This is a genomic window from Roseiflexus sp. RS-1, assembly GCF_000016665.1.
Taxonomy (GTDB): domain Bacteria; phylum Chloroflexota; class Chloroflexia; order Chloroflexales; family Roseiflexaceae; genus Roseiflexus.
In genome coordinates this window covers 3,808,871-3,866,541 of sequence record NC_009523.1, presented here as the reverse complement: position 1 = coordinate 3,866,541, position 57,671 = coordinate 3,808,871, and the positions used below count along the sequence as shown (strand labels likewise).

The following is a 57,671-nucleotide window of genomic DNA, read 5'->3' as shown; positions in this document are numbered from 1 at the left end:
AGCGCCAGGAAGAGCACGGCGCGCACTCCGCCGAGCGCCGTCGCCCGCAGCGTCGCCCGGTCGCCTGCGGCATACTGACGCGCCATGTCGGGAAAGAGGACCGTTGCCAGGCTCAATGCGATCAATCCGTGCGGCAACATCATTAATTGGAGCGCATAGGCGTTAGCCGCCAGTGCTGCGCTACCGAGCGTCGATGCCAGGCTGACGATTGCAATTATGTTGATCTGCCAGGCGGACTGCCCGAAAATGCGCGGTCCGAGCAGTCGCAGCACCTGTCCGACTCCTTCAGCGTGGAAGAACGACAGGAATGGAAGGCGTGTGGGGTGAGCGTCGGAAGGTTGCCGTCCGATCCGATACGTTGCTCCGACGGCGCGCAACCCCGGCAGTTGCACCAGCAGAAAAAGCGCCGCGCCGATATTCACCCCCCACACCAGACCATAGATGCCGAACCATGGTCCAAGCAGCGCGCCGCCAATAATCCCCAGGTTGTACAGGTTCGATCCGATGGCGGGTAACGCAAAGCGATTGAACGATTCGAGCGTCGCTTTGGCGAGACCGCCGACGCCGAGCAGGAACGGCTGGATCAACATCAGGCGCAGCACGTCTACGGTGAGCGCGCGCTCTGCCTCATCCAGTCCGCGTCCGACGGTCAATGCCACCAGCGGTGCGGCACATATCCACACCGCAGTGCATGCCGCAACCAGCGCCAGCAATGTCAGGTTCAGCACTGCGGACGCCAGGCGCCAGGCGTCGCGGCGTTGCTCCAGCGCCGCCGAAAAGACCGGGATGAACGCCGATCCTAACGCGCCCCCGGCAACCACCAGGTAGATCAGGTCGAGAATGCCGAACGAAGCGCGAAATGCAGCCAGTTCGGCGCTGGTGCCGAACTGATTCGAGATCAGCACATCGCGTGCCAGACCAAGCACCCGGCTCGCCAGGTACCCGGTCGCAACGATGATGGTGTTCAGAAGTGCGCGTGGATGTTTCACGGGAGAACCAAGAACCAAGAACTGAGAACTAAGAACTAAGAACTGAGAACTAAGAACCAAGAACTGAGAACTGAGAAACAGGAAAGGTTATTTGCGCAGATTGTCGCTTCCTGGTATAATCACACCCCAGCATGAGCGGCGCACCGGCAGCCGCTCTCATTATGAGCAGCGTTTACAGTATCGAGGAGAGTTCGAGTCTTGGCAAACACAAAGTCTGCTGAAAAGCGCATCCGGGCGAATGCGCGCCGCGCGTTGCGCAACAAGATGTACCGCTCGCGGGTCAAGACGGCGATCAAGAAGGCGGAACGTGCGATCTTCGCAGGCACGCCCAATGCAGAACTGGTGCGCGAAGCGATGAGCCTGCTGGACCGTGCTGCGGTCAAGGGGATCATCCATAAGAACAACGCCGCGCGCCGCAAGTCGCGCCTGGCGAAGAAATTCGCCAAAGCGACCGCTGCATCCCCATCCTGAAGCGTTTCAGGAGCACATGTCAGCAACGATCAATTCCAGTCCAGCTTCAATCTCTGCGCGTCCAGTCTTTGATGCGTGGTCAAGTTCGAGCAGGCGCCGGTGCAACTGACGCAGATCGGCATCACTGAATCCGCGCACCTGCTCGATCGCTTTCCGCACGACAAACGGCTTCTGCCCCAACTGCGCCGCAATGTCATCAGGACGCATGCGCTGTGCAACAAGATCTTTGACTCCCAGCAGGATGCGTACCTGCCGCGCCATCATGAACAGAATGTACTGCGCTGCCTGACCATCGTCGAACAGGCGGCGCAGACTGCTGAGCGCTGCGCTGCGGCGGCGGGCGCTCAGGTCGTCGATAAAGGCGAACAGGTTCTGCTCCTGCATATCGGCAACCAGCAGATCGACCTCGCGGACGGTGATGCGCCCGCCACGCCCGACAAAACTTGCCAGTTTGGCAAGTTCGTTGACCAGTAATCGCCCGTCATTGCCTGCCAGCAGGGTCAAGCGTTGCGCTGCGTCTCTGTCGAGCGAAACGTCGAGCGACTGCGCGCGTTCATGCAACCAGGTCAGCAGTGCAGCGCCTTCGCGCGGCAGGCACTCGTGGACACTGGCGTGTTTCTTCAGGAAGGTGAAGAGCGCGCTGCGTCGATCCACATCCTCGCTTTCTATGAAGACCAGGTCGCAGAAATCCGGCACACGCTCCAGGTACGCACGCAATTCATCACGCTCCTTTCCGGCTTTTTGATGCTTCAGCAGGTCATAGACGATCACCAACCGCCGGTCGGCGAGGAACGGCATCGCTTCGCAGGCGGTCACCAGGTCATCGAGCGTTGTTCGCCGTCCATCGAGCGTGGTCATATTCAGATCGGCGACGTCGGCGGGCACACGCGCCTTCAGTGCTGCCAGCGCCTCACTGCGCGCATATTCGTCTGGACCGTAGATGAGATACAGCATCGCGCAGAACCTGAGACAGGAGAAAACCCCACCGCCGGCGTGAAGCGGATAGGTTTCGAACCTGCACAAGGCAGGTGGGTGCCGGCCCGTGGGTATCTGCGGCCCGCCGCATAGCCCATGCTGTCGGAGCACGACTCCCTTCGAAACTGTGTTGGCTCGAAACAACACACCGCCCCCGACCGGGGTAGGGTTGCGCTGATCGTACCACCATACTGCGTTTCTGGCAACTATGATTCCGGTTACGGAAGTCGCATCTTCATCCAGCCCGATGTGTTGTGGAAATCGACGACCGCGCTGCCCGGCGGCACGAGCGCATCACACGCGACGCGCAGATCATCGCTCAACGTCATCTCCAGCACCGGCAGCGCTTCTTCCAGTTGCGCAATGGTGCGCACACCGAAGATCGGCGCCGTAATGCCGGGTTGATCCTTGACCCACAGCAGAGCAAGCTGCGCAGGTGTGAGACCATGCTCGCGCGCAAGCCCGGCAAAGGCGCGCCCGACCTCGATGCCGCGCGCAGTGACTCGTTCGGCATAGATGCCGCCGCGCAGGGCGACGCGCGAGTCGGGCGGAGGCGCAGCAATATCGGTATAGCGCCCCGCCAGCACCCCTTGAGCCAGCGGCGCCCACGGAATAATTGCCAGACCATACGTTTGACAGAGCGGCAACAGTTCATTTTCGATGCGTCGATCAAGCAGGTTGTAGGGCGGTTGCTCCGAGACGTAGCGCACATACCCCTTCAACTCGCTTACCATCAGCGCTTCCATCACTCGCCAGGCGGGGTGGGTCGAACACCCGACATAGCGCACCTTTCCCTGACGCACCAGATCGGTCAGCGCTGCCAGGGTCTCTTCGACCGGTGTGGCGGGATCGGGACGATGGATCTGATAAAGATCGATATGATCGGTCTGCAAGCGGCGGAGGCTGTCCTCACAGGCGCGCATCAGGTGCAGGCGCGAATTGCCCCGATCATTGGGTCCGGGTCCGACGGGAAAATGTCCCTTGGTGGCGAGGAACACCCGGTCACGCTTTCCGTCGCGCGCCAGGGCGCGCCCGATGATGCGTTCACTCTCCCCGTTGTTGTAACTGTTGGCGGTGTCGAACATATTGATCCCGGCGTCGAGGGCGCGATCAATGATGCGCAGCGCTTCCGCTTCGTCGGTTGGATTGCCGAAGTTCATCGCGCCAATGCACAATGGCGCCACACGCACGCCGGTGCGACCAAACAGACGGTACTCCATCGGTTTCTTCCTCTGCTTGCTGATCAATGCCTGAGTATACCACGATCCCGCGGAGCGGCTCCGCTTTGCCCGGCGGAGCGTTTGCGCGCTTCCGATAGTCGATGTGCCGGAGAGAAGGCGCCGGGTTGTCGATCATTCAGGTTGATGCCGATCCTCTTCCCGGCGTGATGCACAGCGTTATGATACAATACGAAGAAGACAGTTTCTCATGAGATGACGTTCAGGCATTTCATGCAGTGTTTGCCGCCGGAGCGCGCCAGGATGGACGACGGCTGCCTGAAGGAATGAGGAAGGAGGCTGTGATGACGGCCATTGCACCAGATCATCAGGCTGTGCCGAATGCGCCTTATGCACCGCCGCTGTGGGCGGATGTGGATCGCGCGCTTGCCGATCTGCACTCGCAAAAAGATTCCTGGGTTCAGGTAAGCCTCGACGAGCGCATCGACCTCCTCGCCGCCTTGCGTCGCTCCCTTGCCGAGGCTGAGGATCGCTGGATTACGATCAGTCTGGAGTCCAGGGGATTGGCGCCGGGGGGGTACGGCGAGGGTGAAGAACGCACCTGGTTCACAATCCTGACCCGCGCCCTGCGGTTGATCCATCAGGCGCTGATCGACGTGCGCGATCATGGGCGTCCGCATCTTCCTGGCAGTTTGACGACCCGATCAGATGGGCAGGTGGTGGCGATGGTGCTGCCTGCCAGCCGTTATGACTCAGCTCTCTTCCCCCGGATGACCGGCGAGGTCTGGATCGAACCGGGCATGACCGTCGAAGAAGTGGTGCAGCGCCAGGCGGAGGTCTACCGGAATCCGCCGGAGCGTGGGCGTGTTGCGCTGATATTGAATGCCAGCCAGTCTTCCTTCCTGCCGGTGACCGATGTGCTGCACAAACTGTTTGTCGACGGCGATGTGGTGGCGCTGAAGCTGCATTCGACCTGCGCCTCGCTGGCGTCGCTCTTTGAGGAGGTCTTTCGCCCGCTGCTCGATCAGGGTGTTGTCCGACTGATCTATGGCGATAAGGACCTTGATGCGTATCTCTGCGCGCATGAACTGGTCGATACTATCCACTTTAGCGGCGCCGATGCCGCTTTCGATACGCTGATCTTTGGTGCAGGGCAGGAAGGCGTCGAACGTCGCGCGCGGCGTGAGCCGGTGCTGGCAAAGCCGTTCAGCGGCGAGGCGGGTAATGTCACGCCCGTGCTGGTCGTGCCGGGTCCGTGGAGTGACGATGATCTGCACCGGCATGCGACTCTTCTGGTGCGTGCGTTCGTGTGCAACGCAGCGTCTGTTTCTGCCGCTCCGCGCCTGATTGTGCAGCACCGTGGATGGCGACGGCGTGATTCATTCCTGGCTTCGTTCGAACAGGTGCTGGCGCGTATTCCCACCCGGCAGGCGCCGTTCCCCGAAGCGCGGCGACAACTCGATGCGCTCCTGAATGCCCACGCTCGCGCGCATCGTATCGGGCAGGCGGATCTCGATCACCTGCCCTGGACGGTGATCCCCGACCTCGATCCTTCGTCGCTCGACGCGGACTGCTTTGTGCGCACGATGTTCTGCCCGGCTGTTGGTGAACTCGCGCTCGATGCAAAGGATGCAGCGACGTTCATCGACGCAGCGGTTGAGTTTCTCAATCGGCAGGTTCGGGGAACAGTGGCGGCGACGATCCTTATCCATCCGCGCACGTTGCGTGAACGCCGGGTGCGTGCAGCGTTTGATCGAGCGTTGAGCGATTTGCAGTACGGCACGATAACGATCAATACGGTGGCGCAGCAGGCGGTGCTGGCGGGTGTGCTGCCGTGGGGCGCGTTCCCGATTGCGAACGGCGAAAGGCGGTATGGCGGCAAAGTGGCGAACCCGCTGATGCTCCCCAACCCGCAAAAATCGATACTGCGCGGTCCTTTCAGCATTCCCCAACTGTTTCTCTCGGTCGAACCGCAACGCAACATTGAACTGTGCAAAGCGATCACCCGACTCGAACAGGCGCCATCGCCGTGGCGTCTGGCTCAACTGATGCGTCTGGCGTTGCGGCGGTAACCGGTATGCGCCTTTGCCCCTTATCCCCCTTGCCCTCTTCTCCCACAAGGGGAGAAGGGGGATTTTGGGCGTCCTGATGTCTGAAACGGAAGAAGACTAACGATCCTGCCACCAGGCGAAGGCATCGGCAAAGAACTGATCGTTCGGCTGCAACCGTGCAGCGCGTTCGAGATCGGCGCCGATGGCCGGATCGTCAGGATTGACAAGAAACTTGCCCCATGCCCCGACAAAATAGATCTCGGCGCGATCCGGAACAACCGCCAGGGCGCGCCCGGTATGATTAACCAGATACTCGCCAAGATTTTCTGTCCACCCCTCGGCGACCGTCCCGACGATCAGCGGCGAATCGATGCGGAACAGATCGGCTGCCTGATACGCGCGCATATGCTCTACTGCACGCGCATAGTCGCCATAGAACACCTCGTTGATGAGCGGGTAGGCGCTGGTTTCAATAGCTTCACGGTGTGCATCGTGGATCATCCGGATCAGGCGCTGATTCCAGCGTAATGAACCGGCGGTTGTCGGCGGATCGGTTGCACCGGCCTGCGCCACGGCATCATTGATCGCGCGCAGAGCCTCAGCCCACAGATCAGCCTGCACGAAAGCAACCGCTTTCCGGTTGAGTTCGGCAAAGGGAGACCCCTGATACCCGGCGGTCAGATCGGAGATTGCGAGTAAAACCAGGTCATCATTCTGCCAGGTATATACCTCACAGAATGGGTAATAGACCTCGCAGGCGTAGCAAAAAATATAGTACTCAAACCGCCTGAGCACCACTTCATTGAGACCGTCACCGTTGAGATCGGTCACAAAACCGACATTGGGCGATGACGAAAACGCAACCACTTCTGGTTGCAGGGTGACGCCATCAAAACTCAACAGGTGATAACTCCCGCTATGCAGACCCAGACCGCCCTCAACCTGAATCCATAGTTTACCGGGCGCGATAGCCACCTGTCGAACCTCCTCGAGATAAGCCGGTTCCAGGTTGACCCCGGTCTGTTGTTTGACAAGCGTTACTCGCGCTCGTTCCTGCCATCGGTTGTCGTCATAGGAGTAGATCGCAACGAAATGCGCTGCCCTCTCATCGAGTCCAAAATTGCGCATGTCGAGACTGTAGACCACCCACCACTGCCGTCCATCATCGCTGCGCATCGGTTGAGCGGCAAAATCGGTGAAGGCCTCAGGCGGCAACCGGCGGCGCACGTCCGCAAACAACGCTGCAAAGACCTTATCATCCGCCGATGGCGGCGCAGGCGGCAGGTTGTAGGTTTGATCAGACTGGCATTCGCCGCGATAGAACGACCATTGTTCACACAGAGTGCCATCATCAAGGATACAGACACCAATATGACTGCTGTTGCCACTGGAGCGGATCTCCAACCGTCCACCTTTCTCGATGCAGTAGAGCGAAGCCGGGTCGGTGAGCGCCGCCAGCGGGGTTGGCGTGACGGGAGGTGTTGTCGCTGGAACCGGTGTCGGGCTGACCACCGGCGGCGATTCCGTCACGCGCTGAGGGGGTGTCAGTGTGGCAGGCTGGCTGGGGAAGGGTGAGCAGCCACTGCTCAGCAGCGCGAACACAACCATCACGACCAGGGTCAACCGCCACTGCAATCGACGTGAGGATGCATACATAGCTCACCTGCTGCGTGTGATCCGCATATTCACTGACCCAGGGTATAAAATTCATCGTTAGGACATAGCGCGCTCATATTTGCCAGCCGGTTGCTCATCGCAAAGAAGGCAGCAATTGCGCCGATCTCCCAGATATCCTCCTGCGTGAAGCCGTGATCGTACAACGGTTGCCAGTCCGACTCGTCAATTCGGGCCGAGTCAAGCGCTACTTTCAGCGCATACTCGATCATGGCGCGTTGACGCGGCGTGATCTCGGCGCGCCGGTAATTGGCGGCGATCTGTGTGGCAAGCCGCGGGTTCTTGCTGCGGATTCTGAGGATGGCGCCATGCGCGACCACGCAGTAGAGACAATCGTTTGCAGCCGAAGTCGCTACCACGATCATCTCTTTTTCGGCTTTGGAAAGGTTGGAGGGCCGTTCCATCAACGCATCGTGGTACGCGAAGAAGGCGCGAAACTCATCGGGACGATGAGCCAGAGCGAGAAACACATTGGGGATGAAGCCGGTCTTTTCGGCAACCTTCTCGATCCGCTCACGAATATCCTGTGGTAGATCATCGAGCCGCTCAGGGATGGGGAAACGACTGACGGGGCGTTGATTGTCGCTCATAAGGAACTCCTTTTCTGCATTGGTATCGGGTCTGGCGCAGTACGGTTTGCGCTTAATCTACACCCATGGGTTACGTGGGTGAGTGCACATTTCTTCACATGCCATCATAGCATTCCGGCAAAAGCCCGTCCAGCCATATCCCCCATGTGCATGCAAAAAAGCGGAGCGTCAGCGCGATCCGGCGCCGCGTTCTCCTGCCCGGCAACCACGGAGCGCCGTTGATCCTTGACACGCACAGCAATGTCACCTATAATGCATTTCGTGATTTAGGCAAGACAAAATTATCTTTTTGGAGGATTTTAATTATGGGGAAACTGAAGACACGCGCCGCTATCTGGATCATACTGGCGGCTGCCCTGCTCGTCGGATGCGCACAACCCGCAACCGGCAGCGACGATCTGGCTGCCCATCCGATCCGTGTTGTTGCGACGACGGGCATGGTTGGCGATCTGGTACGCAATGTTGGCGGCGAGCGGGTCGAGGTCGTCACCCTGATGGGACCGGGCGTCGATCCACATCTCTACAAGGCAAGCGCCGATGATGTGGTGCAGTTGCAGCGGGCGGATATCATCTTTTATAACGGTCTCCATCTCGAAGCGGCGATGAGCGAGGTATTTGAACGGATGCAGAGTCGGAGTCGAACAGTCGCAGTGACTGGCGGCATCCCGCGTGAGGCGTTGCTTCCGTCAGACGAGTACGATAACCAGTTTGATCCCCATGTCTGGTTCGATGTCATGCTATGGCGTCAGACCGTGGAGTATGTGCGCGATGTGTTGATCGATCTTGATCCGTCGCATGCGTCGATCTATCGAACAAATGCCGAATCCTACGGGCGTCAGCTCGATGAGTTGCACGCCTATGTGCAGAGTCGGGCGGCGCTTATTCCCGAGGATCAGCGCGTGCTGGTGACCGCACACGACGCATTCCGCTATTTTGGACGCGCCTATGGGTTTGAGGTGCATGGATTGCAGGGCATCAGCACAGTGGTCGAGGCTGGCGCCGCCGATGTTCAGCAGCTTGCCGACTTTATTGCAACCCGGCGCATCCCTGCCATATTCGTCGAGACATCTGTGCCGCAACGGACGCTGGCGGCAGTGCAATCCGCAGTGCGTGCGCGCGGGTTTGAGGTGCGTATCGGCGGGGAACTTTTCTCCGATGCTCTGGGCGATCCCGGTACGCCAGAGGGGGAATACATCGGTATGGTGCGACACAATATCGATACTATCGTTACATCGTTGCGAGGCGAAGGTTGAAAGGGGAGACGCATATGAAAACGGGGCAACCTGCGATCCAGGTGACCGATCTAACGGTTGCGTATCGTGATAAGCCGGTGCTGTGGGATGTTGATCTGACGATCCCTGGCGGCGTGCTGATGGGGATCATTGGACCGAACGGTGCTGGCAAAACGACGTTGATGAAAGCGATTCTGGGTCTGGTGCGACCTTCCGCCGGGCAGGTGTTGGTCTATGGCAGGCCGTATGCCCAACAGCGCAGGCTGGTTGCGTATGTGCCACAGCGGAGCAGCGTGGACTGGGATTTTCCGACCAGTGTGCTCGACGTGGTGGTGATGGGGCGGTATGGTGCGCTGGGTTGGTTTCGGCGTCCAGGGAAGCGTGAGCGTGAACAGGCGCTCGAAGCGCTGGCGCGTGTCGGTATGCAGGATTTTGCCAGTCGCCAGATCGGTCAGCTTTCCGGCGGGCAGCAACAGCGTGTCTTTCTGGCGCGTGCGCTGGTGCAGGATGCGCAGGTGTATCTCATGGACGAACCGCTGCAGGGTGTTGATGCCACCACTGAGCGAACCATTATTCATATTCTGCACGACTTGCGCGCGACCGGTAAAACGGTTGTGGTTGTGCACCACGACCTTCAAACGGTCAGTGAGTATTTTGACCAGGTTGCGCTGTTGAATGTACGTCTCGTCGCCAGTGGTCCGGTGGCAGAGGTATTCAACGCAGCGACGCTGCGCGCCACGTATGGCGGACAGATCGCATTTCTCGAGGGACGCGATCCTGGACGTTCTGCGCCTGAACCGCACGCTGGAATTACTGTATCGTAGACAGGAAGATAGCAATGCTCAACGACCTGTTGTTCGACTACACCTTTCGCACTGTTGCGCTCGGTTCCGGGATTATGGGTATTGTGAGCGGTATGCTGGGTGCGTTCGCCGTGCTACGGCGGCAAAGTTTGCTTGGCGATGCGATGTCGCACGCTGCACTGCCCGGCATTGTGCTCGCATTCATCATAACCGGAAGCAAGGAGCCGCTGGCGCTTATGATCGGTGCGGCGGTCGCCGGGTGGATTGGTGCGCTGTTCGTTACGGCGATCATCTCCACCACCCGCATCAAGCAGGATAGCGCATTGGGGTTGATCCTGGCAACGTTCTTTGGGCTTGGGTTAGTGTTGCTGACGTGGGTGCAAACTCTTCCCAATGCAGCGCAGGCTGGTCTTGACAAATATCTTTTTGGTCAGGCGGCAACCTTGCTTGAGCGTGATGTTGCAACAATGGCGGCGATTGGCGGATTGGCGTTGCTGGTGCTGGCGCTTTTCTGGAAGGAATGTGCGATCCTGTCGTTTGATCCCGATTTTGCCAGAAGTATGGGCTTGCCGGTGCATCTGCTCAGCATGCTGCTGACATCACTGCTGGTGGCGGCGATCAGCATCGGCTTGCAGGCGGTCGGCGTTGTACTCATGAGTGCGTTGATCGTCGCTCCGGGGGTTGCGGCGCGTCAGTGGACTGATCGACTCGGTGTGATGGTTTTGCTTTCCGGCGTTTTTGGCACCGTTGCCGGAGTTGGCGGGGCGTTGCTGAGCAGCGCTGCCGCCCGTCTCCCCACCGGACCGGTGATTGTTGTGTGCATCAGTGTGCTGGCGCTGATCTCGTTATTGTTCGCGCCGCGCCGCGGGCTGGTGTGGAACTGGTTCCGGGATATTCGCCCGGTCGCAGGGCGGGGCGTGTGACGTGGATGGTCGATTGGTCTGGAAGGCAGTGTCGCATATGGAACTGTTCACCGACATTATTCTCATCGCAAGCGTAACTGCGGTTGCCTGTGCATTGCCCGGCGTTTTCCTGGTGCTGCGCCGTGTGGCAATGATCAGCGATGCCATTACCCACACGGTTCTGCTGGGGATCGTGCTGGCGTTCTTCGTTGTGCGAGACCTGACTTCGCCGATCCTGGTCGTCGCCGCAGCTGGCGCCGGAGTGGCGACCGTGGTGCTGATCGAACTGTTGAGTCGCTCGAACCGGGTGCGCGAAGATGCTGCGATTGGGCTGGTTTTTCCGCTGCTGTTCAGCATTGGCGTTATCTTGATAGCGCAGTACGCAGGCAGTATTCATCTCGATGTCGATGCCGTACTGCTTGGCGAACTTGCGTTTGCACCGCTGGATCGGTTTGAGTTCGCCGGAAACGATCTTGGTCCGCGGTCGCTCTGGCTGATGAGCGGTATCCTGATAGTATCGCTGGCGTTGCTGATCGCGTTCTACAAGGAGTTGAAACTGACAACCTTCGACGCGGCGCTGGCGTCTGCTTTTGGATTTGCGCCAGCGGCTTTGCATTACGGTCTGATGAGCGTGGTATCGCTGACGGCAGTAGGCGCCTTCAATGCCGTCGGTTCGGTGCTGGTCGTGGCATTGATGGTTGCACCGCCGGCTGCCGCCTATCTGTTAACTGATCGTTTGTCGCGTCTGCTGGCATTGAGCGCTCTGTTTGGCGCGCTGGCGGCAAGCCTGGGGTGCTGGGCGGCATTCGCGCTCAATGCGTCGATTGCCGGCGCCATGGCAGTGATGGCGGGATTGATCTTCTGTCTGGCATGGATGTTTGCCCCGCAACGCGGTCTGCTGGCGCAGGTATTGCGGCGCATCCGTCAGCGATGGGAGTTTGCTCAGGCGATGCTGGCGGTGCATCTGCTGCACCACCAGGCAACGGCGCAGGCAGCGGTTGAGTGTCAGGCTGCGCATCTCAGCGAACATCTGAACTGGGCGCCCGCATTTACGGAACGGGTGGTGCGTCGTGCTGAACAGCGCGGCTTGCTGGTGCAGCAGAATGGCATGCTTATATTGACCGATCAGGGGCGGCGTTTTGTGGCGACGATCCTGGGGGGAGATAGGCTGTAACCGCCTGCACGAGGAGCGGTGTGCGCCCTGCGCATCGCGCGCACCGGGCGAACCGCTGTAACCGCGTGCGCGAGGAGCGGTGTTCCACTCCGCCAATGTCGGCGCGTCGCCGAACGCTGTAACCGCGTGCGCGAGGAGCGGTGTCACGTCAATGTCCGGCAACAGATTGTCCATACGCTGTAACCGCGTGCGCGAGGAGCGGTGTGCAACACAGCGACAATAATTTGCGGAAAACGCGCTGTAACCGCGTGCGCGAGGAGCGGTGGACTGGTCAGAACGCGCGTTCGCGTTGGGGTGCGCTGTAACCGCGTGCGCGAGGAGCGGTGACCACGACTCCGAGAAACGCTGAAAAACGCCGTTCAGATTGCATGCGCAAGGAGCAGGTAGAGCCACGCAGTGCTAGTATGCTAGCATACTAGCGCCATTGATGATGCATACCTCTGCCGCCGGAGGGGCGCAGCAATGCGTTCCACGCCATCCCGCAGCATCATAGATATTGAGAACTTACAGCATTTCTCAGATACATTGACCATTATTCCTATCCGCCGTGTCGCGCGAGGCGCCCGCTGCCAGCGGAGTGTAGACCGAAATTCATTTCGGTCGCCTTGTGGGGAGTGCGATTCCGGGAGTGTTCAACCTCCGTGTCGCGCGAGGCGCCCGCTGCCAGCGGAGTGTAGACCGAAATTCATTTCGGTCGCCTTGTGGGGAGTGCGATTCCGGGAGTGTTCAACCTCGTCCGCCAGGTTCAACCTCTGTGAGAACTGCTATAATCCGGTATGCGCCTCGTGCCGTGGGGCTGATGGAGATTGAGAAATAAATCCGCTATCCCGCGCGTGCCGTGGGGCTGATGGACTTTGAAAAAATATTCCGTTATACTGATACTCATCCGTGTCAAGCCTTGCTCAGGAGGTTGCGATGCCGGCACGCCGGACCCTTCACGTGTCCGTCGAGGAGCGGGAGGCCCGCGAAGACCTGCGCGATCACGCCCCCACGCCCTATGTGCGTGAACGGGCGGCAGCGTTCCTGCGCATCGCGTCCGGCGTGCCGCCCGCTGTCACGGCGCGCGCACGCGTGCTGCGTCCGCGCCATCCGGAAACCGTCTCTCGCTGGCTGAAGCGCTGGGACGCCGAGGGCATCGATAGCCTCCCCATCCGGGACGGACGCGGGCGCACGCCCGCTTGTTCCCCCTGACCGCCATGACCCTGCGACGGCGGCTCCTGAGGTGGAGCATCTGGTCCGCCGTGACCCGCGGCCGTGCGGGCTGACCCAGACGCGCGGGACCCTGGACGCCATCCGCAGCCCGTTGGCGTGGGGGCGCGACGCCTCGCTGCGCGGGATCGCCCGCATCCTGGATCGGTTGGGCATCACCTGGCAGCGCGCCCGCAGTCATGTGCATCGCCCTGATCCGCACTCTCAGGCCAACCTGCAGGAGATTGCGGACGTGGCGGAGGATGCGCACGCGCACCCCAACCAGGTGGTGACCGTGGATCGGGATGACGTCCCGGTCACCCGGCGCCCGACCCTGGCCAACGGGTATGGGCGGGCGGGCGCCGATCCGGTGCGGGCGGAACGGAGTTTGGCGACCGATGGCGACCTGCGCAGCGTGGGCAGGTTGGACGTCGTGACGGGCCAGGTGGTCACCCGGCGGGCGACGACGATGGGCCTGGCGACGCTGGCGCCGTGCTTCCCGGACCGGCGCGCCGCCTATCCTGAGGCTGAGCGCATCTATGTGATACTGGATACCTGGCCGGTCCATGTTCATCCGGATGTCCTGGTGGCGCTCGAGCCGCACACGACCTGCTGGGCGTTTTCCCGTCCTGGCAAGTGGCCGGCCACGCCCAGTGGACGGGCCGTGCGCCGGGCTGGGGATGTCCGCCTGCCCATCCAACGGATGCCGGCGCCGACGGATGCGTCGTGGCGCCGCTTGATTGCGAGCAGCTGGGGCGGTGGATGCGTCAGGAGGTCACCCGCGTGCACCGCTGGGCGACGGATCGCGATCAGGTGCGCAGCCATCTGGATGCTTTCTTCGCGTCGTTTGCAACCGGCTCGCCAAAGCTTGTACCGTATGTCGGTCTCGGATAGCGGATTATTTATTCAAAGACCATAAGCCCTCGGCTATCCAGGGCGAAGCCCGCCTGCGCGGGCGAGAATGGATTATTTCTTCAAAGACCATCAGGTGCGCTGCGCCCCCGTATGCGCCCTTGCCGTGGGGATGCAGCCCTCGGCTATGGAATGCAAAGCCCGCCTGCGCGGGCTGGAGCGGAATAATTACTCAAAGACCATAATGCCTGCGGGATGGCGCTGCACACGAGCAAGATGTGACATGCAACACACTTCCTCAGCAGTAAGACGAGCTTTTTGCAGCAGACTTATGGTATGATTCTCCCATGTTCTTATCGCTCCGTAAGATCTGGTTTCTTCCTGCAACCCTGACGCTGCTCGTATTCGTGTGCGGCGCTGCTGGCGTACTTGCCGTCAAACGTGAGCCGGCAAAGCATCGTGCAGACCTGCTGGAAGCCCGTGCACGCTGGAGCGGTCGCCCATTCGATGCGTACCTGATGCGGTTGCGTGATCGCGGGTGCCGGATGGAGGTCGAAGTGCGCTCTGAGCGCGTGATCAAAACGCGCTACGCCGCACGTCCGTGTGAGCAACCGCCGGTTGCTGTGCGCGACCTGTTCGATCTCGTTGGGCGTCACGGTACGGTGCGTCGCACATGCGTCTCACGTGGTTGCGCCTGCGACGATGTTCTCTCGGTGCGCGCCGAATATCATCCCACCCTTGGCTACCCGCAGATGCTCGAAATCACTCTGACTCCCACCCCAAACTGGCGCCACGCCGATTTCTGGCAGGCGGTGTGGAAAACACGGAGCCTCGATGCCTGCAATGACCTTCCCGTGGGCAGCCGGATTCTGACCGTTGTTTCTCTAACGCCGCTTCCCTGAGTGTCGTCAGGCGCGCCTGCAATCACTGTTCTCTGCATCCCTGTGCCGGATGTGCGTGATGATCCGGCGGTAGCCGGATCTTCTTCCCCGGTCATCGTTCTCTTTCACACTGCTGCGCCTGATCAATCTACACTTTATGGAAGCCCGACATTGCTTCGGGACAGGATGCTCTGGCATCGGAGCGAGCAGAGTGACGCTGTCCTCTGTCTCTAATGGAGATTGAGCACTTAATCCAGTATGCGCCTCGTGCCGTCGGGCTGATGGTCTTTGAATAAATAATCCGGTATAGCCCGCGCAGGCGGGCTTTGCCCTGGTTAGCCGAGGGCTTCAGCCCCACGGCTAGCGCGGTATAGCGGAATAAATTCTCAATCTCCATAAGCCCTCGGCTAGTCAAGGCGAAGCCCGCCTGCGCGGGCTATATCGGAATACTTACTCAAAGACCATACGCCCTCGGCTATGCGCGGCGAAGCCCACCTGCGCGGGCGAGAGCGGATTATTGCTTCAAAGACCATTAGAGCATGCTTCGACGATACGTGCCTGTTGCGCCCACGGCAGGCTTCGCGTCCCGAATGACACACCGGAATAGATGATGGAGTTCCACCATTTGTCGGTCGAACAGGTCTTTGCGGCGCTCGGTTCTGATCCCCAGGGGTTGAGTCCTGCCGAGGCGCAAAACCGTCTGACCCGTTACGGTCCCAACGTGTTGCGCGAGCCGCCGCGCACGCCGCTGATCCGCACGCTGCTGGCGCATTTTACCCATCTGATGGCATGGCTGCTCTGGATCGGTGAAGGTGTCGCATTCGCGGCTCAAACGCCAACGCTGGGCATTGCTATCTGGCTCGTCAATGTCATCAACGGGTTGTTCAGTTTCTGGCAAGAGTACAAAGCTGAACAGGCGACGGCTGCGTTGCGTCGGATGTTGCCGTCGTATGCGCGGGTACGACGTGGTGGCGAAGAGGTGCGTATCCTGGCGGAACGCCTGGTTCCCGGTGATGTGCTGCTGCTTGCTGAGGGCGACCATATTTCGGCTGATGCACGGTTGGTGCGTGAGACGGAACTGTGTGTCGATCAGTCGGCGTTGACCGGTGAAGCGCATCCAGTACGAAAGACTGCCGAGCCTGTCAGTGGCGAAGGTCTCTCACGGGTCGAGTTGCCAAACCTGGTGTTTGCCGGCACAAGCGTTGTGGCAGGCACGGGCGAGGCGGTCGTGTTCGCCACCGGAATGCGCACGGCATTCGGTGAAATTGCCCGCCTGACTCAGAGCGTCGGTGATCAACTCAGCCCGTTGCAGCGCGAAATGGAGCGCCTGACACGCGCCGTCAGCACGATTGCCGTCGGCGTTGGGTTGTGTTTTTTCATGCTGGCGGTCGCTATTGCGGATATCGATCTGGCGAATGGATTCATCTTTGCCCTTGGCATGATCGTCGCCTTTGTTCCTGAAGGGTTGCTGCCGACGGTCACGCTTGCACTGGCGATGGGGACGCAGCGCATGGCGCGACGCAATGCGCTGGTCAAGCGTCTCTCCGCCGTCGAGACGCTTGGTTGCACGACGGTCATCTGTACCGACAAGACGGGAACGCTGACCCAGAATGAGATGACAGTGCGCGACATTTGGGTTGGCGGGCGGTCCATTTCGGTCAGCGGCGTCGGATATGCGCCGGAGGGACAGTTCAGTGAGTGTGGCGCACCCCTGGAACAGCCAGCCGACGATGCTGAACTACGCCAGTTGTTGTTGGCTGCCTCGCTCTGCAATGACGCCCGCCTCATTCCGCCAAACGCACAGACGCCCTCTGAGGATCGCTGGAGCATCCTGGGCGATCCGACTGAGGCGGCGCTGCTGGTGGCGGCACGCAAGGCGGGTATTGAGTACGAGACTGAAATGCGACGGATGCCGCGCCTCCGCGCATTGCCGTTCGACTCACGTCGCAAGCGGATGAGCGTCGTCTGCCGTCTGCCACAGTCGGAGGGCGCAGCGCATCCATCCGCCGGGTTCGTGGTGTACGTCAAGGGAGCGCCGAAAGAGTTGCTGGCGCTCTGCGCGTCCTTCGCCGCAGGCGATGTCGTCCATCCGCTCGACGATCCGCAGCTTGCCCGGATTCTTGCAGCGAATGATCAGTATGCGCGCGCCGGGTTGCGCGTGCTGGCAGTCGCACAACGCACACTCAACGCGCTCCCGATGCCCTGTGACACCGATCATATCGAGCGCGACCTGACATTCCTCGGTCTGGTCGCAATGATGGATCCGCCACGTCCCGAAGTCGAATCAGCCGTGGCGACATGCCATACCGCCGGGATTCGTATTATCATGGTCACTGGCGATTATGGTCTGACGGCAGAAAGCATCGCCCGGCGCATTGGCATTATCCGTGAGGCGCACCCCCGGATTGTCACCGGCGCTGAACTGGACAGCATGGATGAAGCGGCGCTGCGCGACGCGCTGATGGGTGAAGTCATCTTCGCGCGTGTTGCGCCGGAACACAAACTGCGCGTGGTCAATGCCCTGCGCGCTCAGGGGCATGTTGTCGCCGTCACGGGTGATGGCGTCAACGATGCTCCGGCATTGAAGCAGGCGGATATCGGCGTGGCTATGGGCCGCTCCGGTACGGATGTCGCCCGTGAAGCAGCGGATATTGTTCTGACCGACGACAACTTCGCCTCGATTGTCAACGCCGTCGAGGAAGGGCGCGCAGTCTACGCCAATATCAAAAAGTTCGCCACCTACATCTTCACCAGCAATACCCCCGAGGCGGTTCCATTCGTGCTGTTTGCCTTCAGCGGCGGGCGCATCCCGATTGCGCTGAATGTGATGCACATTCTGTCGGTTGATCTGGGAACCGATATTGTTCCGGCGCTGGCATTGGGCGCCGAACCGCCAGAACCTGGCGTGATGGATCGTCCGCCGCGCAGCCTGCACGATCACGTGGTAACCGGTGCGATGTTGCGCCGCGCCTATTTCTGGCTTGGACCGGTGCAGAGCCTGGCGGCGATGTCGGCGTTCTACTACCAGTACTGGACGAATGGATATTGGGGGCGGTGGCTCGATCTGCCATCAAGTGGACCGTTGTACCGTTCGGCGACGGCGATGGCGCTGGCGGCAGTGGTGACGACGCAAATCGGGAATCTGTTTGCACAACGGAGCGAACGGCTCTCGTTCCTGCGTTTGCCGCCGACAGGCAACCGGTTGATCTGGATCGGCATTGCCACTGAGCTGATCCTGATCGTAGCGATTGTATATGTGCCGTTCTTGCAGGAGATCATTGGCACAGCTGCGTTCGATCCGATCAACTGGGTCTTTCTGGCGCTCTGGGCGCCAGCGTTGCTGCTGGTAGACGAGATGCGCAAATGGTTGATCGCCCGGCGTGAGCGGTCGTTGCGCCGGTGAAACGTCGGAGGTGCAGTATGCGCATCATCATTGTGGGATGCGGGCGTATGGGTGCAGGACTGGCATTGACGCTCACGCAGCGTGGGCATGATGTGACCGTCATTGACCGTGATCCAACCGCGTTTGCGGCGCTGGGTGAGCGGTTCAGCGGTCGCATCATCACCGGGCATGGCTTTGATCGCGAGGTTCTGCGGCATGCGGGTATCACCCGCACCGATGGATTGGCGGCAGTCACATCGAGCGACGAAACCAACGTTGTGACTGCGCGGGCAGCACGCCAGTTCTTCCGTGTACCGCGGGTTGTCGCCCGGCTCTATGATCCGCGCAAAGCCGAGATTTACCGCCGTCTTGGGGTGCTGACGATTTCGACGACCGAATGGGGCGTTCACCGGATCACCGAGTTGCTCAGTTACTCCTGGTTCGAGCCGATTGTCAGCCTGGGATCATCGGTCGATATCGTCGATGTCGAAGCGCCGCCAGCGCTGGTTGGGCGCTCACTTGCCAGTCTGACCGTACCGGGTGAAGTGCACCCGGTGGCGGTGAGCCGGGGCGGACGCTGTTTTTTGCCGACCCCGGAAACGCGGTTGCAGGCGGGCGATCTTGTGCATATTGCGGTGCTGACAACGTCAACCGGGCGCCTGAAGGCGCTGTTAGGAGTATGACCTGTGTTTGTGCTGATCGTGGGTGGCGGCAAGGTTGGCGCGCATCTGGCAGAATTGCTTCTCGCCAGCGGTCATCGGGTGCGTGTGATCGAACTGCGGGCTGCAGCGCGCGAACGGTTAGCACAGTTCCTTGCATCCGATGTCATTGTTGCAGGCAGTGGCAGCGATCCGGCAACGCTGGAAGCGTGCGGCGCCCGTCAGGCAGATGTGATGGCGGCAGTCACCGGCGATGACGAAGTCAACCTGGTGGCGACCAGTCTGGCGCGCTTTGAATTCAACATTCCGCGCACCATTGCGCGGGTGAACAACCCGAAGAATGCATGGATGTTCACCGCCGAAATGGGCGTCGATGTTGCGCTCAGTCAGGCGGATCTGATGGCGCACCTGATTCTCGAAGAAATGTCGCTTGGCGATATGATGACCCTGCTCAAGTTACGGCGCGGGCGCTATTCGCTGGTTGAGGAGAAGATCGCCGCCGGGTCGCATGCGGCAGGGCGGACGATAGCAGCATTAGGCTTGCCGGGGGAATGCGTCGTGGTCGCAATCTTCCGGTCTGGCGGTCTGGTTCTGCCGCGCGGCGATACCGTCCTCCAGACCGGCGATGAGGTCCTGGCGCTTGTGTCAGTCGAGCAGGTGCAGCGGCTGGCGGAGATTCTGGGAGGGGTGCATGGCGACGGGTTGTCATAGCGTATCAGGGGGAAGAGATGAATGACTTCACTGTAAAAACGCACCGCTGAGACGCCGAGGACACAGAGAATCCTATAAACGAACCATGATGGATGTACGGCGACGCATGCGTATGCGTGATGCGATCTGGAACCTGCCGCTGCGAACAAGGAAACAGTGCTCCATGTGAGCAACGGGTGGCATGCGCTGCCGCCTGCACCCCGCAACCCGTTCGTCTCAGGTACAATAGTTGCATACAGGTCGATGGGTGTATCTCGCATGACGGCTCACTTCCTGCGCAGGTTCGCACAACCGCCGCACTTCGATGATGAAGAGCAAACGCGCATCGCACGGACGCAGCATCTCCTGCTCGTCGTCTGTCTGACGATTGCGCTGGTTGCTTCCGGAGTCAATGCGTTACTCCAGCGACCCGTTCCAACCGCTGCCCTCCTGGCATGCAGCGGATTCTTGCTCATTTCCTTTCTGTTGCTCCACGCACGTCGGGTGCGTCTGTCGATTATCGTCCTTTTGGGGACGATCATCATGCTCACTGCCTCATTGCAGGTCATCGGTCGCGGTGCGCACGATACGGTCACCAGTCTCTACGCCACGATGATCGTCATCGGCAGCCTGCTCCTTGACCGGCGGTCATTCATTGGACTGGTTGCGGCGACGCTGCTGGTGATTGCGGGGGTTGTGACTGCCGAAGCGCGCGGATTAACCAGATCTCCCTATGAGGGCGATTTCGGCGACTGGTTCGATCTTGCGCTCATTCTGGGGTTGACGGCGTTCACGTCACGGTTGCTGAGCGAGAGTCTGGAGCGCAGCCGCGCCCACGCCCGCGCCAATGAACAGGCGCTGGCACAGCAGACGGAAGCGTTGCGCCTCTCCGAGGAGCGCTATCGCATTCTGGCAGCCAACCTGCCCGATAGCGCCGTGCTGATCTTCGACCACGACCTGCGCTACGTGCTCGCCGATGGACCGGAACTCGCCGCAACCGGGTATCTCAAGGAGAAGATCGAGGGCCGCACCCTGTGTGAGGTCGTTTCATCCGCGTTTGCGGAACAGGTTGAAGGCAACCTCCGCGCTGTCTTGAGCGGCAGGTGCTTTTCGGCAGAATTGCCGTATGGTGATCGCATCTACGCATACTACTACATTCCGCTGGTCGACGACCGTGGTATGGTAAAGTATGCGATGGTCCTGGCGCGCAACGTGACTGCGCAGCGTCAGGCAGAGGCGGATCTGCGGGCAAGCGAGGCGCAACTGCGCATGCTCGCCGAGAATATGGGCGATGCGATTGTGCAACTGGATTCGCATCTCAATGTTGTGTATGTCAGCCCTTCGGTGCGGCGCGTTCTGGGATGTGAGCCGGAAGATGTTGCAGGGAAACAGATAGCGGCGCTTGTGTCCCCTGATGATGCGCCCGCTGTGATGGCAGCCATTGAAGAAGCGCGAGAGTCGGGCGCTGCTGCCATCCGGGTTGAGTACCGTTTTCGTAATCATCAGCAGATGTGCATCTGGCTCGAAGCTGAAGTTCGTCTGCTCTACGATGCACACCAGCACTTTGAAGGCGCCATTCTCAGCATGCGCGATGTCACCCGGCGCAAAGAGGTCGAGGCGGAACGGGAGCGCCTGATCGCCGAACTTGAGCAAAAGAACGCCGAACTTGAACGTTTCACCTACACCGTATCACACGACCTGAAAAGTCCTCTGATCACTATTCAGGGGTTCCTCGGCTATCTGGAGCAGGACATTCGGAACGGCGACACGGACCGGGCGTTGAGCGACATCCGGCGTATCAGCGCAGCGGCGCGCCGGATGGAGCATTTGCTGCAAGATCTGCTGGAACTGTCGCGCATCGGGCGGGTCAGCGCTGAACCGCAAACCGTACCGTTCAACATGATCGTACAGGAAGCGCTTGAACTGATCGCCGGGAGAATCGCAGAACGGCAGGCGCGGATCACGGTTGCGCCGGATATGCCGCTCGTTCACGGCGATCGACGGCGTCTGGCGGAGGTGGTGCAGAACCTGGTTGATAACGCGATTAAGTTCTGCGATAATCAGACTGTGCCAGAGATCGAGATCGGTGTGCACGCCGTGGCAAGCAACGAAGCAATCTTCTTTGTGCGTGACAATGGCGTGGGCATCGACCCAAGGTACCACGATCAGATCTTTGGTCTGTTCAACAAACTCGATCCGCAGAGTGAAGGAACAGGCGTCGGCTTAACGATTGTGCGGCGGATCATCGAAGTGCATGGCGGGCGTGTCTGGGTCGAGTCGGCTGGGCGGGGCGCTGGCGCAACCTTCTTTTTCTCGCTTCCCACGATCCATACACAGCAGCACGGAGTGAGTCATGACCGACAGCGCATTCAGAGTATTGCTGGTGGAAGATAACGATGACCATGCCGAATTAATCCGGCGAACCCTGGGCGAGCATCAGCGAGCGCCGCAGATTGTGCATATCAGCGATGGTGAGAGCGCTCTCGATTACCTCTATCGTCGCGGAACCTGGAACGACCCCAACCAAAGCCCCCGCCCCCACGTGATACTGCTCGATCTGCGTCTGCCGCGCGTCGATGGGCTTGAAGTGCTGACCAGCATCAAGCAGTCGGCAGAATTGCGCCACATCCCTGTGATCATTCTGAGCTCATCATCGGCAGAAGGCGACGTGTCGCGCGCCTACGACGCCTATGCCAACAGTTACCTTGTCAAGCCGTTTGGTTTTGAGGAGTTCCGAAGTCTCATGCACGACGTTGGCGTATACTGGTTGACCCATAACAAACTCTCGGCGATATGATGGGGTCTGGTGTGGATGCAGCTGAACGGATCAGTCTGCTCCTCATCGAGGACGATGAGTCGCATGTTGCGCTGATCGAGCGCGCCTTCGAGTCATGGCGATCATTGTTCGATCTGTCGGTTGTGCACACGTTGCAGGAGGCATACGCGCTGCTCTCCGGTGATTCGTCCGACTTCGATCTGATCGTGTGCGATTGGCGATTGCCCGACGGCGAAGGGTTGGAACTGCTGGACTTCAACCGTGCGCTGCCGGTCATTCTGATGACCGGGTATGGCGATGAACGGGTGGCAGTCGAAGCGATCCGTTCTGGCGCGCTCGATTATATTGTGAAGAGTGATGCCGCATTCGCCGATCTGCCCCATGTGGCGCAGCGTGCCATCCGCCAGTGGCGGGCGATCCAGGCGCAACGTCGCGCCGAACAGGAGTTGCGCGAAATTGAGGCGCGCTACCGCCTCATTACCGAGAACACGTCTGATCTGATCGCCATTCTCGACGACCAGCACCACTTCCAGTACATCAGCCCTTCGGTCACGACGCTGTTGGGGCATACCGCAGAAGCGTTGGTCGGACAGGATGCATTCTTCCTTATCCATCCCGATGACCTTCCGTACAGCGAGGAGTACTGGTGCACCATGCTCCAGCGTACCCGCGCCACTGCGACGTTTCGCTATCGTCATGCCAGCGGCGCCTGGCGCTGGATCGAATGCAATATCAGGGCGGTCGAGCAAGGCGGCGGGTTGACGGCGATTGTCGTGGGGCGCGATATTACCGAGCGCCGTGAACTGGAAGAACGTTTACTCCAGATCCAGAAAATGGATGCGCTTGGTCGGTTGTCGGGCGGCATTGCGCACGATTTCAACAACATGCTGGCAGTGATTGCCGGTTGCACCGAACTGGCGCGTCAACTGATCCCTGATGACCACCCGGCGACCGGAGAACTGATCGAAATCCAGCATGCGACCGAGCGCGCAACGGCGCTGACCCGTCAGCTGCTGGCTTTTGCGCACCGACAGCGGTTCGAGCCGCGCCCCATCGATCTGAACACGCTTATTCTCGACATGCAGAAACTGCTGCGTCGCCTGATCCGCGAGAATATCACCCTGAACACCCGTCTTGCCCCCGATCTCTGGCTTGTGCGCGCCGATCCTGGTCAGATCGAGCAGGTGCTGGTCAATCTGGCGATCAACGCGCGTGATGCGATGGTCGATGGCGGTGTGTTGACGATTACAACCGAAAATGCTGTGATCGACGATGCGTTCGACAACCGCCATCCTTCGCTGAATCCGGGCATGTATGTCCGGTTGACGGTCAGTGACACCGGCGTCGGCATGGACGAAGAAACGCGCAGGCGCGCCTTCGAGCCGTTCTTTACCACGAAGAAGCCCGGCGAGGGAACCGGTCTCGGTCTGGCGACCTGCTACGGGATTGTCGTCCAGCACGGCGGCGCCATCGAACTGACGAGCGAACCGGGATGCGGCACAACGGTCATTATCTATCTGCCGCGCGCCTATCCCTCCGAAGAGACAGTCGCCCTGGAGACTGGCGAGCACATCGATCTCAAAGGCTCGGAAACGATCCTGCTGGTCGAGGATGATCCGGCGGTGCGCACGCTGACAGCGCGGGTGCTGCGCACCCATGGGTATACCGTTCTGGAAGCGGGTGACGGACATGAAGCGTTGACGCTCGCCGGTGAACGTCCGATCCACCTTCTCTTGAGTGACCACGTTATTCCGCATATGAGTAGTGAGTCGCTGGCACACTATCTGACCGCTCTGATCCCGCAGATGAAGGTGCTCTTTATGAGCGGGTATGTCGTTGAGCCGCGCCCCGATGTTCAGGCGCTCCAGGAAGCGACGGTTCTTCAGAAGCCATTCACTCCAACTGCGCTCCTTCAGAGGGTTCGCGCTGTCCTGGATTCGTGAAAGTATTCAAAAAAACGGAACATTTTCCCCGATTTGGGCTTGCCCGTTTGAGTACTTCGATCTACAATAATCGCCCCTGATCACGGTGTCGCTCCAGAGCGTGCATCTGGAACAGGAGGGTTACTGTCAGCGCAGAACGCCAGAGCGCCGGGGCGATGTTCCACAATCAGGGGTGGCGTTGTTCTGCCTGTTCTGACGCCTGCACACAGTGCATGTCTCGACGGAAGGGCGCTGTTGCCTGGGGTAACCGTCAGGAGTCGCCCCTGATCCGTCCATGAGGTGTCTCCCGATGTGCCGGGTGCGCATAGAGCGCAGGGGTGCAGGTGTCCTATTTGCTGGAAAGGAGGTGCACTGACGGTCACTGCTCCGCACAATCCCCGCTTCGCACACTTCAGGTTCTCACAGTTCATGAAGGAGAAACAGGCAATGACTCGCCGATTCTTCGCACTGTTCACACTACTGATTGCAATTGCTTCACTGATCGCAGCATGCGGCGGCGCTCCAACAACGACCGCTCCGACCGCTGCACCGGCAGGGCAACCGACGGCGGCGCCGGAAGGCAAAAAATTCACCATCGGCATCTCTAACCCGTTCATCAGCAGCGAATACCGCACCCAGATGATCCAGTCGTTGATCGAGGTCAACAAGGAATACATGGAGCGGGGTATCACGAATGAACTCGTGATCGAGAGCGCCGATACCGATGTCGCCGGTCAGATCCAGCAGTTGCAGAATCTGATCAACAAGGGCGTTGATGCCATCCTGGTGAATCCCAGCGATGTCAATGGTCTCAACGACACCCTTCAGGAAGCCATCAACAAGGGGATCATCGTCATTTCCGTCGATCAGGAACTCAACACCCCCGGCGTCTACAACGTCGGCATCGACCAGAAAGAGTGGGCGAAGATCTCCGCCCGCTGGCTGGCGGAGAAGTTGGGTGGTCAGGGAAACATCGTGCTGATCGAAGGCTTCCCCGGACACCCGGCGAACGTGGCGCGCATGGACGGCGTCGAGGAGGTGCTCAAGGAGTATCCGGGCATCAAGGTGCTGGGGCGTGAAACCGGGAAGTGGGACGAAGCGACCGGTCAGCAGGTGATGTCAAACTTCCTGGCGTCGTTCCCTAACCTCGATGGCTACTGGACTCAGGACGGCATGGCGATCGGCGCGATGCAGGCGGTGATGGCGGCGAACCCGCCGAAGTGGCCCATCCTGGTTGGCGAAGGACGCTGCCAGTTCTTGCAGTTGTGGGATCAGCGCTTGAAGGAAGACCCCAACTTCGAGACGATTGCTGTCGCCAATCCGCCCGGCGTCTCGCCGACCGGTCTGCGGATCGCCGTCAATATGCTGATGGGCAAGCAGGTGGATAAGAGTAAACTGGGAGGTGCGAACGGGTTGTCGTTCGTCATTCCGGTGCCGGTGATCGTGACGAAGGACAACTTCCAGGAAGTCTTCACCACTATGTGCAAGGACAAGCCGGCCACCTACCTGCTCGACGGCATTATGACCGACGAGGAAGTGCAGCAGTTCTTCCTGAAGTAACACCATGTCGCTTCTGCTGTCTGCTCGCAATGTCGCCAAGCGGTACGGCGCCGTTCAGGCGCTGGTCGATGCCAGCCTGGAGATCGGCGCCGGTGAGACGCTGGCGTTGATTGGCGCGAACGGAAGCGGCAAGAGCACCCTCAGCAAGGTCATCAATGGAGTAGTTGCCCCCGATGGCGGGCAACTGCTCCTCGATGGCCGCCCGGTGCGCTTCGACTCGCCCCACGCTGCGAAAGACGCCGGCATCTCGACCGTCTTCCAGGAACTCAGCCTCGTGCCGCAGATGACGGTCGCCGAAAATATCTGGCTCACCCGTGAGCCGCTTGGGCGCGGCGGACTGATTGATCGCCAGCGAGAACGGCGCGGAACTGAAGCGTTGCTGGACCTCTTCGCCGGTACGGTTCGGCCTGATCTGACGCCGGATACTCCGGTGAGCGCACTCCTTCCCGACGAAAAACAGATCGTCGAGATCCTCAAGGCGATCAGCGTCAACCCGCGTCTCCTGATTCTGGATGAGGCGACTGCCAGCCTGGATAGCCGTCAGGTGCAGCGGTTGTTCGAATTGATCGGGCAATGGAAAGCGCGGGGAACCGCGATCATCTTCATTTCGCACCGTATGACCGAAATCGAGCAGATCGCCGACCGCTACTCAGTGCTGCGCAACGGGCAAACCGTGGGCGCGGGCGCCATGAAGGATGCAACCGCTGGCGATCTCGTGGCGCTGATGGCGCCGGAGACTGCTGGCGCGGTTGTGGCGCGTCGCCGCCTTTCCGCCGATCTTCTGGCAACACGCCGCACCGTTCTTCAGGTCGAGAATCTCCAGACCGGCGTGTTGCGCGGAGTCAGTTTGCAGGTGCGCGAAGGCGAACTGCTCGGCATCGGCGGGCTGAAGGGACAGGGTCAGCGCGATCTCCTGCTTGCGATCTTTGGTGGTGTGCCGTATTCCGGGCGTATGCTGCTCGAAGGGAAACCGGTACGTTTCACCCACCCGCGGCAGGCGATGAACCAGGGTGTTGCGCTCGTTCCTGGGGATCGCGCCGGTGAGGGGTTGCTTGCCATTCGCTCGATCCTGGAGAACCTCCTGCTTCCGTCGTGGCGTGCGTATGGTTTCCCGCTGCGCATGGGGCGTGCGCGCCGCGACGCCGGTGCAATCGCCGCGCGCCTGGAGATCAAAATGCCGGGACTGGACGCGCCGGTCAGCGTGTTGTCGGGCGGCAACGCACAAAAAGTGGTCATCGGCAAATGGCTGTTGCGCAATCCACGTCTCCTGCTGCTCGACGATCCGACGAAGGGGGTGGATATCGGCGCAAAAATGGAGTTCTACCGCTTGCTGACGCACCTGTGCGATGAAGGAACGACGGTCATCCTCTACAGCAGCGATGATGAAGAACTGGTCGGCTTGTGTGATCGGGTGCTTGTGATGCACGACGGACGGATCAGTTCCGAACTCGCTGGCGGATCGCTGACGACCGCGAATCTGGTTGCCGCCAGTCTTGGAGTTGTCCACCGGGAGACGTCATGAAGCAATCACGCTGGCAACAACGCACCTATCGCCATCCATACCTGTTTGCCCTGATCGTGCTGATCGTGGCGTTTACCGTCAATCTGTTGCTTCAGCCAAATCTGATCGAACCGACAGCGCTGAACCGCAATATGCGCGTGTTTCTGCCGCTGATCCTGGTGGCAATCGGTCAGGCGATTGTAATGATCGGCGGGGGCATCGATATTTCGGTCGGCTCGATTGTTTCAGTCGTGAACGCGCTGCTCGCCACCCAGATCGGACTGAGCGGCGATCCTGCCACAGCAGTGCTGATCATGGTCGTTGCGATCCTGGTTGGTATGGGGGCGGGGGCGCTGAATGGACTGTTCATCGCCTACCTGCGTCTCCAGCCAATTATCACGACCTTTGCCACCAGTTTTGTCTATGCTGGATTGGCGCTCTTCATCCTGCCGAACCCGGGCGGCGGCGTGCCGCCGCAGTTTACTGCGTTTTACCGTGAAACGGTCGTGCTCTGGTTGCCGCTGGCGTTCTACATCATCGCAGCGCTTCTCCTCGCCTGGGCGCTCGTCCGGCGGACACGCTACGGTCGTTACCTCTACGCCGTCGGCGGCAAAGCCAACGCTGCCTACGAGACGGGCGTCCCGGTGCGCGCCGTACAGTTCAGCACCTATGTTATTTCCGGTTTGATGGCAGCGCTTGGCGGAATCGCAATGACGCTCCTGACCGGCTCCGGCAACGCGCAGGTCGGCGATCCGCTCACCCTGGCATCGATCACCGCAGCCGTGATCGGCGGGACGCCATTGAGCGGCGGCGCCGGCGGCATCGCCGGTCCGATCATCGGTGCGGTGATTCTGGGGTTGATACGCAACATTATTTCGTTTGCCAATGTAGCCACCTGGTGGCAAACCTTTGTCAACGCTGCGATCATCGTGCTGGCGCTGGCGATGCCCGGAATCATCAATCTGATACGCAGGAGGAACGCATGAAACGCCTGACGATCTCCCCGCCGCTCGCTGCCGTGCTGCTGGCGATTGTGTTGTTCCTGCTCAGTGGATTCCTGCCCAACGGTTTTGGCGGCAATCTCGATGTGGCTGCTGCACAGGCGGTTAATATCGTGCGCCTCTCGGTCTTTCTGGGGATCATCGCGGCAGGACAGACTCTGGTGATTATCAGCGGCAACGAGGGGATCGATCTCTCCACAGGCGCGGTGGTGACACTGACGGCCATTCTGACCTATACAATCGTCAACGGCAGGAACGAACAGGTGCTGCCGGCGCTCCTGGCGGTGCTGATTGTTGGGGGGATGATCGGGTTGATCAACGGCGCCGGTGTGGCGTTTCTCAACATTGCGCCGCTGGTGATGACCCTCGGCATGGCGGGTGTTGTCAGCGGATTGATCCTGGTCATTACCCAGGGGAATGTCAGCGGCGCGGTTGCGCCGATCATGACCCAACTGATCGCCCGTCCGGTGTTTCAGGGCATTCCCGGCGCCATTCTGATCTGGATCGTTTTTGCGGCGTTGATGTGGCTCCTGATCGAGCGCACAACCTATGGCAGACATCTCTTCGCCATCGGCACGAATCGGACTACGGCGCGGCTCTCCGGCATTCGCGTCACCGCCGTGGTCATCGGAACCTATGCCCTCTCCGGGATGCTCGCCGGGCTTGGCGGCTTTCTGGTAGTCGGGAATACCGGCGTTGTCCACATTCGTATTGGCGATCCCTTTCTCTTTCCTTCGATTGCGGCGGTCGCCGTCGGCGGCACATTGCTGACCGGCGGCAAGGGAAGTTACTTCGGCACAATGGCGGGGGCGCTGGTGCTGACCCTGATCACCAGCCTGCTGACGACCATGCAAATGCCAGAGTCGGTGCGACGTATGGTATTGGGTGCGACGTTGCTGGTCATGATCTCGATCTATGGGCGTCAGCGCGGTTTTCGTCAGTAATTTGACACTGTTTCGTAAATCAATCTGCCAGAACGCCATGCTTGACAATGCGCTGTCAAACCTTTATCATACGCGCAACGTGATACCAGCAACAAGGGAGTAGTGGATCGATGCGATGGATTCGTGGAAGCGCTCTGGTCGGTGCTGTTCTGATCGTGCTTGCGGTTCTGTCCGCATGTGGGCGCCCGAATGTTCCTCTGACCGGTTCCGTATTCGATGCATACACCGGCAAACCGGTGGTCGCAACGCTGAATGTTGGCGACGTTCAGATCACCACCGATGCGAACGGCGTCTATCAGATCGACCGCTGGAGTGCGCGTGATGTTCTTCGTGTCGTTGCCAGCGGTTACGAACCGTTTGAGGTCAACCTTGCTTCGCTGCCGCAACTGGAACGTCCTGAACCCCCGGCAGTCGCTCTCGACCCGATTACGATTCGCCCGAATACGTTGAGCGGCGTGATCACCGACCTGTATGCACGCACGCCGGTTGCGGGCGCCGTGGTGCAGGTATCGGAGGCAATCAGCGCCACCACCGATACTGACGGGCGGTATACGCTGACTGGCGTTCCCGAAACGTTCCGTGTCACCATAACCGCCGACGGATATGCGCCACTCGTGAGTGATGTGGCGCGTTCGACATCGTTCGATACAGCGCTCCGTCCCGATACGCTGCGCGGGACGGTCACCGATGGGTATACCGGTCAGCCAATCGCCGGGGCGGATGTGACCCTGGGCGATCTGAAAACGACGACCGACAGCGATGGGCAGTATACGCTGCGAGGCGTTCCAGAAAAAGGGACAATCACCATCAGCGCGAAGGGGTATGCCAGTCTTGACCAACCTGTCGAACGCACAACGACGCTCAATGTCGCCCTGCGTCCCGACACGCTTGCCGGGGTGCTGATCGACGCGCGCACGAAACAGCCGATCCGCAATGCAACGGTGATTGCGACAGTCAATCTCCAGAGCAGCGATGTGGCGATGACGCGGATCGATAACAGTTCTGATGGCGCGTTCGTTCTGGAGGGCATCCCCGAACAGGGGTATATTCAGGTGCTGGCGCCAGGGTATCGCAAAGCGGTTATCGAACTGCGCCCCGGTAGCGTGCCTTCGACGATCGAACTCGAACCGTTCTACTCGAAGGCGCTCTATGTGACTGCGGCAGTTGCCGCGCGCTGGAACCTGTTGACGAAGTATTTCGACATTATCGACGCGACGGAACTGAACGCAATTGTGATCGATGTCAAGTCGGATCTGCGCGATGACCTGGGATTGGTGTACTACGACTCGCAGGCGCCGATGGTGCGGGAGTTGGGGACGTTCAAGCCCTACATGGACCTGCGTAAAATCCTTGATGAAGCGAAACGTCGCGGCATCTACACCATTGCGCGCGTCCACATGTTCAGTCACGACAATGTGCTCGCCGAGGCGAAACCGGAGTGGGCGGCAAAAGATCGGACCACCGGCGGAATCTTCTATGATTATCCGGCGCCGGGCATCCGCTACGCCTGGCTCGACCCATGGAACGAGAACGTCTGGGAGTACAACATTCAACTGTCGGTCGAGGCGGCACTGCTCGGATTCGATGAGATCCAGTACGACTACATTCGCTTCCCGTCGCTGGAGTTTTCTCCCACCGATAAAGATCGGTTGCTGCTGTCGCGCGAAGGAACTCCCGAAGAGCGCTGGGCGAATATCACCGAGGTGCTCAGGCGCTCACATCGCGCCATCAACGGCGCCGGCGCCTTCTTTTCGGTTGATGTATTCGGCTACACCTCTTTTGGTCCGTCGAAATTGCTGGGGCAGAACCTGGGTATGATGGCTGAGTACACCGACTATATCAGCCCGATGGTGTATCCTTCGCACTTCAGTCCTGGTGAATTCGGCTTCGACAATCCGGCGAAGTACCCCTATGAGGTCATCCAGAAATCCATGGCTGCGGCGCTCAGGCAGGTCGAAGGGAAGCGCGCGCTGCTTCGCCCCTGGTTGCAGGATTTTACGCTGATCTGGGTGCCAAAGGAGTTGATCGTCGAGTATACGCCGAAGGAAGTTCGGGCGCAAATCCGTGCTGTCGAGGAGTTCGACGCCAGCGCCGGCTGGATCCTGTACGACTCGACCAACGTCTATCACGTGGAAGCGTTGAAGCCGGCGGAGTAGGGATGGCGCGTGTTCATCCCATAGCCCCTGAGGAGACACTATGTACCGCCTGGTTGTAGCGGCTTTGCTGATCGGGTTCCTGATCGCCGTTGATCCGCCGCGAGCGCTGGCTCAGGCGCCGGTGCAGTCGGGGCGGATTGTGTTCAGCACCCAGGCGGACTGGCAGCGTGGCGCGCGCACCGATGTCCAGATCATTGCCAATGCCGATGGCGAATTGCGTTTGACTGCTGGCGCAACGCGCGGAACGTTCGTCTCTGAACCGATTTCGCTCACGATGACCCTGAATGCGGTCGGCGCTATCTGGCATGCGGACGTTCCGCCTGGAACAAACCTGACTCTCGACATTCGCGGCGGACCTGCTCCCGATCAACTGGGACCGTGGCAACCGCTGGTTGCCGGCGAACTGCGCGCCAGGGCGCTGCCAGATACTTTTGCAACCGAGGATGTGCGCCCGCTGCCGCCGGATACGCGCGTCCTGCAATTCCGTGCGACGCTGAGCAGCACAGTCGCAAACGCTTCACCGCTGCTGAGCGACATCAGTATCACTTACTTCGATGCCAGCGCCGGTCCGCCGCGCGCAACCGATGCCATTACGGCGTTTGGCGGTCCAGCAACGCTGACGCCGCCGCCGAAGGTGTTTCCGCGCACCTCGTGGGCTGGTGGTAATCCGCGCACGTACCGCGGCGCACGGTCTGCGCCCCAGGGGATCGTGCTGCACCAGATAGGCGCAGATGCACTCGACAATCCCCTGCCATTCCTGCGCGCGCTTGCCGCGTACCACGAACAGACGCTTGGGCTGAACGATACGATTTATCACTACATCATCGGGCGCGATGGCGCCATCTTCGAAGGACGCAGCGGCGGACCGACCGTTTCCGTCGCCGAGGTGAGCGGTGGTGCGGCAGTGCATATTGCGCTGATCGGGGAGGGATCGCCGCCGACTGCGCAACTCGATGCACTGCGTACACTGCTGGCATGGCTTTGTGAAGCGTATCGCATCGACCCGACCGGTCAGCGGATCGTGACGCTGAATGGCGCTGGCGTGGTGGGACCGGCAATCGCCGCTCACAGCGATCTGGCGCCGAATGCTGGCGATCCTTCCAGCGCGCTTCGTGATGGGTTGCCCCAGATCCGGCGCACGGTCAGCGCCGCGATCGTTCGTTCGCGCTGGTTCTTCGCGGAAGGGAACCCGCGTGACTACGAAGAACGCCTGGCGGTGCTCAATCCCGGAGATGAATCTGCAAATGTGCGTTTTATTATTGTGCGTCAACCCGGCGCCGAAATCATCCGTGACGTGACCATCGCTCCCGGCGCACGCGCCAATCTGGTCATCAATGAGATCTTCAACGATACCCCCGATGCCCCGGCGATCATCGAAGCGAACGCGCCAGTGATCGCCGAACGCTTCATGAACTTTGGCGCCGACCTGAGTGTGCAACCAGGGATCATGCGTCCATCGCGCGTCTGGTACTTTGCAGAAGGATCGACCGAGGGAGACAAACGCACGTTTCTGGTGCTGTTCAATCCGCAGTCCGAGCCGGTTGGCGCGCGCGTGCTGCTGATGACAGACGATGGTACGACCTTTGTCTATCCGCCATTCGATAGCGAACCGATCACGCTGGCGCCACAGCAGCGCATCGTGGTGGTAATGGGTGACCTGCTGCCGAACCGATCGTTTGGTATGCGCGTCACCGCCACCCAACCCATTGTCGCCGAACGCACGATGATCTTCGGTCCCGGCAGCACACTTACCAGCGGCGGGATGCACATATCGCCGGGGGTGACCGAACTTTCGCGCGAATGGCACTTTGCCGAAGGAACCACGGCGCGGCCGTTTCGCATGTCGCTGCTGGTAGTGAATCCAAACGGCGATCGGGCGAATATCACGGTGCGCTTCCTGACCCCTGATGGCACCTCGCTTGCGCGGCGCTATGCGATCCCGCCGCTGGCGCGCCTTGCGATCGATGTCAACGAGGTTGTGCCGGAACTGGGCGTCGCCACAACGATCATCGCCGACCGCCCCATCGCCGCAGAACGGGCGCTCTACTGGCGAAACGGGGCAGTGGGGACGGCAGGACCGGGCGCGGTGGCGCCGGCGTACTCCTGGCGCTTCGCCGATGGGCGCACGAGCGGCGACTACCAGCAGTACCTGTTGATCAGCAACCCTTCACAGCGTCAGGCGCGTATCGATGTCGCCTTCATCCTGGCGGACGGCTCCCGCGCCAGTCGTTCCCTGGTGATGCCCGCCGGTTCACGGTACACGATGGCAGTCCATGAACTGTATCCCGATCAGACGACCATTTCGACGACGGTACGCGCGACCCAACCAATTGTCGTGGAACGCTCGATCTATGCTGGCGCTCCGACTTCCGCTGGTAATCGCGGCGGTGAAACATCGCTCGGTGTGCCGGATGATTGATGTGCGAGATGATGTATCATGACCAATGCTTCCGAGTCGGCGCCGTCCATTCCACCGCCCTCTCCCCAGCCGGTGCGCCGGGGCGGTAGCGGTTTTTTCGCACGGTTGCTGGCAGCCTTCCTGGTTATTCTGATCACGACTTCTATTACCTTACTGGCGACCGGCGCCACGTTGCTCTGGCTCGGATTTACCCCTGCCACACCGGTGGAGATCGATGCGGCGCGAGTGCGGGTGGCAACGCTCGAGGCGCACAATGCGACGATCGTGAGCCGCGCCGATGCACTGGCAACCGAGGTCGCCGATCTTGCCCGCCGCGCCAGTGATGATCGTGAGGCGCTCAGCGATATCCGGCTCGTGATCGATGATGTGAAAACCGTGCGCGAACAGGTGCGCGAGCAGTTGACCGCAGTCGTTGTTCAGAATGCCACACTCGTCGCCGATGCGCGCGCCAGTCGCGATCAGGTGGCGGCGTTCGCGACCGCAGAGGCAGGACGTGCAGCGCTGCTTCAGGAACTCGACCGACGCTCACAGCGTATCGAGCGTTTTCTCCAGCGCCTGAGCGATATTGCTGGCGATGCGGCGCTCGATCTGCAACGTCCTTCTCCCCTTGCAGCGACTGTTGCTCCCACCGCAACGGTTCCGGTCGAGCCGACGGTCACCCCGACGTTCACTGCCACGATAACGCCCGAAGCGCCAGGCGCCAGTACGCCGGTCGTTGCTGCGACCGATACGCCCCTGCCAGCAACCGTGACGCCGACAGCAACGCCGACAACGCGAATAACGCCGACAGCGCCGTGAGTGTGCCGCGCCTCTCCGCCGTTGCAGCGAGGGTGAAGTTTATCCGGAAAACCATATGCGTCCGATGGTGCGGTTCTTGATCGCATGCGTCTTGTTCATCTGTATCGGCAGCGCTGTGGTGGTTGCGCTTGCTGCGGATAGCGCAAACGAACGCGCAATCGCTGCTGCCGAAGCGCGCTGGCGAACCCACGGTTTTGCTCATTACGTCATAACACTGGAAGAACTCAACTGCACTGTCGAGGTTGAGGTTGCTGACGAACGGGTGGTGCGCGTCACGCAACTGGAGCGGTGTCAGCGTGATGGGCGCACGGTCGAAGACCTCTTCGCCGTGGCGCGGCGTGATGGCGATACCGGTATGCGCTGCATCACCCTGGGGTGCGCCTGTGATGATCGGCTATCGGTGGAAAGCGCCTTTCACCCGTTGCTGGGCTACCCGATCCGCCTTTATATTCGTATCGAAGCGCGCCCAAACTGGTGGCATCCCGATGCCTGGCGCTATCTTCTCATGCACGGTCGTCCACCTGCGTGCGCCATGATGGTGGGCGATAAGTTGTTGCGCGTTGTCGATCTGCGTCCACTCCCTTGAAGATCGCTCTCACATGTCAAAAGTTAACGCACCGCTGTTTACCGGTTCGGCGCTGGCAATGTTTTGGTGGCAACCGGCTTTGTTTTCATAGTTGACAAATGGATCGCTAAAATGTACAATAGTCAACAACTTCGTAAAACCCCCTTAACCGAATCAATACCCGGCTCTCCGGCGAGAAGGAGGTGATCGCGCGGCAGATAGTATCTATGTCTGTTTTCCTCGATGTTTTTCCGAAACAGATGTTCACCACGTTCCTCACACTCTGACATCAGCTACGAGGAGGTACCTGTGTCTAGAACACGCACACTGAGCCGACGACGATTCCTGACGCTTTCGGCGATGACTGCTGCCAGTGCGGCGATTGCTGCGTGTGGCGGCGGTCAGCCTGCTCAGGCGCCAACGTCTGCACCGGCGCCGACATCTGCACCGGCGCCGACATCTGCTCCCGCGCCAACTGTTGCCATCCCGCCCACCACGCCGCCCCAGGCGACTGCTGTGCCCCAGGCGGTCAGCAGGTTCAAAGAGTCGCCCGAACTGGCAAAACTGGTCGCCGAAGGGAAACTGCCGCCCGTTGATCAGCGTCTGCCGAAGAACCCTTACGTTGTGCCGCACAAATGGCTCAGTGTCGGCACGTATGGCGGGACGCTCAACTTCACCAACTCGTGGGGACCCGATGGTATGGCGACGATTGTGCAGGAGAGCCAGTACGGTCACTCGATCCTGCGCTGGCTTGACGATGGCTTGAAGATTGGTCCGGGGCTTGCTGAAAGTTGGGAAGCGAATGCCGATGCCAGCGAGTGGACGTTCAAGTTCCGCGAGGGGCTCAAGTGGTCTGACGGGCATCCCTGGACGGTCGATGACATTCTGTACTGGTGGGAGTATATGGTCGGCGGCAACGGGAAGGAGAAAGAGTTTCCGGAGGGGTTGAAGCCGATCGAGCCGCCGCCGGACGAGGGACGTTCCGGTACTGGAACGCTGGCGACTCTCATCAAAGTCGATGACTACACGCTGACGATGAAGTTCGATGCGCCAGCGCCGCTGACTGCTGATCGCCTGGCGATGTGGGTCAACGCAGGCATCGGACCGCGCTGGATGGCGCCGCGGCATCATATGGAGCAGTTCAACCCGGTGCTCAACCCTGCAAAATACAAAGACTGGGACGAACATACCAAGCGCATCCGCTTCGTCACCAACCCCGATTGCCCGACGATGACGGGATGGAAGTGTGAAAGTTTTGAGGAGGGCGTGCGTGGCGTTTATACCCGCAACCCGTATTACTGGTGTGTCGACGCTGAGGGGAATCAACTGCCATACATCGACCGCATCGTTTCGACCACCTTCCAGAACAGCGAAGTCGAGAAGTTGAATGTCATCCAGGGGAAGAGCGACTTCTCGCACCACTGGGTGCTCAGTCTCGATGATGTGCCCAACCTGCGCCAGAATGCTGAAGCAGGCGGGTATGAAGTGCGGTTCTGGGAGAGCGGATCCGGGTCGGGAACCTCGTTCTTCTTCAGTTACGACTACAACGATCCGAAGTGGCGGGAATTGATCCGCAATCCGAAGTTCCGGCAGGCGCTCTCGCTGGCGTTCAACCGCGCTGAACTGCAAAAAACGCAGTACTTCGGCACCGGTGAGTTGACAACCGGCACCTTCAGCCCGAAAGCCATCGAGTACAATATCGACGAAAAGGGGAACCCGGACCGGGCAAACGCGCGGTACCGCGAATGGCGCGATAGTTACGTGGCGTTCGATCAGGAACGGGCAAAGAAACTGCTCGACGACATTGGGGTCAAGGTTGGTCCCAACGGTTTCCGTACCTTCCCCGACGGTTCACCGCTGGAGATTTTGCTGGTCGTCGCCGCCAACACCAGCAAGAACACGATTGCTCAGAATGAGCAGATGATCCGCGACTGGGGGCAGATCGGCATCAAGGCGACGCTGACCCCGGTGCCGCCGCAGGGACGCCGTGAGGACTGGTTCGCCGGCAAACTGATGTCGAACGCCGACTGGGGCATCGGTGATGGTCCGAACCATCTGGTGTATCCGCAGTGGCTGGTGCCGATTGAGCCGGAACGCTGGGCGCCGCTTCACGGACAGGGGTATCAGTTGCGCGGTACGGCAAGCGAGAAGGAAGAACTGGACAAAGATCCGTGGCAACGCGCGCCTGCCCGAATCGTGCCGACCGATAAGGATTTCGACCCGACCATCGCAAAACTGCACGAGATCTACGATAAGACGAAAGTCGAACCGGATTTCCTGAAGCGCACACAGATGGTCTGGGAGATGATCAAGATCCACGTCGAGAACGGTCCGTTCGTGCAGGGGTCGGTAGCGAACTTTGACCGCGTGTTCATCGTCAAGAAGGGCTTGATGAACGTTCCCCGGAAAGAAGACCTTGCGCTCGGCGGCTTCACCGATCCCTGGATCCATCCAACGCCGGCGGTGTACGATCCTGAAGCATGGTATTGGGACGATCCGGCGAAGCATAGCGGTTGAACGCATCCAACGACGCTAGCGGTTTATGCGATGCAAGCCCGCTCCCTTTCCCGAAATGGGAACGGGAGCGGCTTTCAGAATGAATAGAGCGATCCGTCGGTATATCCGGTTGTGATTGGGAATCCAGGTTATGACCACATTTCTTGCGCGGCGCGTTGTGTACATGATCATCACCATGATCCTGGCGTCGTTCATTGGGTTCTTTCTCATCGAACTGCCGCCCGGATCGATTGTGGACATCAAGATCGACCAGTTGCGCGCGCAGGGCGGTAATGTGCCGCAAGACCAGATCGAGGCGCTCAAGCGACGCTATGGCGTTGATGATCCGCTGCACATCAAATACTGGAAGTGGATTTCGCGCACGTTGCAAGGCGATTTTGGTACATCGTTCGAGACCGATACGCCGGTGGCGGGGATTATTGCACAGCGCCTGCCCATTACATTTGCCCTGACATTTGGTACGGCGCTGTTTGCATGGCTCATTTCGATCCCGTTGGGCGTCTATCTTGCGACCAATCGCGGGAGCATTCCCGACTACATCATTACATTCGTGCAATTTCTGGGGATTGCGATACCAAACTTCGCCCTGGCGCTGATCCTGATGGTCTTTGCTGCGCTTGTGCTGCGGCAGGATGTCGGGTTGGGCTTTTTCTCGCCACAGTATGTTAATGCACCCTGGAGTTTCGCAAAGTTCCTCAATCTACTGAGCAATCTGTGGATTCCGGTGGTGGTGCTGGGCGCTTCCGCTACGGCGGGGTTGACAAGGGTGATGCGCGCCAATCTCCTCGACGTGTTGAATGCCCAGTACATTCAGACCGCCCGATCCAAAGGGTTGCAGGAACATGCGGTCGTCTGGAAGCATGCCGTGCGTAATGCGGTTCACCCGCTGGTGATGAGCATCGGCTATCTGCTTCCCTCGATTGTCGTCGGCGATGCGCTGGCTGGCGTTATTCTCAATTTGCCGACGCTTGGCGCCCTCTATCTGCGTGCGCTTCAGGCGACTGACATGTATCTTGGCATCACCATTCTGATGATGCAGTGCATTATGTTGCTGCTGGGCAATCTGATCGCCGATCTTCTGCTGGCGTGGGTCGATCCACGGGTGCGGTTGGAATAACCTGATCGAAGGCAGGCGCGTATGGCAACAGTTGCAAAAGATGCACAACCGCAAACTGATCGTGTGCGCACGTTCGAAGATGTCGGGCAACTTTCGCAGGTTCAGTTGATCTGGCGGCGGTACCGGAAGAACCATCTCTCGGTCGCTGGCGGGATCGTGTTGATCATTATGTATCTGATGGCGTTTTTTGCCGATTTTATCGCGCCATACGACCCGAATGAGATCGATGCGAACCATCAATATGCGCAGCCATCGACGATTGTCTGGGCGAATGGCGGGCTGGCGCTTCAGGGAATGAAACAGATTGTCGACTCGGTCAATTTCCAGATCATCTACGAGCCTGATCCAGAGGTGACCTACCCTATCCGTCTGTTTGTGCGCGGCAGTCCGTATGTGATGTGGGGCTTCATTCCGCTCGATATACACCTGTTCGGCGTCGATGCGCCACCCGAAGCCAATGCCAAAATCTTTCTCTGGGGCGCCGACCGCCAGGGTCGCGATCTCTTCTCGCGGGTGCTCAAAGGAGCGCAGGTATCGCTGACCATTGGCTTTTTCGGCGTGATGATCAGTATGGTGATCGGCTCGATCGTCGGTACGGCGTCCGGGTACTTCGGCGGATGGATCGATAATATCATTCAGCGGCTGATTGAGTTAATTCAGACCTTTCCCTTTATTTCGTTATTCATTGCGATTGCGGCAGCGCTTCCGATTACGATGCCGGTGGTGCAGCGGTATATGCTGATCACCATCATTCTGGCGTTCATTACCTGGACGAGTTTTTCGCGCGAGGTGCGCGGCAAGGTGCTGAGCTACCGTAATGCTGACTACACTGCGGCGGCGATTGCTGCGGGCGCATCGCACTGGCGTGTCATCACCACCCATATGCTGCCAAACGCAATGAGCCATATTATTGTCGTTGCGTCGTTTGCCGTGCCCGGCGCTATCGCGGCGGAAACGGCGCTCAGTTTTCTCAACCTGGGCATGCTGCCGCCTGCGGTCAGTTGGGGTGTACTGCTGCAAGATGCGCAGCAGATCAAATCGGTGACCCTCTATCCTTGGCTGCTGATCCCCCTCGGCGCTATCGTTCTTGCGTCACTCTGCCTGTACCTGCTGGGCGACGGGTTGCGCGATGCGGTCGATCCGTATGCGTGAGCGCGCGGTTATGTGGTATCATTGCCGCTGGCTCATTCGTTGGCAAGAACGACACATCGAGGCATAGCATGCAAACACTTCCCTTCCTGCGCGTGGCAACGGTATTGATTGCGCTGGCGATCCTGGCTGCGTTCGTTGCGCCTGCCGCCGCCGCTCCGCCCCGCGTTCCCGCCGCCTTCGAGCGCGGGACGATCACACGGCGCCCTTATGTGGTCATGATCGATAACCATCCGAATGCCTATCCGCAGACCGGTCTCGACAAAGCAGCAGTGGTGTTCGAGGCGCTCGCGGAGATGGGGATCACGCGCTTTATGGCGGTGTACGTCCCCGGCATTTCACCCGATGTTCCGTCGATCGGTCCGGTACGCAGCGCACGGCTCTATTTCGTGCGCTGGGCAATGGGCATGAATGGCATGTATATTCATGCTGGCGGTGCGCCGGATGCACTCAAACGGGCGGGCGAGGCGCCGGAGATTATTGATGTGGATGCGCTGGCGCGCTCCGGCGGCGCCTACTTTACCCGCGTCCGCACCCGCAAAGCGCCGCACAACCTCTACACCAGCACAGCGCGCCTCGATCAGGCGGCTGCCCGCTTCGGCAACGCCGAGATCAACAATCCCGAACTGGGCTTCCCGATCAAAGCCGAAGCGCCGCCAGAACAGCGCCCGGCAGCTCAGGAGCTTGGCTACTACTTCATCTACCGCCAGGATAGCGTCGGCTGGACGTATGACCCTGTCGGCAATGTCTATCTGCGCCTGCGACGCGGCAAACCGGCGGTCGATGCCGCAACCGGTCAGCAATTGCGCGCCAGTAACGTTGTCGTGATCGAAGTGCAGGAACGCCCGATCCCCGGCGATCCGAAAGGGCGCATCCAGCAGGACGTGGTCGGGAGTGGTCCGGGGTTCCTGTTTCAGAATGGCGTGGCGCAGGAAATCACTTGGCGCAAGGAATCAGAAGCTGCGCCGCTGCGCTTCTACCTTGCCGACGGCAGCGAAGCGGCGATGAATTCCGGGCAGGTGTGGATTGCGGCAGTGCCGAAACTCGGCAACCTGACCGTCAGGTGATTGTGATGCGCATTTGACCGTTTCGCTCAAGTAATCTGTCATACATAAGGATGTCGACCAACAGATCCTGGATTGTTCCTGCCCATTTGTTGCTGGCGCACATCATCGGGCGGCACTCCATCCTGTCGTCGACCATCGGTATTTGCCCCACAGTCTGACCCATGCTACACTTGTGCGGCAACCGGCCACGTGGTGTCGTTTACCATCACGATCTGAGAGTCAGCATATGAGTGTTATCGAGTTTCAAACCTACATTGAGCACGGCGCCATTGAACTGCCGAAGGAATATCACGACCGCATCAAGGGGCGCGTGCGCGTCATTATTCTCACCGACAATGACGAAGATGAAGAGGATATGGTCGAGTTCCTTCTCAATCATCCTTATCAGGTTGATTCGTTTACGCCACTGACACGGGACGAGATCTATGGGCGCCGCTAGCGCAGGCTCGGCTCTGGCCTTTATCGACACGAATATCTGGCTCTATGCGTTTAGCACGAGCCAGGAGAAACTCAAGTCGCAACGGGCCAAAGGGCTCATCCGTGGGACACCGCAGATTGCCCTGAGCACCCAAGTCGTGAACGAGGTGTCTGTCAACATGCTGCGCAAGTTTCAGGCGGATGAGCAGGCGATCCGCAAGTTAATTCGCTCCCTCTATCGCAAGTATCTGATTGTCGAGTTGAACCGCTCCATCTTGCTGCACGCATCGGATCTTCGCAGCGCCTACCACGTTTCCTATTGGGATAGTCTGATTATCGCAAGTGCGCTGGCGGTAGGGGCAACGACCTTGTACACCGAGGATCTGCAAGACGGGCTGATCATCAACAGCCAGCTGACGATTGTCAACCCAATGAAAGCAGTAATCCAATCATAAACTGGCGTAGATCGAGTCGACGACTGTGCTGCCCGACATGCGATTGTGCCTGACGCAGATCTACTGCGCTCTGCGGCGCAGATGAATCGCAGACCGTCAGGCGCATTATACATGTTGTAAGCAATGGTTCATCTATCGCTGCGCTTCTACCTTGCCGACGGCAGCGAAGCGGCGATGAATCCCGGTCAGGTGTGGATTGCGGCAGTGCCGAAACTCGGCAACCTGACCGTCAGGTGATTGTGATGCGCATTTGACCGTTTCGCTCATATGATCTATCATAGGGGGAATACCGGTCGGCTGTGGTGTGCCAGATCGAGATAGCATGAAACAGGATGTTCTGACGTTTGATGGTTTTGTAAGTAATGTTCAATATACGGCATGCCTGGCGGAAAAACTGCCAGAATATGATTTTTGTGATTTCGATATCAATAAAGCCAGGCCTTGCGGTAAAATTATCGTCCCTGACGGTTCGGTAGCGTATTCAAAATGGGTGTCTCCTAAACGAACACGTAGCTACCCTTTTGCGCGGTTGTACGACATATTAAACGCCCCGAAGCGTATCACTGTTATTCCAGTGCTCAAGGATGAGGGGATTGATGGTGATCTCGATAGAATTCAGTTCTCGACAATATCCTGGATGAATTTATTTGATATTTATATCGTTCTCGCTTATTATGAAAGTGCAGTAAGGAATTCAAGAGCAGGTCAATCGAAGAGAAATAAAATAAGTAAACAGTCCTTTTCACCTGATTTTGTAGAGAGACAGATACTGGATATACTGAAGTATAAAAATAGTGCGCTCCACTGGAACTTTAATCTTTTGGAGACTAGTTTTGTTGATATTTACAGGAAGGCTCTTGACAGTTATCAAGTAATATCGAGACAAACAGGGATCAAGATGCACGACAGGAAAGCACAAGAAAAGTATTTGGAGAAAGTCAGAGCCAATTTTGATGATTTCAAAAATCTCTCTCTTTCAGGTTCAAAAAATGCCTCCATAAGGGAAGCTGCCGTTGTCCATCATAATGAACATCTTTCAGACGGCTCGAAGGTAAGGCTCAATATCAGAAATTATCTCGGAGGTGTTTACTATCTGACTGCTGATGAAGTTATCAAAGAGGGCGATAGATATGTCATTCAGGAGTCTAAAAACTCAACAAAAGGATCTCTTCCTTCTCTCGATGATATAAAAGATGGTCTTTTCAAGATTGCCCTCTTTTCAAACATCGATGCTCTGCTCCTCGAGGGTCAAAAGGTTGATTTCACCGTTCGGTTGAAGTTGACGGGAAAAGATATTTATGGCACTCTCTTTATGCCTTGCAGTAGTTGCGAATTAGACCGGTTCATTACTGAAAACAGACTTAATGAGAGAAGAGCTAAAGTAATTCGCGGTTTATACGACGAATGTCTTTATAATAAGAGAATTCAGATACATATAGCTCCTAACCAATAAAAGCAATGATCAAAAGCCCTTTACGCTACCCTGGCGGAAAGTCACGCGCGGTGCAGCGCCTGCTTGCCCTTGTTCCTGACGTTTTCGATGAATACCGCGAACCATTCGTTGGAGGGGGGTCTTTTTTCGTTTGCTTGAGACAAAAGTATCCTGAAGTCAGAATGTGGATCAATGATCTCAATACTGAACTATTCTATTTTTGGAAGTGCGCTCAGGAAGACTCTGTGAAATTGGCGGGTGAGATTATGAGATTAAAGCTGGAAAGAGTAGATGGGAGGGAGTTGTTTTATGAGTTGCTTGGCATGAACACATCAACAATGGGTGACTTTGAGCGGGCAGTAAGGTTTTTTGTTCTTAATCGGATTACCTTTTCTGGGGTCGTTGAGGCGGGAGGTTATTCCGAAGGGGCTTTCGTTGGAAGATTTACGAAATCTTCAATAGAAAGAGTTGCTCTTCTCGGAAAAATCTTAGAGGGTGTTAAGATTACGAATATGGACTATAAGGAGTTGCTGAAGGATGGTGATAGAAGGACATTTACATTCCTGGATCCGCCATACCTCGTTGCGACGAAATCAAAACTTTATGGAAGAAATGGCATATTGCACGAGAGTTTTGACCACACTGAATTTGCTGAAGAGATGAAAAAGTGCAGGCACTCGTGGCTGATTACATATGACGACTCGCCTGAAATTCGTCAGAACTTTCAGTTTGCGTGTATCCATCGTTGGGAATTGCAGTACGGCATGAATAATTACAGGCAGGAGAAAGCCGAGAAAGGCGCTGAACTGTTCATCTCCAATTATCAACTCCCCATGGATCACGACATGCGCGTGCAGTTCAATGGATGCATCCAGCATTCGCTGTGGTAATTGCAGCGTATCCTCGCCTTCTCGGACCGGGTATGCCGGTTGCACCGGTCATCGTGCTGCGCGAACCGTCGCATTGTACAATACGATGAGAATCAACAGCGGTTCTATCCGAACCCAGGTGAGGTGTTCATGACCACACTGATCCTTGAGTTGCAACCTGATCTCTATGACCGGCTTGCGCAGGAGACTGCGCGCCCTGGTCGGCCCGTCGAGACGCTGGTTGAGGAGTGGCTGGAACGGAGGTTCCCGCCTCGATACCAGCGCCATCGTGAAGCGCTCCTTCATTGACCTGGAGCAGGAGTGTACCGATGTCTACCCCGCTTGAGACGGTTTACCCGCCGGTGTCTGACGAACTATTACGCGAAATGGTTGAGCGAATGCGTGCAGCGGGCAACCCGCGCAAGATTGTGCTGTTCGGCTCGCGTGCCCGCGGTGATGCTCGTCCTGACAGCGATCTCGACATCCTGGTCATTGAAGAGTCGGACCTGCCGCGCTATAAGCGTGCGTCACGCTACCTTCGTGCGCTTGTCGGCCTGTTTCCGGCGAAAGATGTTGTCGTCTGGACCCCGGCCGAGGTACAAGCGTGGGCTAATGTGCCGAACGCGTTTATCACGACCGCCCTGCGTGAGGGAAAGGTGCTGTATGAGCGACGCGACTGACCTGGCGCGCGGCTGGCTGGCAAAGGGAGATAGCGACCTGTTTAGCGCACGGCTCATCGCGGCAAGTTCTGGACCGTATGATACGGCCTGCTTTCATGCCCAGCAGGCTGCTGAGAAATACCTGAAGGGACTGCTCGCTTTCACCGGGCAGCCGTTTCCGCTCACGCATAACCTTGAGGAGCTTGAGCGCCGCTGTGCCACGCTCGACCCGGCGCCGGATCTCACGGGGCTTGACCTGACGCAGTTGACCCCCTACGCTGTCCAGTTGCGCTATGACCCTGGATTCTGGCCAGATCAGGCCACTGCCGCTGAGGCGATCGAGGTGGCTGAGCGGGTTCGTGCGGCTGTGCTGGCCGTTTTGCCGCAGGCCGCGCACCCGTAGAAGAACGAACGCCTGCGGGAATTGTCATTAACCATAGCATGACTTCACTGCAAAAACGCACCGCAGAGACGCCGAGCGCGCAGAGAACTTCAAAAATATGCGCGTCGAAGTGTGATGCGTTGGAGCGACTCGCTCTGGCATCTTCCTCTGCGAACGCTGCGCCGCTGCAGTGACCTACCCTTTTTGCGGTGGACTTATAGCGTGCAGGCGAAGGTCGGGACGACCACGCTGCTTGAACCGACACGATCCGGGAGCACTGCTCCTCAGCGCGCCGCTGCTGGCATCGATGGCGGCTTTTCGCCGGTTGTCAGCAGGCGGATGGCATAGAACAGTTGATTGTCGGCGCAGGTGGTCGCTCCAGGCGGCGGTTGCCGGTCGCCAATGCACGGCGCCTGCGTGGCCGGATCTTCGGCGTAGGGAATGACGTACTGCGGCATGATGCCGATCTTGTCGATTTCAGTGCGCGCCGGTGTCAACCAGTGGGCAAAGGTGATGCGCGCGCTGCTCCCGTCGCTCAGGTTGTAGATGTTCTGCACCGACCCTTTGCCAAAGGTTTTTTCGCCGATCAGCGTCACATTCGGGCGACTGTCGCGCAACGCCCCGGCGACAATTTCGCTGGCGCTGGCGGAACCGCCGTTGATCAGCACCACGATAGGAAGGTCATACGCGCGAATGTCGCCGCTGACGGTGCGGATTTCGGTCAACTCTCCTTTGCTGTTCTGCTCGTAGAGCGCCACCCCGTCGTACAGTCGCCCTAATACGGCGCGTGCCTGATCCAGGTAGCCGCCGGGATTGTTGCGCAGGTCAAGGACGATTCCCTTCGGCGCCTGCGGCAGCAGTTCGCGCAGCGCCTGATCGAATTCGGGAACGGTGTTGGCTTTGAATTCGATGATGCGGATATAGGCGACGCCGCCATCGACAAGTTGCGCTTCGACGCCGGGAACCACAATGTCGGCGCGGGTCAGGGTTATATCGAACTCCTGATCGCCCGGTTGCCGCCGGATGGTCAGACGCACCTGCGTGCCAGCCTGCCCGCGGATTTTCGCCGCCACTTTGACCGCCGCTTCGTGAATGTCGAGACCGGCGATCATTGGCGCTACCGGCTCGCCATCAATTGCGACGATCTCATCGTCTTGCCGGAGACCGGCGGCGTCGGCAGGCGCGCCTTTGATCGGCTTGTAGAGGTAGGCGCGCCCGTCGGTGATCCGCAGGTAGGTTCCAATGCCCCCCATGCGCCCCTGCATGTGCTCGTTTGTCTGCGACGCCAGCTCCGGTTCCTGGTAGACGGTGTACGGATCGTCGAGCGACCCCAGCATGCCGCTGATAGCGCCGCGGATCATGCGCGTGTGGTTGATCTTGTCGCGCCGGTAGAACTCGGCTTCAACCAGATTCCACACCTCCCAGAAGACGCGAAACTGCTGCCGCAGCGATGGCGGCGTCTCCTGGTTGGCGACCAGTCCAGGACCAATCACCGGAACAATCCGGGTGAGCGAGATGCTGTCGGCGAAGATCGTGGCGCTTACCCAACCACCGATGAACCCGACGGTCAGCAGAACCAGCGCGGCGGCAAGACGACGAAGCACAGGACGATAGGCGGACATAACGAAGCTCCTGAACGGGTGGTGCATCGGGGCAAAAGCAGGTCACCCGTGCGTGTCGAACTCGTACACGATGATCGCGGTCGCAGCAATTGGCGCAGTTTCGGCGCGGAGTGTGCGCGGACCGAGCGATACGCTCATGATACCATGGCGCCCGGCGCATTGGCGTTCATCGTCGGTCAATCCGCCCTCCGGTCCGCTGAAGAGCGCGAGCGACGTCGGCGACGTGTGCTGTTGCAGGATGCGCAGGGCGTGCGCGAGGGGCGTCGCATCTGTTCCTTCCCACAGAAGCAGCGCCGGATCGGACGAATCCCATTGGGCGCAGGCTTCGGCGAACGGGATCGCCGGTGTAAGGCGTGGCAGTCTGCCGCGGCGCGACTGCTCGGCAGCCTCGCGAATGATCCGGCGCCAGCGGGTCAGTTTGCGTTCGTCGGGAGCGATGTCGATACTGCGAGCGCAGGTCGTCGGAACGAATGTCGCCGCTCCGAGTTCGACCCCTTTTTGCAGCGCCCACTCGAAACGTTCGGTTCGGATGAGCGGCAGGTAGATCGTCAGATTGATGCGCGGTTCGCCGCCAGCTGCTTCACGCGCCTCGATTGCACCGTTCACCGTGCCGCGCCGATCAACGGCTTCCAGCGATACCGTATACTGCCACCCCTCGCCATCGAGCAGGATAATCCGATCGCCGCGACCGAGCCGCAACACATCCGCCAGTTGATGCCCCAGTTCGGGATCGAACAGGCGCGCCTTCCCGCCGTCGAGCGCGGACGGATCGACGAAAAAACGGTAGGTGTTGCTGCGAATCGTATCACGCTGACGGCGGGGCATATGACGGCTTGCGATGAACCAGCGCCACCCAGTCGCCTTCCTGATGGCGTGTGACCGGTTCGAGACCGGCGGCGGCATACGCGGCGACAACATCGGATTCGCGTTCGGCGATAATGCCGGAACTGATCAGGATGCCGCCTGGACGCAGCGCGGCGACGCAATCGGGAGCGACTGCGACAAGCACCCTGGCGATGATGTTGGCGACAATCAGGTCGAACGGCAATGCCACATCGGGAGGGAGCGAGTCGGGAAGCAGCGCCGACGATTCGGCGGTTGACGTCTCCTGATCACTCCTGACGGTTGTCGGTTGCAACCAGTGCCCGAAGGCTGCGCCGCGTCCCAGGCTTCCCTGTGCGGCAATGACGACATCCGCCACGGTGTTCAGCGCCGCATTTGCCCGCGTTGCCTCAACCGCAATCGGGTCAGTGTCGAGCGCCAGCACTCTGGCAGCGCCCAGGCGCGCCGCCGCAATGGCAAGAATACCGGAGCCGCACCCCAGATCGAGTGCAGTGATGCCCGGCGTAACATACTGCTCCAGGGCGCGCAGGCACAACTGCGTCGTCGGATGGAGTCCGGTTCCAAACGCCATGCCGGGATCGATACGCACAACCAGATCGTCGTGCTGCGGCTCGTAGTCCAGCCACGACGGCACGATCATCATGCGCTCACCGATCCGCTGGATGGTGTAGTACTGCTTCCAGGCGTTTGCCCAATCCTCCTCCTCGATCTGCCGGACCTGCAACTGACCGACAGGACGGATCATTCCAAGCAGCCACAACCCCTGCTCGATGCGCGCACGCGCCTCTTCGGCGGACTCGTCGAGCGCCAGGTAGGTGCGCACCGTCACCGGGCGCACTGGATCGTACCGGTACTCCGGACCGTCATCGCCGGGAATGATCGGCGGCTCGACGACAACGCCGCCGTTGTAGCCATAGTGCGCCAGCAACTCACTGACCGACTCGACCGCTTCAGCATCACACGTGACTGAAAGTTCCAGCCAGTTCATACGTGTCGCTTATCTGCCGCTTTCCAACGGGTACCCTGCGGCGTATCCTCGAGCGTGATTCCCAGATCCGCCAGGCGGTTACGCACCATATCGGCAAGAGCGAACTGCTTCGCCTTGCGCAGTTCGCTGCGCACCTCAATCAGCAGGTCGATAAACGGCGCCGCCTGCTGGATGATCGGTTGCTGCGGTGTCAGGGTCAACCCCAGCACATCGGTCAACTCGCGGAACGTCGCCTGCGCTTCGGCGAACGGCGCCCCGCCGACGCCTGCATCGCGCGCAGTATTGATCGCGCGCACCAGATCGAAGAGCGCCGCCAGTGCGCCAGCCGTGTTGAAATCGTCATCCATCGCGGCGATGAACCGTTCGCGGGTGGTTCGTGCAGCTGCCAGCAGCACATCGACCGCCAATCCCGCTTCAATCGTCCCGATCGGCGGTTCGAGCGCGGAACGCAATCGCACCAGTTTGCGCTCCTGATCGGCGGCAATCTCCTCGCCAAACGCCAGCGGACTGCGGTACGAACTTGAGAGCACCGTCAAACGAAGCACATCGGGGTGGTACTGCGCCAGAAACTCGCGGATCGTCACCACATTGCCGAGCGATTTCGACATCTTCTCCAGTTTATACGTGCCGTCCGCCAGACGGGTCTGAATCTGGAGCATGCCGTTGTGCATCCAGTAGCGCGCGAATGGCTTGCCGGTCAGGCTTTCGGTTTGGGCAATTTCGTTCTCGTGGTGTGGAAAGATCAGGTCGGCGCCGCCGCCGTGGATATCGATCTGTTCGCCGAGATGCGCCAGGTTCATCGCCGAGCACTCGATATGCCATCCGGGACGCCCCGGTCCCCACGGGCTGTCCCAGAACGGCTCCCCCGGTTTCGCTGCTTTCCACAGCGCAAAGTCCGCCGGATTTTCTTTGCGCTCATCGACGCTGATACGATTCCCGGCAATCATATCGTCGAGACTGCGCCGCGAAAGTTTGCCGTAATCGGGGACGGTCGCAATGCGGAAATAGACATCACCATCGACCACGTATGCATGCCCGGTTTCGATCAGGCGGGTGATGAACTGCTGAATCTCCGGCATCGTTTCCGTCGCGCGCGGGTAGATATGGGCGCGTTTGACATTCAGCGCTTCGAGGTCTTCGAGAAACTCGGCAATGTACGACTCGGCGAGTTCCTTCGGATCACGTCCGATTTCTCTGGCGCGATTGATGATTTTATCGTCCACGTCGGTAAAGTTGACCACGTGCTGAACCGCGTAGCCGCGGTACTCCAGGTAGCGCCGCACCACATCGAAGACAATCGCCGACATCGCGTGCCCGATATGCGCCCGATCATAGACTGTCACCCCGCAGACGTACATTTTGACCACACCGGGTTCGAGCGTTTCGAACGGTTCCAGAGTGCGGGTGAGCGTGTTATAGATACGAATGCTCATAGATACTATATCCCATCACCGGCTACATAGCCGTGCTCACTCATGATGCCATTGCCATGTGTATCATCGCCAAGAGCGGACCAGCACTGTTCCAGCAGTGCATCATCTTCGACATGGTGGGTGAGATGATGGTTGGTGGCGATCTCGAGTTCAGTCAGGCGCTCTTCGAGTTCCAGCACCTTCGCGCGCAGGCTGCGCAGCATTTCGCCTTCGGGGTCGGGGAGATGCTCGACGCGGCGTGTTTCGCCGGTATGCGGGTCGCGTTGCGCGACGATGCGCGCCGGAACGCCAACGGCGGTCGTATGTGGCGGCACATCTTTCACCACCACGGCGCCGCCGCCGATGCGCGCCCCCTCACCAATGGTGATAGCGCCAAGCACGATTGCCCCGACGCCGATCACGACGTTGTCGCGCACCGTCGGATGGCGTTTGCCACGCTGTTTACCGGTGCCGCCAAGCGTCACGCCCTGATAGAGAGTCACCCAATCGCCGATCTCCGTCGTTTCGCCAATCACCACACCCATGCCATGGTCGATGAAGAAGCCACGACCGATGACCGCGCCGGGATGGATTTCGATGCCGGTGAGGAAGCGACTGATCTGCGAGATCAGGCGCGGAATAAACGGAATCTGGCGACGCCAGAGCGCATGCGCCAGGCGATGCAGCAGAATCGCGTGCAATCCAGGGTAGAGCAGTACTTCCGCCAGGCTGCGCGCTGCCGGATCATTGCGAAAGATCGCGCGAATATCGTCGCGTATAACGCAGAGCAGGTTATCTTTATGTCTGGACATATAAAACCTCCCGTTCGACGGTCAATCGAAGCGCGTAACGCAAACCAGGGGCGCCATTCAAAACATGACGCCCCTAACGACAGATACAGGTCTGCGCGACGAACCCGACCGACTGGCGGCGGGAGGTATGGGGAAGGAAAGGGAAGCGCCCACGTTCGGGGCGCATATGGATCAGATCACGATTCACTGCCGCTCGTCTCACTCTTCTCACTCTTCGACGAGCCATCGCTGCCGATGCTCGCGCTGTCACTCTTGCGGCTATCGGTAATGTACCAGCCTGAACCTTTGAAGACAATGCCCACCGGCTGGAAGACCCGGCGCACCGAGCCTTCTTTGCCACAGCGACAAACCCGCAACGGCTCGTCCTTGAACGACTGGAACTGTTCGAATTGTGCACCGCAAGCGTCACAGGCGTACACGTAGGTAGGCATAACCGTCACGACCTCCTGGTATCGAGTAATGAGCCGAACGCCGAATGATGTGTCAGGCGCTTCTATTGTAGCCGATCTGATGGCAATGATCAAACGGTCAAACGTAGGAGTTTCGTTAGAGAACGAAGCCCGTTACGGGAGTGAGGGCATCTTGCCCTCGGCTGCCCCAAGAGGGTGGGACGCCTTCGCTCCAATGGCAAACAGCGCGGATGGTGAACGCGCACCAGTATGCCGCGCAGCATGTTCTACCAGATTTGATTATGAGAGGGCGCGTTTCAGCAGTATACCGAACGCTGGCGGATCACACTGGCGAATAACAACGTCGGGTGTGCCGTGCCATGCTGCACAGGAGCGCAACGCTGCCGCCAGCTCCAGCGCAAGGTCTTCGTCTGGATCGACGCCTGGCTCGATATAGAGCGCCTTGACCTCAAATATACCATCTTTCCGGTGCGCTTTTGGATCAAGCCGCCCGATCAGCGCGCCCCGATGCAGGATGGGCAATGTGAAATAGCCATAGCGTCGTTTGGGTGCAGGTGTATAACACTCGATGCGATAGTCGAAGCCAAACAGTTCCCGGATGCGCTGCCGATCCCACACGACAGGATCGAACGGTGAGAGAAGCGTCGTCATCGTTGATCGGAGCGCGCCATCGGCGGCAGCCTGAGCCAGCGGCAGATTGCCCGGATGAATGTAGACCGGATCGCGCCATCCTTCGACACGAGCAGTTGCGAGTGCGCCATTGGCTGCCAGTGTAGCGGCAATGCGCGCCGTTTCTGCCTTGTTCAGGCGAAAGTAGTCTGCGAGCCAGCGTGCTGGCGCCGCACCGAGCGCCTGTGCTGCCGCAAGGATCAGTGTGCGCTGCGCTGTCTCGACATCAGGTATACGGGCATCGTCCCATTCAGGCAGAACTCGCTCACGCAGGTCGTAAACGCGCTGAAAGTTCTCTCGCCGGTCAATCATCAGATCACCGACAATGAAGAGCATTTCCAGCGCCATCTTTTCGATCTTCCAGTTCCACCATCCTCCCTTCGCGTCGTCAGCGCGAACGAAGTCTGCTGAGCGAACCGGTCCGTTGTTGCGAATATCGTTGATCAGCGCAGCAGCAATCGATTGATGCTCGTGCAACCACTTGCGCGCATAGGCATTGCTGCGCGTGCGCCCTGCCAACATGAGTGACCGGTAGATCGGGTAATCGTCAATCGGCAGAAAACAGGCTTCGTGCGACCAGTACTCAAAGATTGCTCGCTCCACCAGCAGATCGGTCAACCAGCGCGGATCATACGCCCCTAGGCGGCTCCACAGCACCAGGTACGGGCTGCGCGCGACCACGTGGATGGTGTCGATTTGCAATGCACCCATCCGCCGGATGGTTTCCAGAAGGTCATCCCGGGTTGCCGCGCGCTGCGGCGGTTGATCAAGCCCCTGTGATGCCAGCAGCACTGCACGGAGTGCAGCGGACGTCAGTGTGAGCGACATACGACCCTCCGAACGGACGTGCGCAACTCTGCGCAGGTATGATACGTCGAACTGTTGTCTCGTGCAACACAGGTAAGGAGCACGCTATGTCCTCGATGAGTCTGTTTGGTGATGTTGAGCATATCAACACCCATACCCATCTGGAAGGCGAGAGTTTTACGGCAATGTTCGGCAGACTCACCGTTGATCTGACACGCCAGCGACTCTCGTCCGGCGATCACGCCATCGGCGCCTACGCACTGTTTGGTCAGGTCACAATCCGCGTCCCCAACGATGCTGGCATCCACGTGGATGGCAGCGCGATAATGGGACAGACGGGGTATGAGTGGCGTTCAGAAGACAACGAACTGCACTCTCCTGTCGGGTTGCCGGAGATCGAATTCGAGACAGCGCCGGTGCGCCTGCGCATTACTGCCGTTGCGATGTTTGGCGAGGTAAAGATCGTGCGGGTTGTAACCGGGGAAAGAACCGCACCGGCGCTGCCTGGTGAACCATTGCCAGAAATGTCCAGCAACACTGGATCGTATGAGGGTGAGACCCGGCGGATCGCCAGCCTGTGACAGGCTCTACTCTGTCGTTTCGAGCACCGATTCGTCGATATCGAGCGGCGCCTGATCACCCAACCGATTGACGAGCGCCTGGTACGTCTCACGCCGCATCCGGCGATAGACCTCACGGGCAATGCGGAGATCGAGCACCGCAGTGCGCCGTCGCCGTTCACTCTCGGCGACATCATGAATGGCAGATTCGAGCGCAGCGCACGATTGAGCAATTTCGGTCAGGCGCTGTTCGGCAAATGGCAGGGTTGCGGCTTCGAGCGAAAGAACAGCGTGCAGGCGGCGCATATCCTCGAGCAATTCAGCCGGGGTGCTATCGGCTTCGGCGCCGCCGCGTGAGATCAGGCGGATGGTCGGCGTTTCGGCAGTGCCGTAGTGCTGCACAATCTGGCGCAGCGTCTGCTTGTACAGGCGACGCGCCGCTATTTCGCACGTCCAGCGGCGCGCCAGCGCCGCGCGCCAGGCGGCAATGGCATCTTCGCTGGCGTGGTAACTGGTCGTCATCTGGTGGTGGGTCGTGCGATGTGCGGTGAGCAATCCTTCGATCTCCGGCACATCTTTGTGATGACGTTCGAGAATAGCGATCAGTCTGGCCGAGTCGGCGATTGCATCATTGGGGGAGGGAAGTGTCGTCATACCTCAGGCTCCTGTCCAGCACCTTCCGTACCATCATACCCCGCCGCTTCGGAACGGTCTATAGTACGTGCGTCCCGTCCGACAATGGGAGTCTTTCTCAGTGCCGGATTGGACTTTTGGGTACCCTGGTTGCACATCGGCGCCCGATCCGCCGCGCGCGTGTCACGCTGCAACAACCTGCAGGTATTATACGCGAAAAGACGATACCTTTGGTCAAGTTCGTGTGATTTGATGACATTTTGTTCATCAAAGACGACGAACATGTTCGTTCCAGACGTCCAGCGGGGGGTCACTCATCGCTGCGCAGTGCGTCGAAGTCGAGCGGATTGCGGTTCACGCCGCGTTCCCACACCTCGTAGTGCAGATGCGGTCCGCTTGACATACCGGTTGATCCGACATATCCGATCACCTGACCGCGCACCACCGGTTGACCATCGACGACGGCATATGAATCGAGGTGCGCATACGCCGTCTTGTACTGCTCATTCTCAATCGCCAGATAGTTGCCGCCGGGCCAGGTATTCGGTTTCACCCGCGCAATACCATCGTGGGTGGCGTACACCGGCACATGCCATGTTCCCTGCGGGTCGGCTTTGCCATCGCCATCGCTATCGATAGCCAGGTCGATCCCGCCCCAGACGCTGGCGGGGGCGTGTGATCCGACCCCGTACCCCTGCGTGATCACCGTGCGCCGGTCGCGCAACGGATTGCCGGAGGGACGTTCGGCGGCAGGTTGAGCGGCGAACGCCGCGCTGATCGACGGCTTTGCACTGCGGCTGACACCCATCATCGAGCCGTCCCAGCGACTCAACAATGGCGGCGGTGATTGTGTTTGCTGCACCAGAATGCCAAGCCCGATCAGCGCCAGGATCAGCAGGAGAATCTGTGTATGGCTCAGGCCCATTATCGTGCTTGCGATACGCGCCATTCGGCGACCAGGCGATTGACGGTATCGATGTAGACCGGAACATTGTTTTCAACCGCTGGCGCGTAGATCGGGACGATCTCCTCGACGGTATGGACGCCGCGCCACTCCACATACTCGACGGCGATCAGACGGTACCAGTCTGCGATCCCTTCCTCCCAACTCGCATAGTCGCGGAATCGCCCGTAACACCTCTTATACCCGGCGCAGATGATATTGCCGATGTTGTGCGTCGTGCTGCCGTCGGGTTTGCGCCCGGCCCAGCCGGGGGCGGTTCCTGCGCCCGACTCATGGATGAAGAAAGCCAGGGCGTATGCCGGGTCGATGCCATACCTGACGCCGAGTTCGACCCAGGTTGCGCCGGTGCCGGCCGCCGGTGATTGCCACGCAGCGAGGATGCGGTCGATCTGCTGCGCCGAAATGCTGGGCGGACCAAGCACCGAGTGCTGACCGTTAGGCGCTGGCGGGTGATTGGTGAACGCATTCGTCAGGGTCGTCTGGAGGCGTCCTGCGCATCCAGGCGCCAGGCAGATCTGCGGCGTCCCGGTTTCGCGCCAGACCAGGAACAGGACAACGAGACTGACCAGGCAGATGGCGAGGAGCGGCCAGGGGAAATCCCACGATCGGGCGGTTCGCCGCGCCCCACCCACTCGTCTCTCCGCTTGCAGGGGGGGGCGGGGAAGCGATTGCGCTGCGATCAACTCTGCCAGCAACAGGTCGCGTTCGAGTTCGGAGTCGTGGTCGGGCGACGGTGCGAGCGGTTCGTCGTCGAGCGGCGCCACAAACGACGGAATGGAAGGCAGGCGTTCCTGCACATCGACGCGACGTTCTCTGAGGCGGCGTTGCCCGATCTCCGGCAAATGGTCATCGAACGGATCGCGCAGCCGCGCCAGCGGATTCGGGCGGCGTTCCGGCAGGCGAAGGTCGGCATGGTGCGCCGATCGACGCTCGCGCTGCGGCGAACGGCGATTGGCGCGAAGGTCATGCTCTGCATCAGTGTCGTTCATGGACGAAAGGTTTTCATCAGGCGCGCCTGTTCTTCGGGCGTCGGCAGGCGGAAAAAACCGTCGCGATTAAGATAGATAATCCGCTCGCGACGAATATCGAGCAGCAGGTCGGGCAGCGCATCACCATCGACATCCTGAACGTTGATGGTGACCGGCGTCAGATGCTCATCGGCGCCAAACAGGTATGGACCGGTGATAGAGCGCACCTGCGACGGATCGCCGCCGGGCAATTCCAGGATGACCACCTGCCGGTCGAGATTGATTGCGATCAAATGCGTCGGTTGACCGGCGTCTTCGCCGTGACCGACGAACGCCTGGACGTGCATCGTGCGCGGATAGCCGTAGCGTATATCGTCGATCATCACCGTGATCCGCCCAAGCGCGGCGCCGATCAGAGCATAGATTGCCAGGGCGCCGAGCATCAGCGCCGTTCCGTAGAGCGCGGCGTATGCAGTGCGTTGCATCCGGTGGTTGCGACTCCAGGCGCGACGCCCCACGCGAATAGCCCGACTCGTGACCGCCATGATAGACCTCCTCACCTGTTCAAGCAACGGCGGGACTCTGACGCCTGCAATGGACGCCGGGTTGAGCGCAGGCGGTTGATCTCCGCGTTCATTGTGCGATTGAGGTGAGGACATTATAATCGAACATTTGTTCTAAATCAAGATGTTTCTACCATCTGACCCTGTTGTTCGTGCGCCAGCGCCGGATGCAGATGCGTCGACGCGAGCCATGCTTCAATGGCGGCGACCGGCAAGACCCCGCGTTCGGTCACAATGCCTGACAGCAGTTCGAGCGGCGTCAGGTCGAAATAGCGGTTGCGAATATGCACGTTGGGCGGCGCTTCCGCCCAGATCTCGCTGCGGGGGCGGTCGAGTTGTTCAAGGGGGCGAAAACCGGGCAGCACGAACTTCTCGCTGCCACAGAGCGCGTAGAACCCGACCCCCTTTGCGTGCGCCGTCAGCGCCATACCGTAGGTGCCAACTTTGTTGACCAATCCCTGGGTGCTGAGCATATCGGCGCCCACGATCACCAGTTGCGCCTGGGCGATATGGGCCGGTAATTCAGCGTCGATCACCAGTTGGGTGGGAATCCCGTACTCCGCCAGGATTGCCGCCGTCTGACGACCTTCGAGGATCGGGCGCGACTCGCCGCACACGACGCGGAAGCGGCGCCCTGCGCGTTGTGCGTGACGCAGCGCGTGTTGCACGGTGGTACTGTACGACAGGGTAACGATGGTGATGCCATCCGAAATCAGCGCCAACGCGCCCTCGGCGACATGCAGCGCGTGCTGACGCAACTGATGCTTGAACCCTTCGGCAACCTCCACGACGGTGCGGATCAAGTCATTCAGCGACTGTGGTTCTTCAATCGCCCACAGAACCCGATTGACCAGGTTGACCAGCGGCGCCATCACCGGTTGTGCGTGGATGAGCGACCATCCAAAGTTGCGCAGGTCGCGGCGAAACTCCTGCGGCGATGATGATCGGCTGGCTTCCGCGCGCCGGATCATCAGATCGGCGGCCTGTTCAGCAATCTGAGCGGCGCCCTGGCGATTATCGACG

The 57,671-nt window shown here is 59.5% G+C and carries 51 protein-coding genes, 1 other RNA gene, 1 pseudogene and 1 CRISPR repeat array (2 of these 54 running past the window's edge); of the genes and pseudogenes, 35 read left to right on the top strand and 18 right to left on the bottom strand.

The genetic code is table 11. From position 1 onward, the window contains the following. On the bottom strand, positions 1 to 989 hold the 5' portion of the coding sequence (gene murJ / locus ROSERS_RS15825; protein ID WP_011957784.1) for a murein biosynthesis integral membrane protein MurJ. Its footprint begins 643 nt before the window's first position; the window shows 989 of its 1,632 coding nt (coding positions 1-989); it begins with the start codon at positions 987 to 989; its stop codon lies off the left edge, out of view. Between the two features lie 198 nt (positions 990 to 1,187). Here murJ and rpsT point away from each other — a divergent pair, with 198 nt between their 5' ends. Continuing rightward, positions 1,188 to 1,460 (top strand): 30S ribosomal protein S20, encoded by a 273-nt coding sequence (rpsT, locus tag ROSERS_RS15820; protein ID WP_011957783.1) that lies wholly within the window; start codon positions 1,188 to 1,190, stop codon positions 1,458 to 1,460. Positions 1,461 to 1,466: 6 nt separating this feature from the next. On the opposite strand, the gene holA is transcribed toward rpsT, so the two are convergent. From holA to ROSERS_RS15810, 3 genes are all read right to left on the bottom strand, one after another. Then, positions 1,467 to 2,414, bottom strand: a complete 948-nt coding sequence (holA, locus tag ROSERS_RS15815; RefSeq protein WP_011957782.1) for a DNA polymerase III subunit delta — start codon at positions 2,412 to 2,414, stop codon at positions 1,467 to 1,469. 21 nt (positions 2,415 to 2,435) lie between these two features. Then, positions 2,436 to 2,608, bottom strand: a non-coding RNA gene (ssrS, locus tag ROSERS_RS25150) — 6S RNA. A 45-nt stretch (positions 2,609 to 2,653) separates the two neighbouring features. After that, positions 2,654 to 3,655: an aldo/keto reductase gene (locus ROSERS_RS15810; RefSeq protein ID WP_011957781.1), complete on the bottom strand. Its 1,002-nt coding sequence runs from the start codon at positions 3,653 to 3,655 to the stop codon at positions 2,654 to 2,656. Between the two features lie 302 nt (positions 3,656 to 3,957). Between ROSERS_RS15810 and ROSERS_RS15805 the strand changes: the two genes are divergently transcribed. Next, positions 3,958 to 5,685 (top strand): aldehyde dehydrogenase family protein, encoded by a 1,728-nt coding sequence (locus ROSERS_RS15805; protein WP_011957780.1) that lies wholly within the window; start codon positions 3,958 to 3,960, stop codon positions 5,683 to 5,685. Positions 5,686 to 5,781: 96 nt separating this feature from the next. On the opposite strand, the gene ROSERS_RS15800 is transcribed toward ROSERS_RS15805, so the two are convergent. Together ROSERS_RS15800 and ROSERS_RS15795 are read right to left on the bottom strand one after the other, a co-directional pair. Continuing rightward, the gene (locus ROSERS_RS15800) at positions 5,782 to 7,320 is read right to left on the bottom strand and encodes a putative hemolysin (RefSeq protein ID WP_011957779.1); all 1,539 of its coding nucleotides are present in this window, start codon (positions 7,318 to 7,320) and stop codon (positions 5,782 to 5,784) included. A 29-nt stretch (positions 7,321 to 7,349) separates the two neighbouring features. Further along, positions 7,350 to 7,928, bottom strand: a complete 579-nt coding sequence (locus tag ROSERS_RS15795) for a peroxidase-related enzyme (protein WP_011957778.1) — start codon at positions 7,926 to 7,928, stop codon at positions 7,350 to 7,352. A 305-nt stretch (positions 7,929 to 8,233) separates the two neighbouring features. Here ROSERS_RS15795 and ROSERS_RS15790 point away from each other — a divergent pair, with 305 nt between their 5' ends. The 32 genes and pseudogenes from ROSERS_RS15790 (at position 8,234) to ROSERS_RS15630 (ending at position 45,418) form a co-directional block, all read left to right on the top strand. Further along, positions 8,234 to 9,181 (top strand): metal ABC transporter solute-binding protein, Zn/Mn family, encoded by a 948-nt coding sequence (locus ROSERS_RS15790; RefSeq protein ID WP_011957777.1) that lies wholly within the window; start codon positions 8,234 to 8,236, stop codon positions 9,179 to 9,181. A gap of 14 nt (positions 9,182 to 9,195) precedes the next feature. Beyond that, positions 9,196 to 9,984 carry a metal ABC transporter ATP-binding protein gene (locus ROSERS_RS15785; protein WP_011957776.1) on the top strand — a complete coding sequence of 263 codons (789 nt, stop codon included), beginning with the start codon at positions 9,196 to 9,198 and terminating at the stop codon, positions 9,982 to 9,984. A 14-nt stretch (positions 9,985 to 9,998) separates the two neighbouring features. After that, the gene (locus ROSERS_RS15780) at positions 9,999 to 10,886 is read left to right on the top strand and encodes a metal ABC transporter permease (protein WP_011957775.1); all 888 of its coding nucleotides are present in this window, start codon (positions 9,999 to 10,001) and stop codon (positions 10,884 to 10,886) included. Between the two features lie 37 nt (positions 10,887 to 10,923). Next, positions 10,924 to 11,733, top strand: a pseudogene (locus ROSERS_RS24265) (metal ABC transporter permease); the annotation flags it as partial. A 298-nt stretch (positions 11,734 to 12,031) separates the two neighbouring features. After that, a CRISPR array of direct repeats spans positions 12,032 to 12,365; the repeat unit is 29 nt; unit sequence CGCTGTAACCGCGTGCGCGAGGAGCGGTG. Positions 12,366 to 12,954: 589 nt separating this feature from the next. Continuing rightward, positions 12,955 to 13,230, top strand: a complete 276-nt coding sequence (locus tag ROSERS_RS26900) for a helix-turn-helix domain-containing protein (RefSeq protein ID WP_041333855.1) — start codon at positions 12,955 to 12,957, stop codon at positions 13,228 to 13,230. Positions 13,231 to 13,261: 31 nt separating this feature from the next. Then, the gene (locus ROSERS_RS15760) at positions 13,262 to 14,146 is read left to right on the top strand and encodes a winged helix-turn-helix domain-containing protein (RefSeq protein ID WP_041333851.1); all 885 of its coding nucleotides are present in this window, start codon (positions 13,262 to 13,264) and stop codon (positions 14,144 to 14,146) included. 280 nt (positions 14,147 to 14,426) lie between these two features. Beyond that, positions 14,427 to 14,981 carry a hypothetical protein gene (locus ROSERS_RS15755; protein ID WP_011957773.1) on the top strand — a complete coding sequence of 185 codons (555 nt, stop codon included), beginning with the start codon at positions 14,427 to 14,429 and terminating at the stop codon, positions 14,979 to 14,981. Between the two features lie 586 nt (positions 14,982 to 15,567). Further along, positions 15,568 to 18,363 (top strand): cation-translocating P-type ATPase, encoded by a 2,796-nt coding sequence (locus tag ROSERS_RS15750; protein ID WP_011957772.1) that lies wholly within the window; start codon positions 15,568 to 15,570, stop codon positions 18,361 to 18,363. Positions 18,364 to 18,380: 17 nt separating this feature from the next. Beyond that, positions 18,381 to 19,025: a potassium channel family protein gene (locus ROSERS_RS15745; protein ID WP_011957771.1), complete on the top strand. Its 645-nt coding sequence runs from the start codon at positions 18,381 to 18,383 to the stop codon at positions 19,023 to 19,025. A 3-nt stretch (positions 19,026 to 19,028) separates the two neighbouring features. Then, positions 19,029 to 19,712, top strand: a complete 684-nt coding sequence (locus ROSERS_RS15740) for a potassium channel family protein (protein ID WP_011957770.1) — start codon at positions 19,029 to 19,031, stop codon at positions 19,710 to 19,712. Positions 19,713 to 19,970: 258 nt separating this feature from the next. Continuing rightward, positions 19,971 to 22,085, top strand: coding sequence for a sensor histidine kinase (locus ROSERS_RS15735; protein WP_011957769.1), 2,115 nt, complete (start codon positions 19,971 to 19,973; stop codon positions 22,083 to 22,085). Then, on the top strand, positions 22,045 to 22,488 hold the full coding sequence (locus tag ROSERS_RS15730) for a response regulator (RefSeq protein WP_011957768.1): 444 nt from the start codon (positions 22,045 to 22,047) through the stop codon (positions 22,486 to 22,488). The genes ROSERS_RS15735 and ROSERS_RS15730 overlap by 41 nt, the downstream gene beginning before the upstream one ends. Before the next feature lie 11 nt (positions 22,489 to 22,499). Further along, the gene (locus ROSERS_RS15725) at positions 22,500 to 24,410 is read left to right on the top strand and encodes a hybrid sensor histidine kinase/response regulator (RefSeq protein ID WP_157041110.1); all 1,911 of its coding nucleotides are present in this window, start codon (positions 22,500 to 22,502) and stop codon (positions 24,408 to 24,410) included. A gap of 426 nt (positions 24,411 to 24,836) precedes the next feature. Then, entirely contained in the window at positions 24,837 to 25,949 is a 1,113-nt protein-coding gene (locus ROSERS_RS15720) for a substrate-binding domain-containing protein (protein ID WP_011957766.1), read from the top strand. A 4-nt stretch (positions 25,950 to 25,953) separates the two neighbouring features. Continuing rightward, complete coding sequence (locus ROSERS_RS15715) at positions 25,954 to 27,471, top strand: sugar ABC transporter ATP-binding protein (RefSeq protein ID WP_011957765.1); 1,518 nt, start codon at positions 25,954 to 25,956, stop codon at positions 27,469 to 27,471. After that, positions 27,468 to 28,436, top strand: a complete 969-nt coding sequence (locus tag ROSERS_RS15710; protein WP_011957764.1) for an ABC transporter permease — start codon at positions 27,468 to 27,470, stop codon at positions 28,434 to 28,436. The genes ROSERS_RS15715 and ROSERS_RS15710 overlap by 4 nt, the downstream gene beginning before the upstream one ends. After that, entirely contained in the window at positions 28,433 to 29,395 is a 963-nt protein-coding gene (locus ROSERS_RS15705; RefSeq protein ID WP_011957763.1) for an ABC transporter permease, read from the top strand. The genes ROSERS_RS15710 and ROSERS_RS15705 overlap by 4 nt, the downstream gene beginning before the upstream one ends. Positions 29,396 to 29,505: 110 nt before the next feature. Then, positions 29,506 to 31,551 (top strand): putative glycoside hydrolase, encoded by a 2,046-nt coding sequence (locus ROSERS_RS15700; RefSeq protein WP_011957762.1) that lies wholly within the window; start codon positions 29,506 to 29,508, stop codon positions 31,549 to 31,551. 40 nt (positions 31,552 to 31,591) lie between these two features. Beyond that, positions 31,592 to 33,970 (top strand): peptidoglycan recognition protein family protein, encoded by a 2,379-nt coding sequence (locus ROSERS_RS15695; RefSeq protein ID WP_011957761.1) that lies wholly within the window; start codon positions 31,592 to 31,594, stop codon positions 33,968 to 33,970. Between the two features lie 18 nt (positions 33,971 to 33,988). After that, on the top strand, positions 33,989 to 34,768 hold the full coding sequence (locus tag ROSERS_RS15690) for a hypothetical protein (protein ID WP_049767529.1): 780 nt from the start codon (positions 33,989 to 33,991) through the stop codon (positions 34,766 to 34,768). Between the two features lie 55 nt (positions 34,769 to 34,823). Continuing rightward, positions 34,824 to 35,354: a DUF6174 domain-containing protein gene (locus tag ROSERS_RS15685; protein ID WP_011957759.1), complete on the top strand. Its 531-nt coding sequence runs from the start codon at positions 34,824 to 34,826 to the stop codon at positions 35,352 to 35,354. 222 nt (positions 35,355 to 35,576) lie between these two features. Then, a complete protein-coding gene (locus tag ROSERS_RS15680; RefSeq protein ID WP_011957758.1) occupies positions 35,577 to 37,850 on the top strand; it encodes an ABC transporter substrate-binding protein in 2,274 nt (757 codons plus the stop codon). A 130-nt stretch (positions 37,851 to 37,980) separates the two neighbouring features. Beyond that, positions 37,981 to 38,967, top strand: coding sequence for an ABC transporter permease (locus ROSERS_RS15675; protein WP_011957757.1), 987 nt, complete (start codon positions 37,981 to 37,983; stop codon positions 38,965 to 38,967). A 21-nt stretch (positions 38,968 to 38,988) separates the two neighbouring features. Beyond that, positions 38,989 to 40,119 (top strand): ABC transporter permease, encoded by a 1,131-nt coding sequence (locus tag ROSERS_RS15670; protein WP_011957756.1) that lies wholly within the window; start codon positions 38,989 to 38,991, stop codon positions 40,117 to 40,119. Between the two features lie 68 nt (positions 40,120 to 40,187). After that, entirely contained in the window at positions 40,188 to 41,183 is a 996-nt protein-coding gene (locus ROSERS_RS15665) for a DUF3048 domain-containing protein (protein ID WP_011957755.1), read from the top strand. Between the two features lie 226 nt (positions 41,184 to 41,409). Next, positions 41,410 to 41,622, top strand: a complete 213-nt coding sequence (locus ROSERS_RS15660; RefSeq protein WP_011957754.1) for a hypothetical protein — start codon at positions 41,410 to 41,412, stop codon at positions 41,620 to 41,622. After that, complete coding sequence (locus ROSERS_RS15655) at positions 41,609 to 42,055, top strand: PIN domain-containing protein (RefSeq protein WP_011957753.1); 447 nt, start codon at positions 41,609 to 41,611, stop codon at positions 42,053 to 42,055. The genes ROSERS_RS15660 and ROSERS_RS15655 overlap by 14 nt, the downstream gene beginning before the upstream one ends. Positions 42,056 to 42,377: 322 nt before the next feature. Then, the gene (locus ROSERS_RS15650) at positions 42,378 to 43,508 is read left to right on the top strand and encodes a hypothetical protein (protein ID WP_011957752.1); all 1,131 of its coding nucleotides are present in this window, start codon (positions 42,378 to 42,380) and stop codon (positions 43,506 to 43,508) included. Positions 43,509 to 43,513: 5 nt separating this feature from the next. Next, positions 43,514 to 44,377 carry a DNA adenine methylase gene (locus ROSERS_RS15645; protein WP_011957751.1) on the top strand — a complete coding sequence of 288 codons (864 nt, stop codon included), beginning with the start codon at positions 43,514 to 43,516 and terminating at the stop codon, positions 44,375 to 44,377. A gap of 129 nt (positions 44,378 to 44,506) precedes the next feature. Further along, positions 44,507 to 44,665 carry a hypothetical protein gene (locus tag ROSERS_RS26145; protein ID WP_157041109.1) on the top strand — a complete coding sequence of 53 codons (159 nt, stop codon included), beginning with the start codon at positions 44,507 to 44,509 and terminating at the stop codon, positions 44,663 to 44,665. A 20-nt stretch (positions 44,666 to 44,685) separates the two neighbouring features. Then, positions 44,686 to 45,036: a nucleotidyltransferase domain-containing protein gene (locus ROSERS_RS15635; RefSeq protein ID WP_011957749.1), complete on the top strand. Its 351-nt coding sequence runs from the start codon at positions 44,686 to 44,688 to the stop codon at positions 45,034 to 45,036. Further along, entirely contained in the window at positions 45,020 to 45,418 is a 399-nt protein-coding gene (locus ROSERS_RS15630) for a HEPN domain-containing protein (RefSeq protein ID WP_011957748.1), read from the top strand. The genes ROSERS_RS15635 and ROSERS_RS15630 overlap by 17 nt, the downstream gene beginning before the upstream one ends. A 263-nt stretch (positions 45,419 to 45,681) precedes the next feature. Here the strand turns inward: ROSERS_RS15630 and ROSERS_RS15625 are convergent, their stop codons facing one another. The 7 genes from ROSERS_RS15625 to ROSERS_RS15595 form a co-directional block, all read right to left on the bottom strand. Beyond that, entirely contained in the window at positions 45,682 to 47,019 is a 1,338-nt protein-coding gene (locus tag ROSERS_RS15625) for a S41 family peptidase (RefSeq protein WP_011957747.1), read from the bottom strand. A 42-nt stretch (positions 47,020 to 47,061) separates the two neighbouring features. Next, positions 47,062 to 47,844 carry a 16S rRNA (uracil(1498)-N(3))-methyltransferase gene (locus ROSERS_RS15620; RefSeq protein ID WP_011957746.1) on the bottom strand — a complete coding sequence of 261 codons (783 nt, stop codon included), beginning with the start codon at positions 47,842 to 47,844 and terminating at the stop codon, positions 47,062 to 47,064. After that, positions 47,825 to 48,850, bottom strand: coding sequence for a 50S ribosomal protein L11 methyltransferase (locus ROSERS_RS15615; RefSeq protein WP_011957745.1), 1,026 nt, complete (start codon positions 48,848 to 48,850; stop codon positions 47,825 to 47,827). The genes ROSERS_RS15620 and ROSERS_RS15615 overlap by 20 nt, the downstream gene beginning before the upstream one ends. Beyond that, on the bottom strand, positions 48,847 to 50,283 hold the full coding sequence (gene cysS / locus ROSERS_RS15610; protein ID WP_011957744.1) for a cysteine--tRNA ligase: 1,437 nt from the start codon (positions 50,281 to 50,283) through the stop codon (positions 48,847 to 48,849). Before cysS ends, ROSERS_RS15615 begins: the two co-directional genes overlap by 4 nt. 5 nt (positions 50,284 to 50,288) lie before the next feature. Next, on the bottom strand, positions 50,289 to 51,053 hold the full coding sequence (epsC, locus tag ROSERS_RS15605) for a serine O-acetyltransferase EpsC (protein WP_232282851.1): 765 nt from the start codon (positions 51,051 to 51,053) through the stop codon (positions 50,289 to 50,291). A 197-nt stretch (positions 51,054 to 51,250) separates the two neighbouring features. Further along, a complete protein-coding gene (locus ROSERS_RS15600) occupies positions 51,251 to 51,505 on the bottom strand; it encodes an FmdB family zinc ribbon protein (RefSeq protein ID WP_011957742.1) in 255 nt (84 codons plus the stop codon). Positions 51,506 to 51,763: 258 nt separating this feature from the next. Further along, the gene (locus ROSERS_RS15595) at positions 51,764 to 52,981 is read right to left on the bottom strand and encodes a winged helix-turn-helix domain-containing protein (RefSeq protein ID WP_011957741.1); all 1,218 of its coding nucleotides are present in this window, start codon (positions 52,979 to 52,981) and stop codon (positions 51,764 to 51,766) included. 86 nt (positions 52,982 to 53,067) lie between these two features. Here ROSERS_RS15595 and ROSERS_RS15590 point away from each other — a divergent pair, with 86 nt between their 5' ends. Next, positions 53,068 to 53,541: a cell wall-active antibiotics response protein gene (locus ROSERS_RS15590; RefSeq protein WP_011957740.1), complete on the top strand. Its 474-nt coding sequence runs from the start codon at positions 53,068 to 53,070 to the stop codon at positions 53,539 to 53,541. A gap of 6 nt (positions 53,542 to 53,547) precedes the next feature. Here the strand turns inward: ROSERS_RS15590 and ROSERS_RS15585 are convergent, their stop codons facing one another. The 5 genes from ROSERS_RS15585 to ROSERS_RS15560 form a co-directional block, all read right to left on the bottom strand. Then, positions 53,548 to 54,174, bottom strand: coding sequence for a hypothetical protein (locus ROSERS_RS15585; protein ID WP_011957739.1), 627 nt, complete (start codon positions 54,172 to 54,174; stop codon positions 53,548 to 53,550). Between the two features lie 289 nt (positions 54,175 to 54,463). Further along, positions 54,464 to 55,078, bottom strand: coding sequence for a M23 family metallopeptidase (locus ROSERS_RS15575; RefSeq protein ID WP_011957738.1), 615 nt, complete (start codon positions 55,076 to 55,078; stop codon positions 54,464 to 54,466). After that, positions 55,078 to 56,106: a glucosaminidase domain-containing protein gene (locus tag ROSERS_RS15570; protein WP_011957737.1), complete on the bottom strand. Its 1,029-nt coding sequence runs from the start codon at positions 56,104 to 56,106 to the stop codon at positions 55,078 to 55,080. Before ROSERS_RS15570 ends, ROSERS_RS15575 begins: the two co-directional genes overlap by 1 nt. After that, the gene (locus ROSERS_RS15565; protein WP_011957736.1) at positions 56,103 to 56,630 is read right to left on the bottom strand and encodes a hypothetical protein; all 528 of its coding nucleotides are present in this window, start codon (positions 56,628 to 56,630) and stop codon (positions 56,103 to 56,105) included. The genes ROSERS_RS15570 and ROSERS_RS15565 overlap by 4 nt, the downstream gene beginning before the upstream one ends. Before the next feature lie 137 nt (positions 56,631 to 56,767). Further along, positions 56,768 to 57,671, bottom strand: the 3' portion of a protein-coding gene (locus ROSERS_RS15560) for a translation initiation factor eIF-2B (RefSeq protein ID WP_011957735.1). Its footprint extends 59 nt past the window's final position; only the last 904 of its 963 coding nucleotides appear in the window; its start codon lies off the right edge, out of view; its stop codon occupies positions 56,768 to 56,770.

Bases quoted from the DNA above. Each gene is read 5' to 3' on its own strand.
- ROSERS_RS15585 (WP_011957739.1), bottom strand. From the start codon at position 54,174: ATGACGACACTTCCCTCCCCCAATGATGCAATCGCCGACTCGGCCAGA.
- ROSERS_RS15795 (WP_011957778.1), bottom strand. From the start codon at position 7,928: ATGAGCGACAATCAACGCCCCGTCAGTCGTTTCCCCATCCCTGAGCGG.
- ROSERS_RS15665 (WP_011957755.1), top strand. From the start codon at position 40,188: ATGCAAACACTTCCCTTCCTGCGCGTGGCAACGGTATTGATTGCGCTG.
- ROSERS_RS15780 (WP_011957775.1), top strand. From the start codon at position 9,999: ATGCTCAACGACCTGTTGTTCGACTACACCTTTCGCACTGTTGCGCTC.
- ROSERS_RS15600 (WP_011957742.1), bottom strand. From the start codon at position 51,505: ATGCCTACCTACGTGTACGCCTGTGACGCTTGCGGTGCACAATTCGAA.
- ROSERS_RS15800 (WP_011957779.1), bottom strand. From the start codon at position 7,320: ATGTATGCATCCTCACGTCGATTGCAGTGGCGGTTGACCCTGGTCGTG.
- ROSERS_RS15745 (WP_011957771.1), top strand. From the start codon at position 18,381: ATGCGCATCATCATTGTGGGATGCGGGCGTATGGGTGCAGGACTGGCA.
- ROSERS_RS15730 (WP_011957768.1), top strand. From the start codon at position 22,045: ATGACCGACAGCGCATTCAGAGTATTGCTGGTGGAAGATAACGATGAC.
- ROSERS_RS15650 (WP_011957752.1), top strand. From the start codon at position 42,378: ATGAAACAGGATGTTCTGACGTTTGATGGTTTTGTAAGTAATGTTCAA.
- ROSERS_RS15755 (WP_011957773.1), top strand. From the start codon at position 14,427: ATGTTCTTATCGCTCCGTAAGATCTGGTTTCTTCCTGCAACCCTGACG.
- cysS (WP_011957744.1), bottom strand. From the start codon at position 50,283: ATGAGCATTCGTATCTATAACACGCTCACCCGCACTCTGGAACCGTTC.
- ROSERS_RS15720 (WP_011957766.1), top strand. From the start codon at position 24,837: ATGACTCGCCGATTCTTCGCACTGTTCACACTACTGATTGCAATTGCT.
- ROSERS_RS15810 (WP_011957781.1), bottom strand. From the start codon at position 3,655: ATGGAGTACCGTCTGTTTGGTCGCACCGGCGTGCGTGTGGCGCCATTG.
- ROSERS_RS15710 (WP_011957764.1), top strand. From the start codon at position 27,468: ATGAAGCAATCACGCTGGCAACAACGCACCTATCGCCATCCATACCTG.
- ROSERS_RS15630 (WP_011957748.1), top strand. From the start codon at position 45,020: ATGAGCGACGCGACTGACCTGGCGCGCGGCTGGCTGGCAAAGGGAGAT.
- ROSERS_RS15675 (WP_011957757.1), top strand. From the start codon at position 37,981: ATGACCACATTTCTTGCGCGGCGCGTTGTGTACATGATCATCACCATG.
- ROSERS_RS15660 (WP_011957754.1), top strand. From the start codon at position 41,410: ATGAGTGTTATCGAGTTTCAAACCTACATTGAGCACGGCGCCATTGAA.
- ROSERS_RS15615 (WP_011957745.1), bottom strand. From the start codon at position 48,850: ATGAACTGGCTGGAACTTTCAGTCACGTGTGATGCTGAAGCGGTCGAG.
- ROSERS_RS15595 (WP_011957741.1), bottom strand. From the start codon at position 52,981: ATGTCGCTCACACTGACGTCCGCTGCACTCCGTGCAGTGCTGCTGGCA.
- ROSERS_RS15735 (WP_011957769.1), top strand. From the start codon at position 19,971: ATGACGGCTCACTTCCTGCGCAGGTTCGCACAACCGCCGCACTTCGAT.
- ROSERS_RS15575 (WP_011957738.1), bottom strand. From the start codon at position 55,078: ATGGGCCTGAGCCATACACAGATTCTCCTGCTGATCCTGGCGCTGATC.
- ROSERS_RS15785 (WP_011957776.1), top strand. From the start codon at position 9,196: ATGAAAACGGGGCAACCTGCGATCCAGGTGACCGATCTAACGGTTGCG.
- ROSERS_RS15715 (WP_011957765.1), top strand. From the start codon at position 25,954: ATGTCGCTTCTGCTGTCTGCTCGCAATGTCGCCAAGCGGTACGGCGCC.
- ROSERS_RS15625 (WP_011957747.1), bottom strand. From the start codon at position 47,019: ATGTCCGCCTATCGTCCTGTGCTTCGTCGTCTTGCCGCCGCGCTGGTT.
- ROSERS_RS15635 (WP_011957749.1), top strand. From the start codon at position 44,686: ATGTCTACCCCGCTTGAGACGGTTTACCCGCCGGTGTCTGACGAACTA.
- ROSERS_RS15705 (WP_011957763.1), top strand. From the start codon at position 28,433: ATGAAACGCCTGACGATCTCCCCGCCGCTCGCTGCCGTGCTGCTGGCG.
- ROSERS_RS15655 (WP_011957753.1), top strand. From the start codon at position 41,609: ATGGGCGCCGCTAGCGCAGGCTCGGCTCTGGCCTTTATCGACACGAAT.
- ROSERS_RS15570 (WP_011957737.1), bottom strand. From the start codon at position 56,106: ATGAACGACACTGATGCAGAGCATGACCTTCGCGCCAATCGCCGTTCG.
- ROSERS_RS15645 (WP_011957751.1), top strand. From the start codon at position 43,514: ATGATCAAAAGCCCTTTACGCTACCCTGGCGGAAAGTCACGCGCGGTG.
- ROSERS_RS15700 (WP_011957762.1), top strand. From the start codon at position 29,506: ATGCGATGGATTCGTGGAAGCGCTCTGGTCGGTGCTGTTCTGATCGTG.
- ROSERS_RS15690 (WP_049767529.1), top strand. From the start codon at position 33,989: ATGACCAATGCTTCCGAGTCGGCGCCGTCCATTCCACCGCCCTCTCCC.
- ROSERS_RS15790 (WP_011957777.1), top strand. From the start codon at position 8,234: ATGGGGAAACTGAAGACACGCGCCGCTATCTGGATCATACTGGCGGCT.
- ROSERS_RS15620 (WP_011957746.1), bottom strand. From the start codon at position 47,844: ATGCCCCGCCGTCAGCGTGATACGATTCGCAGCAACACCTACCGTTTT.
- holA (WP_011957782.1), bottom strand. From the start codon at position 2,414: ATGCTGTATCTCATCTACGGTCCAGACGAATATGCGCGCAGTGAGGCG.
- ROSERS_RS15680 (WP_011957758.1), top strand. From the start codon at position 35,577: ATGTTTTTCCGAAACAGATGTTCACCACGTTCCTCACACTCTGACATC.
- ROSERS_RS15670 (WP_011957756.1), top strand. From the start codon at position 38,989: ATGGCAACAGTTGCAAAAGATGCACAACCGCAAACTGATCGTGTGCGC.
- ROSERS_RS15565 (WP_011957736.1), bottom strand. From the start codon at position 56,630: ATGGCGGTCACGAGTCGGGCTATTCGCGTGGGGCGTCGCGCCTGGAGT.
- ROSERS_RS15805 (WP_011957780.1), top strand. From the start codon at position 3,958: ATGACGGCCATTGCACCAGATCATCAGGCTGTGCCGAATGCGCCTTAT.
- ROSERS_RS15695 (WP_011957761.1), top strand. From the start codon at position 31,592: ATGTACCGCCTGGTTGTAGCGGCTTTGCTGATCGGGTTCCTGATCGCC.
- ROSERS_RS26900 (WP_041333855.1), top strand. From the start codon at position 12,955: ATGCCGGCACGCCGGACCCTTCACGTGTCCGTCGAGGAGCGGGAGGCC.
- ROSERS_RS26145 (WP_157041109.1), top strand. From the start codon at position 44,507: ATGACCACACTGATCCTTGAGTTGCAACCTGATCTCTATGACCGGCTT.
- ROSERS_RS15750 (WP_011957772.1), top strand. From the start codon at position 15,568: ATGATGGAGTTCCACCATTTGTCGGTCGAACAGGTCTTTGCGGCGCTC.
- ROSERS_RS15685 (WP_011957759.1), top strand. From the start codon at position 34,824: ATGCGTCCGATGGTGCGGTTCTTGATCGCATGCGTCTTGTTCATCTGT.
- ROSERS_RS15590 (WP_011957740.1), top strand. From the start codon at position 53,068: ATGTCCTCGATGAGTCTGTTTGGTGATGTTGAGCATATCAACACCCAT.